The sequence below is a fragment of the Oceanobacillus sp. FSL K6-0251 genome, assembly GCF_038004725.1.
GTDB classification, from domain to species: domain Bacteria; phylum Bacillota; class Bacilli; order Bacillales; family Amphibacillaceae; genus Oceanobacillus; species Oceanobacillus oncorhynchi.
This window is the reverse complement of record NZ_JBBORS010000001.1, coordinates 3,828,101-3,885,771: the sequence shown is the minus strand read 5'-3', so window position 1 is coordinate 3,885,771 and position 57,671 is coordinate 3,828,101. Positions and strand designations below refer to the sequence as shown.

Genomic DNA, 57,671 nt, shown 5'->3' with positions numbered 1-57,671 from the left:
TAGGTGGATTTATGTTTTTTATACCCATAACGATTAACGGAAACGCTTCTATTATGCTGGATCATATGGTTACTTTCATTCGAAATACTTTTCCCGCGTTTGTACCTTATTACTTATTAATTGTTATTGCTCTCGGTGCCGTTTATCCGTTTATTAGAGGTACATGGAATAAAGGGAACGTAAATACAGTTCTATCTTTTTTTAAGCTTTTAGGATTAGTTGCTGCACTAATGATTGTTTTTAATATTGGGCCAGCATGGTTATTTAATCCAGATATGGGACCTTTCATATTCAATAGTCTAGTTACACCTGTTGGCATTCTAGTTCCCATTGGTGCAGTATTCCTTGCACTTATAGTAAGTTATGGACTCCTTGAATTTATTGGGGTATTAATGCAAAGAATTATGAGACCTGTTTGGAAAACTCCCGGCCGTTCTGCGATTGATGCAGTTGCTTCATTTGTTGGCAGTTATTCAATTGGATTACTAATAACTAATCGTGTGTTCAAAGAAGGGAAGTATTCAGTAAAAGAGGCTTCCATTATCGCAACTGGATTCTCTACTGTTTCTGTAACGTTTATGGTAGTTGTTGCTAATACATTAGATTTAATGGGTATTTGGAATCTGTATTTTTGGTCAACACTTGTCATCACATTTTTAGTAACGGCAATTACCGTACGATTATGGCCGCTGAATAAAATGAGTAATGAATACTACGATGGGGCTAAACCTCAATATGAGGAAATAATTACAGAAAATCGCATAAAGGTAGCGTGGGAACAAGCGATGAAAGTTGCTGATAATGCTCCCAGTTTATTTGAAAATATTAAAATGAATTTAAAGGATGGAATGGTAATGACGATGGCAATTCTACCATCCATTATGTCTATTGGACTACTAGGACTTGTGTTAGCCGAATATACACCGATCTTTGATATTGTTGGCTATATCTTTTACCCTTTCACATGGTTAGTGCAATTACCTGAACCTTTATTAGCAGCAAAAGCCGTTTCCATGGGAATTGTAGAAATGTTTTTACCTGCTTTAATGGTGACGGAAGCAGTTTTAATAACGAAATATGTAATAGCTGTGGTATGTATTTCTTCTATCATCTTTTTTTCAGCTGTTGTGCCAGTTATTTTATCAACAGACATCCCAATTAGTATTCCAAAACTAATTGTAATATGGTTTGAAAGAGTTGTATTAACTATTTTAATTGCTGCACCGGTTGGATATTTATTACTATAAGGAGAAAGCTATTCCCTTTCATACAATGTTGTCGTTTTTGACAGGTTATCAAAAAAGAAAAGTGATCATATAATAAATATAACAGGTTGGCATATAAAATTCTTTTTCATTTTATATAAAATGCCAGAAAAATAATTGACTATTACCACTATTCAGATTATAATCAAAATAGCTATTAGTAAAAAGTTTTATTTTTGAGATAAAAGGGAGCGCTTACATGCCGCAAAAAATTCGCATTGGTAAAATTGCCACACTGCTTGCTATGTTAGATGAAAGTGAATACAGCTCCTTTGAATCCATGTTTGACGAGGTGGATACATGCCTTGGAAAAGTCGGGTCCATGAATATGCAGAAGGTTATTTCTGCAGTGGAAACAGCAGTTAAGAGAAGCGGATTAATTGAAGAAGGGGTTTATCGAGAAACCCACGCATTATATCATACAATTGTTGAGGCGCTTGAAGGGATAACCAGAGGACAACTGGCGATTGGAGAGACAATGCGGACAGTAGGTCTTCGCTTTGCTGTTGTACGCGGGAAACCGTATAAAGAGGAAAAAGAAGGAGAATGGATTGCCGTCGCCTTTTACGGGACAATTGGAGCACCTATAAAAGGATTGGAACATGAAGCGGTTGGTCTTGGAATTAATCATATTTAACAAATAAATACGAAATCATGACCTATAGTAACGAGACGTTAGGAGGTGATGATGGCTTACTTCAGTATGCCGTTATCGCCTCTTTTTGCTGTTTTTTTAGAGAAAGTCAATAGTGTAGCGGACCATAGAAAATCCGTTAAGAAGGAGGAAGAAACAATGATTGAATTAACAGGCCATACTTTAACGATTGAACAACTAAAAAGAATTTTGCTCGATAATGAAAAAGTATCCATTTCCGAAAAAAGCATGGAGGAAGTTCATGATAGCAGATGTGCTGTTGAACAAATTGTAGCAAATAGAGAAACGGTATATGGAATTAATACAGGCTTTGGAAAATTTAGTGACGTGATTATCAATCAAAAAGATGTTGAAAATTTACAATTAAATTTAATCCGTTCCCATGCATGCGGGATTGGTGAACCTTTTCCGGAAATTGTATCACGTGCCATGATGGTACTTCGATTGAATGCTTTACTAAAAGGATTTTCAGGTGTTCGTGGAGTGTTGGTGGAATTACTAGCTGAATTAATTAATAAAAGAATCCATCCAGTCATTCCACAACAGGGATCTTTAGGGGCATCTGGCGATTTGGCGCCATTGGCTCATTTAGCACTTGTTTTAATTGGAGAGGGAAAAGTCTATGGTGAGTCCGGAAACGTAATTGATTCAGCTTCCGTTTTTTCTGAAAAAGGAATTCGTCCGATTACATTGCAGGCTAAAGAAGGGTTGGCACTTATCAATGGAACGCAGGCAATGGTTGCTATGGGGATAGTTAATTATATTGAAGCGGAACAGCTTGCTTTTGATAGTGAATGGATTGCTGCAATGACAATGGAGGGGCTGGAAGGAATTGTAGATGCTTTTCATCCAGCAATACATGAAGCGAGGGGATACCCGCAGCAAATAGATGTGGCAAAAAGAATGCGGGGATGGTTAGACGGAAGCAAACTGATTACAAGACAGGGTGAAAAGCGGGTACAAGACGCGTATTCTTTGCGTTGTATTCCCCAAGTACATGGTGCGTCCTGGCAAGCACTTGATTACGTGAAGGAAAAACTAGAGATTGAGATGAATGCAGCTACGGATAATCCGCTTATCTTTGATGAAGGAGAGGTGGTTATTTCAGGCGGGAATTTTCATGGTCAGCCAATCGCATTTGCAATGGACTTTTTAAAAATTGCAGTAGCAGAATTAGCGAATATATCAGAGCGCCGTACTGAACGGTTAGTGAATCCACAGCTAAATGATTTACCTGCCTTTTTAAGCTCAGAACCCGGTTTGCAATCGGGAGCAATGATTATGCAATATGCTGCGGCATCCCTTGTCTCGGAAAATAAAACCTTAGCGCATCCTGCAAGCGTGGATTCCATTCCTTCCTCTGCCAATCAGGAGGATCATGTTAGTATGGGGACGACGGCATCAAGACATGCAGGAATGATGATACAGAATGCCCGGCGTGTGTTGGCGATTGAATGTATTTGTTCCCTGCAGGCAGCGGAATATCAAGGCGTGGAAAATCTGTCGCCAAAATTAAAGAAAAAATGGGAGAAGATGCGTCATGTTGTCCCGAGCATTACCGAAGACAGAGTTTTTTCAGAGGATATAGAGAAGCTTAATCAGACATTGCACCCGCTGTATCATAACAATAACTTTTTAAAAAAAGAAATTTCTATTAAATAAAGAAAAAGAGGCAGTATTTATCAGTTTTTATGAAGGGTATAAAGCTGCCTCTTCATATTTATCATGGAGAAGCGCCCGTGAAACTCTCGGCTCCAAATAAAGGAGAGGGAATAAATTTATTTAGGCCGGAGATAACGGGTGCTAACTCCCTGAATTACTCAACTAATCATTCAGTGGGAGAAAAGAAAAACTCCCACTAAATGAAGTTTCGTTTTATGAAAACGGCAGTGTTATCATCGAGATTATTTTAACTCGTGTGATACCTCATAAAAGATTGAAAAATAAAGGGGGAGTTAGGAGATGCTTACAAATGCAGTTTTAGTCAGTGTGCTTGTGATGGTAGTGGTAAGTTTATTTCGTGTCAATGTTTTGTTTGCCATTATTCTTGCTGCTTTAACGGCTGGTTTAATGTCTGGAATGAGTTTGGGTGAAGCAGCGGAACTGATGGTGTCGGGCATGGGGGGACAGTCAAACACAGCATTAAGCTATGTTCTACTGGGAATATTTGCTGTAATGATTGGTTTATCAGGGATTACTACAATCCTGGTAAATAAGATGTTAACACTTTTTAGAGGTAAAAAAATGGCACTTGTTTTGAGTCTTGCTGTAATTGCTTGTTTGTCACAAAATATCGTACCTGTACACATTGCTTTTATACCTATTTTAATTCCGCCATTGTTAGGTCTGTTTAATAAATTGAAATTAGATAGACGGGCAGTTGCTGCTGCATTAACTTTTGGACTTAAAGCTCCTTATATGACAATACCAGTAGGTTTCGGATTAATATTTCAAGGGATTATTCGAGATGAAATGATCGCAAATAACATGCCCATTACCTTGAATGAGGTAACGATTTCTATGTTAATACCCGGAGCGGGAATGGTAGTCGGATTATTGGTAGCTATTTTTATCACGTACCGTAAAGATCATCTGCCTAAGGAAAGCCAGCCGGATGAAGCAAATATAGAAGTTGCGTACACAGAAGAAAAAGGAAATTGGGGTTTTTATCAATGGATGACAATTATCGCGATTATCGCAGCATTGGTAACACAGCTTATGACGGAATCACTTATTCTTGGTGCATTAGCTGGAATTATTATCCTGTTTGCAACGAGAGTAATAAAGATGAACGAGAATGAAAAAGTGGTCCAAAAAGGTATTGGAATGATGGGGATGATAGCATTTATTATGCTGGTTGCTTCCGGTTATGCGACTGTGCTACAGGAAACGGGAGGCATTGAACAGCTTGTTGAACAGGCAATTTCCATGGTTGGCACATCATCGTTTCTGATTGCTACGACGATGTTGGTGGTTGGATTGTTTATCACAATGGGAATTGGTACATCATTTGGCACAATTCCTATTCTGGCAGCATTATATGTCCCGATTTGTGCAGCCGCTGGTTTATCCCCGTTGGCAACTGCAGCACTTATTGGAACAGCAGGTGCTCTAGGAGATGCGGGATCACCTGCTTCTGACAGTACGCTTGGACCAACTGCCGGGTTAAATGCTGATGGAAGGCATAATCATATATGGGATACGTGTGTCCCTACATTTTTGCATTATAATATTCCATTATTTATATGCGGAGTAATTGCAGCAGTAATTTTATAAAATGAAATTTTCCAGATGAATTTCTTTGACCAGTTTTTGTATCTAAAAAGAGTCCTTTTGAGGTTGAATCTTACATCCCAATTAGGACTCTTTTTAAATTCTTTAAAATCAACCCAAAATAATAAAAAAACTCCTCAATCACTTCACTTACCCGCCCAATCAACCGATATACCTAATAACAAGTAAGATACACCTTAGGAAAGGTGGAGTTATTATCGATGCGTCTCAACAATAATGTAATGGCGTTTACGATTTACAATAATATGAACAATCATTTTGCCATGGCTCAGAAATCAATGCTTCGTATCGCAACGGGCAAGCGGATTAACAGTGCTGCAGATGATCCGGCAGGGCTGGCTATTTCCGAGAAAATGCGTGCGCAGATTCGCGGATTGAATATGGCCATTCGGAATGCGCAGGATGGCATCTCGCTATTGCAAACGGCGGAGGGTGCGGTGAATGAAACGCATGCGATATTGCAGCGGATGCGGGAGCTGAGTGTGAAGTCAGCGAATGGAACGTATTCGGAATCGGACCGGAAAATCATGCAGGATGAGATGAATCAGCTCCGGGAAGGGTTATCGCAGATTGGACGGGATACCAAATTTAATACACAGTCTCTATTAGACGGTTCCTTTACCAATAAACGCTTGCAGATTGGTGCCAATGCGGGGCAATATATTGAAATTTCAATTGGCGATGTACGGGCAGCTGCGCTGGGTATAGATGAAATCGATATTACGACACAAGAAGGCGCAGATACAGCCATCGGGATTTTAGATGAAGCGATAGAGAAGGCATCCTCACAGCGTTCCAGTCTTGGAGCTGTACAGAGCCGGCTGGAGCATACGATCAATAACCTCTCCAATACAGTAACCAACCTGACACAGGCAGAATCGCGGATTCGGGATGCGGATATTGCAAAAGAGATGATGCTTTATACCAAGCACAGCCTGTTGGCACAGGTTGCCATGGCTATGCTGGCTCAGGCAAACCAGCAGCCGGGGATGATATTGCAGCTTTTACAGAATTAATTTTAAAAATGAGAACCTGAAAAAATATCTTTGCAGTCTATGAGAAACATAGATATAGTGAAAAATTAAATAAAAAGCGCTCTCACTAAAAGTAAGAACACTTTATCTCTACCCATGAAACGGGCAGCCTTTTCCTTGCCGATAAGCCTTATCCTGATAAAAGAAATTTGGCTTTTTCAGCTCATTGCTGTAGGGCTGATGCCAGACATGCGTGGTTGCCGGGGAGACAGGAGGAATAAGCCAGGTCCATTTTCCGGTTACCTCCCGTTCGGCTTTTGCTTCCTGCTTTTCGAAAATGCGGAACTGGGATGCAGCGGTGTGATGGTCGACAATGGATACACCTTGTTTTTTAAAGGAGTGGAGCACCATTTCATTCAATTCAATCAGGGCACGGTCCTGCCATAAATTACTGGCATGTTTTGTCGATAACCCCATGATTTCAGCTATTTTTGGCAGTAAATTATAGCGGTGCTCATCTGCAAAGTTTCTGGCGCCGATTTCTGTTCCCATATACCAGCCGTTGAAGGGAGCAGATATGTAATGCAGCCCGCCGATTTCCAGACGCATATCTGAAATAATCGGGAGGGCATACCATTTCAAATTCAGGTCTGCTACCGCTTCATATTCTGGATGTTCCATAGGAATCTCAGGGATGAATGCCTCGGGAATGGTTCTCCAGACAGGGGGATGAGCACCGATTTGAATAACAAGCGGCAAAATATCGAAATGTGTTCCTTCCCCCTGCCAGTCCAGCCGCTCACATATTTGGGTGAATTCCAGGGAATCGGAATCACCGATAATTCCTTCTTCTGTTTCATAGCCTGCATAGCGCAGCAGCTGATGATTCCAGATTTTCACGGTTTCTTCCTTGGCTGAGGAGGCAGGGAAGATGGTGATGTAGGGTTTGATTCTACCTTGATTAAAGGCGTTTTTTAAATGACTGAACAGGAATTCGAATATCTCTTCTTCTGTTGTTGCCTGTCTGGCATCTGCCACGTCGATGCGTTCCCAGAACAATCTGCCGATACAGCGGTTTGAATTTCGCCAGGCGAGCTTTACTCCATACACCATTTCCTCATAGGTTTGGGTATAAGTGCCATGTGCATTTATCTCGGCTGTAACTTCTTTAATTCGTTCTGCTGATTTTTCTGCAGGAGCACCAGTTTCTGTATAGTAGGTTGTCAGGAAACGTGCCGCTTCCTGCTGCATTTCATCTTTATTCAACGGAATGACCTCCAGCTGTTCACAATGGATCGTATGCTTTCTTTTCCATTGTAGCGAAGAGTAAGACGAATTTCTATGTTATTCGACAAATGAAAAGAGGAGTAAAGACCTTTGTTCAATTGTCTGTCACATGATAAAGTAAATTGTAGTTACCTTTTTTAAAAATGTGCGTACTGATTTGCTGGATGGTTAAATCATTATTAATAGAATATACGCTGTATTTTATGGGATTTTGTCAAAAAATGATACGATAATTGAAAAATTAATTTAGGTTTAAATAATCGATAATTGTTTAAATCCATCGAAATAGATGTGTTTTTGTCTATTTTACATGATATATTAAAACTAGATGTAATTGCTGTGTTGGTGCGAGGAGGAAATGAACTTGGCTCAGGCTGTATTTAAGATTCGGAATAAAAAAATATATTTTACGGAACTGTTATCTTGGGATGTATTAAATGAGTCAAAGGATATCATTTCTGGAGAAGATTATGATAATATACTTTCTCATTATATCGGACCTCATGTCGCATTAGAATTTTCAAAGCTGGTTGATGGTGAGGAAGAGCAAATTCATTTTAATGCAACGGTTAATAGAAAAAACGGAGAAATGGTGCTGCTGAGTATTTTTGGCTATCAAATTCAATCAGAGGATGGGGTAGAAGTGTTCGGAATCATTTCTGATGACAGGGAAGCAAATAATCAATTAATGAAGGCATTAAAAGAGCTGTCAGATATTAAATATGCGTTGGACCAATCTGTGATTTTAGCCATTACAGACCGGCAGGGGAAAATCATTCATGCAAATAACCTCTTCAGTGAAATATCCGGTTATTCTCATGACGAGTTGATTGGAAATACCCATCAGCTGATTAATTCAGGCTATCATTCCAGAGAATTTTTTAAAGAGATGTGGCGGACAATCGGATTTGGCGGAGTTTGGAAAGGCGAAATCAGAAATCGTGCAAAAGACGGCTCTTTTTATTGGGTGGATACAACTATCGTACCGGTGAAGAATGAAAAAGGAAAGCCGGTGCAGTATATTGCGATGCGCTACGATATCACGGATAAAAAAGAAAATCAGGAAAAGATACGGATGATGGCCTTCTATGATCATTTAACAGGGCTGAAGAATCGCCGTAAGTTTGATGAAAATTTAATCCAAAAGATAGCATATGCTAAAGAAAATCAGGAAAGATTCGGAATCATGTTTGTTGATTTGGACGGCTTCAAGTATGTGAATGATACGCTTGGACACATCATAGGAGATGAATTGCTTATCGCCGTTGCCCGCCGGCTGGAGGAAATCGTCAGTAAGAATGGAGTTGTTGCAAGGCTCAGCGGTGATGAGTTTGCCATCCTTATTGATTTCATCACTTCCCCGAGAGATATGCAGCGCTATGCAGAATCTATTATTACCAATTTTAAAGAGCCTTTTGCTATTGAAGGCTATCAATTAAGCACGACAGCAAGTATCGGGATATCGACCTATCCAGAGGCTGGTTCAGATGCGCCTACGATGATGAAGCATGCTGATTTGGCAATGTATCGCGTGAAGGGCTTGTCTAAAAATGATTACCGGTTTTTTGACAGGGAGATGCGAATCTCGAATCAAAGAGCGTTTCAAATAAAAAATGATTTACGAATAGGTTTAGATAATAATCAATTTTATCTTGTATATCAGCCTAAAGTATCTCCAGGGAAAAAAGATATTGTTACAAGCTATGAAGCGTTGATTCGCTGGAAGCATTCGGAATTTCAGGAGGTATCTCCGGGTGAATTTATTCCTTTAGCGGAAGAATTGGGCATGATTAATGAAATCGGTGATTGGGTGCTGGAAAATGTTTGCAGGCAGCTGAGGGCATGGAAAACCAATGGTTACGATTTACTTCCTGTATCTATTAATCTATCATCCAGCCAATTTTTGCAGGCCGATTTTGTCGATAAATTCTGGTCTGTTCTTCATGCGTACCAGGTGGATCCAGCCTGGATTCAGATTGAAATCACAGAGAGCCTCTTTATTGATAATGAAAAATACGTGCAGCAAATATTAAAAATAATGAAGGAAAATGGAATCAAGATTGCATTGGATGACTTTGGGACAGGATACTCTTCATTGGCTTATTTGCAAAAGCTTGATTTAGATATTTTGAAAATTGACCGTTCCCTCATTAGCGGCATTTCGCATTTATCTATCAAGCGAAAAATTGCAACAACCATTGTCCAGCTGGGAAAAAGCATGGGGATGAAGGTGGTTGCTGAAGGAGTGGAAACCAAAGAAGAACTCGATATTCTACGCAATCATGATATTGATGAAATCCAAGGTTATTATTACAGCAAACCACTTGCGATACAAGAAATGTCGGAAGTATTGAAAACAAAGAAGCTGGGTAAATCATAATGCGGTATGTTTATGTGAAAAATGAATAACGTCATTCCGAAAATGATTTATGATTTATTCGGAGATGACGTTATAGCAGGGTATACTTGGTTTTTACCTAAGTGCTTTGCTTTATATAATGCTTCATCGGCCTGATGAATGATTTGACGCGGGTTGCTGCAGGTATCCGGGTAGGTTGCTGCACCAATCGAAACAGTTATATAAATGCTTTCCTTTTGAGAAATCTGAAAGGAGTGCGCTTTCACGTCCTCCAGTATGCGTTCGGCTACCTCCAGCGCATTTTCAATACTGCAAGTTTGGCAGCACAATTGAAAATTCATCTCCGCCATTCCGGAACGCCATATCAAATGAACGGATATTTCTGGATAAGATGTCACCAAATTGCGTTAAAATTTGGTTTCCTGCCGGATGCCCATATGTATCATTTATCTGCTTGAACTGGTCAATGTCCAGCGATAAAATAGTCAGCTTTTCGTCTTTTATGACTGCTTTATTGACTACCTGGCCCCACACTTTTTCGAAGGAGCGCATGTTTTGCAAGCCTGTTAAAAAGTCTGTAGATACCTCCTCTTTATACTTCGCTAAAAGATTGGCTTCTCTTTTTTACGTGAGTAACACCGACAAATGATACAAAACAATAAATCGGTAAAAAGCTTAGCAGGGAGAGGTAATCATTTTGAAAGTGGAACATCATCGTGATGGTAAAAACGATATTGGAATAGAAAATCATCACGACAGCTTTTATATATATCTTTTTTTCCATTTTCGTCTGGTATAGCTTATGTATCAATTGAAATCCAATCACTAATGCAATCATTAAAAAGACAGCAGAGATGGAAAAGTCCGACATTCCGCCGATGATAAATCTGCCCGCAATCACCACGATACTGGCAATAATCGCAGGAAATAATCCTTCCAGCAAGATTATGAGCATAATTGGTATAAAACGCAGGTCTACCAAGGCACCTTCTGCGACTTCAATGGAAAATATAATTAACATAACACTATTCAGCCCGCATAGACCCCCGTCGATAATTCCTTTTTGCCAAAACGGTCTGTCAGCAATTTTTAATTTTGATCGGAGTGGTACGTATAGCACAGTTAAAGTGATGATGACGCAAAGATTAATAAAAAAATCATCTAAAAAAAAGAACATGATGTCTCCGTTAGCCAAACGTTTTCCTCTCCTTTACCCAATAATTATGCAGCTTGGACGGCTTGAATTCACGGCTGTGTAGAGCGTAGCCGAATTAAAGAAGCTGCGGTAGTTACCAAAGGAATCGTCAGCTGCTGTTTCTAGTCATTATGTATGTTTTTTATGTATATTTTTAAGCGATTATCCATTATAGATATCGTTTCTTTTTGCAGCTGATGCTTTAGAAATAGTTCTATATTCTAATACTAGAATTTTATCATGAATCGATGTACTTACCAAAATTTAAGATACGTTTTTTAAATATTGTATTCTTTCTTGTGGTAATAATTACTTAAATCGTTTGAACACATAAGCCAATTATTTTCCTATCCCCGTTATAGTATAAAATATGCATCATTTGACAGAAAACTATGTTAAAATAAAGGTAATTCGTAAATCTTTCAGAGTGAGGTGAATGGATAGGTGGATGTTGGGAAAATGTCGATGATTATGAGTCAGGCTAATTTGCAGACACAGGTGTCCTTCAGCTTAATGGGAAAAGTCATGGATCATGCGGAAGCGCAAAATGCGGAGCTGATTAAAATGCTGGATCAGCCGCAGCATCCGAATTTAGGGCATTCCATTGATGTGAAGGCGTAACACTTTTTCTCTGTAGGAATGAAAAAGGAAGATAAAAGCTGCCCCGTTTCGGTGTGAAGAAGCGGGGGTTTTTTACATATTAGCAATATATCTGCCAGGAATAAATGTTATTTACTATCTCATAAAATTCTTGTAATCTTATAACAAGATACATAAAATGAAACTTCACTCAGTGTAAGTTTTACAGACAGTTCTCCATGATAAAGTATCCTTCACCTTAGAAAAGGGGCGTGGACGTTATTTCGAATTCTAAAAATCGAGCCCAAATTTTGCAAGAAGAATTGATTGAATTATTAAAAAGAGATCTTATCAGCATGGAAGATTATAAACGCATCTTAACAGCCCATCAGGAATATGCGAAACAGGTAGATAAAAGTATGGATGGGTTAGCACGTGAGGATGCGGAAGAAGAAGCCTCTAAAGAGAGGTATCAGGCTGCAGAACAGGATCAGCCGGAGGAGGCAGAGGCCTCTTTTTCACAGTCAGACAGCAAGCCTGTTAAAAAACAATCAACCGGGTTTTTCCAGGGCAATAAGGATAAAAAAGAATGGCTGTTGACTCCAGAGGAGCGGGAAGCGGCAAAGCAGAAGAAAGCGAAGCCGGTCCGCGAACCGAAAACAGCGGAGCAGGTCAGAGAAAGAAATATTACCTGGCTGCTTATTTTAGGAGTTTCTTTTCTGTTAATCAGCGGTTTAGTTGTGGCAACCAGCTCTTGGGATCAGATGGGAGCCTTGTTAAAGGTTGCGACATTGCTTGGCGTTTCGATTTTCTTTTTAGCATTAAGCGGGTTATCCTCCCGTTTTCTTAAAATCGAAAAGACAGCTTTTGCGTTTTTGACGCTCGGAAGTTTATTATTGCCGATTGCGATAATCGGTATTGGTTTTTTCGGGTTGTTTGGCGATTATTTAACGTTAACAGGAGAAGGGCGTTATTGGCTGGGAATGCTGTGTACTATTGTCCCGCTTCCGTTATACGCTTGGAATGCTTATAAGACAAAAGCGAAATTATTTGTATGGATTTTTTATATATTCCTATCCTTCTTTATCGGATTTTCCCTTGCTGCACTGCAAGTCCCGACAGATGTGTTCTTTTTCCTAATGATGCTGTATAACGGTGTCTTGTTATTCGTGTATCACCATTTTCGGAAAGAGAAGGGGCAAGTGTTTCGTGTGTTTTTACATGAACTGCCGGCCTATGCACAGTTAAATCTGATTGTTTCCACGTTATTAATGCTGTTTGTCTATAATCAGGCTGTGTTTTATAGTTTTAATGTGCTTTTGACTGCATTTCTCTATATGGCGATGGTGTTCGTCTATCAGACAAAGGGCTATCAATTTGTTTTTGCCGCTTTATTTGCTTATGGCATTTACCAGCTGACAGAGAATTCGTTTTTATATACAGCGGATACGTTGATTTATGCATTGATGGGGGCAGCTTATCTCGGATTTGCTTATGTGATGCGGAAGGACAGCTTTGCGAGTAAGGCGTTTTATTATATAAGCGGCGTCATTTCGGGCTTTGCTTTTCTCTACATCAGCTTTCAAGGCTTGATTATCCGTGCTGACGGGGATTCCTGGTTTATGCTGCTGGCGTATATTGTTATTGCTGCCACCTATGTCTATCTTGCAGAGGTGACGAAACGGGGCGTTTTTCGCTGGATTGCTCCTGCATTCTTTATTGCGGTCGGGATACAGTTTTGGTCGTTAGCAGTGCATCCGTTTTTTCCGGAAAGCATACTTAACTTTATGTTTTTCTATATGATTATTTTATTTCTGTTTGCCGGTTTTCAAAATCGGATTCCATATATGCAGGCTGTACAAAAAAGTATGTATTTCTGGTCGATGCCGGTAATTGGAATCATTATCCTGGGTAAGCTGATCCTGCTTGAGTTCGTGGAGATTGCAATTATATTTGCCTTGCTAGGCGTCGTTGCTTACTATATGACTGTGGTATCGAAAAAAACGTTGGAGAAACAAGTTGCTTCCTGGGCTGTTCCAATTAATTGGCTGTTGGCCATGTACATCCTTTATTTTGAATTTGTGGAAGCATCCTATGTTTACCGCAGTCAGCTGGATATTCCTTTTCAACTGGCGGGCGCCGGTGTCGTTCTGCTTGGAATCAGCCTTATCTGGAAGCAGAGAAAGCAGCAGGAATTGACCCGGACAACGTTCTATACGGGTCAGGGAAGCTATCTATTAGCTATGCTTCTGCTGTTTGTTGGATTTACCGGAGATGAAATATTTGTAAGACCTGCCATTCTGTTGATAGGAATCGGTGTCGTCTACTGGCTGGTTCGTTTTACTGGAAAGCCTGTGTTTTGGAGTCTGGTTGCGGCGGTAAGTTTAGGATTTTATGTATCGCTGCTGCGCACATTTTCAATTGATACGTTGGATGGATTTGTCTGGTTTATGCTTGGCCTGCCCATTGTATTCTTAGCGGTGGAACGTTATTTAGGAAAATGGGATGCCGGCTTAAAGCCGTATTTCTTCTATTTTGCGCACGCGGTGCTCTTGTTCCTTGTGCTCATCATAGCAGGAGACAGTGTAGCACGTCCTATCCTTTATCCGGCAGTCTGGCTGGTTCCACTGGCAATCTATACCTATACGGCACTGACAAAGGAAAAAGAATGGGAAATAAAAACGGCTTTATATGCTGGATTACTGATGCTGCTTGGAGCAGTGGTATCCTTCATCTCTCATTATGAATGGATGGCAGCTATTTCATTTGTTTATGCTTGGCTTGCTGCAGGAATCATTATGATTGCAATCTGGGCAGCAGTATCAGCGGTGTGGAAGCGGCGGATAGAATATTTTCTCATTCCGTTTATGAATCTGGTTTTAGGTATGGGCGTGTTTTTATTTGCAGTAGAGGTGTTTTGGCAGCTTCTCATCTTTACCGGACTGATTATAGTGAATGTATATTTTCTGCATATGCGAAAATGGACATTATACCTTGTGGTGCCTTTATTTTTCTCCATCTATTTATGGCAAATACAAGCGGTATTTGAGGAAACGATTCATTTATGGCTGATGTATACCATTGGATTTGGCATATTAACAGCTGCCGGGAGATATTTATTTTCAAAACTGTATGTTACTACTGAGGGAAGTCTGCGGGCTGTAGACTGGTATTCTCTGATGGCAGTTGCCTATCTCGTTTTTGCATTAAACTGGGCAAATGAGCTGGATACGATTTGGCTGACTGTTATTCCGCTTGTTTTGTTCGCTTCCTGGTTTTTCCTGCAGCAGGATCGTGTAGGGAATCAGATGCTGCAGAAAATATGTATCAGCCTTGGCGGCGTGGCTTGTTTACCGCCTTATTATCTGGTGCTTGATTATTATATTAATGCTATTCCAGAAGTGTTTTATGCGGAGCTTCATGCGCTGCCGGTTCTTGCTTTGGCAATTATTTTGTCTAAGAAAACATGGAATGATTACGAATCGGTGATGCGGCATATTCAGACCGTGCTGTTGATTCTGGTTACGGTGTACCTGATTGCGGATGCGATTCAGAGTGCTACGATAATGGATGCATTGATTATCGGAGTGTTGTCAATTCTTTCCTTACTCGCAGGGATGCGTTATCAATTAAAATCCTATTTCTTTGTCGGAATCGGAACCCTCTTGTTTAATGTGATTTATCAGACACGGCCTTATTGGGGCAATCTCCCTTGGTGGGCGTATCTTCTGATTGCCGGAATATTATTTATCAGCATCGCCAGCTATAATGAATGGAAGAAACAGCGTGATGGGGAAGGAAAGCTGGAGAAAAAGCTGAAGCAAATGATTGCTCGGTTTAAAGAATGGAATTAATGAAAGCAGTTTGGGGAGGCTGAATTATAAAGCAGCTCCAAACTGCTTTATTTTTTATAGGGAGGGATAAGCTTGCTTATAAAATAATTGCTTTCAGGGAAATTTGGGATTGAATCTGGAGAAGGTCTTTATAAATACCCTGATCCGGCATATGAAAAAACCTGCATTTTTGAAATAAATAATAGTGATCAAAAAAAGCTGCCCGCGCTGGACAGCTTTTTCTAATCATTATTATATTGCTGATGCGCCTGTTCCAGCTGCTGATACTGCTCTCTAGTTTTATCTGCCTGCCCCGTATTTATAATAACAAAGCTGTCCCCGGTATGAACAACAATAAATGGGGCCTCATTGGAACGGATAAATAGTTTCCCGGATCCCCATTCCTCGATGCGATAATTCCCAAGATGTTTGCCAAACAAGGAAATGCCGTTTGTGCGTATCGTGGTTTCAGGAAGTTCGTCGTAGAGGGAGATATCTTCGGTGTCAGAAAAAGCCCATGCTTCTCCATATAAACCTGTCATTTCAAAGGAGTCTTCGTTTATTTCCAGTTTATTTGGCATAAAAGGGATGGTGAAAACAACAATAACTAATATGAGGGAGAGGCCTAACACCGTTTTGTTTATCCTTCGAGATTTCTTTTTTACCTTTTTCGTCATCCAAAAAGATTCAATAAATAAAACGATAAGCATCACAACATAAGAGGCCTCAATTGCATAAGGAACATGCAAGAGCTGGAGCAGGAAGCCAAGGCTTAAAATAATGGCTATATGCAGGGTCATCTTGCCGACAGCACGCGGATAACCTGCTTGAATCATTTTCCGCTGCTCCTCAGGCGTACTTGTATTAAATCCGCTGATTAGATAATAGTTTTTGCGTATTAAAATAAGGTAACTGAAAAAGAAAAACATAAGGATTAAAAAGATTTGAATAACGTAGCTGTATTCCATTCGTTTTCCCCTCCAAATTCTTTCTGCACTATAACTACGAAATAAGGGAGAGAAGGTTTCAGCGAATACGAAAAATCAGGAATTTCTATGACAAACAAGCTTGTTTTATCCCGAAATACTTGCTTTATCGGCTGGATAGGATTAAATTATACATTATTAATAATGTACGGATAAAGGTCTGGTGGTTCGATGAATTATCTATTTGTGATGATAGGGGCTTTTTTGGGAGCGATCGCCCGCTATGGCGTCAGTCTATGGCTTGGTGATATGACTTTTCCAATGGCAACGATATCGGTAAATATCATTGGCTGCTTCTTGTTAGGCTTTTTACTGACGCTTGTTTCGCTTTCCAGACATGACCGCCACATATGGGCGTTGACGTTTGGCACCGGGTTTCTAGGCGCATTTACAACATTTTCTGCCTTTGCATTAGATGCATTGCTGTTAACCTTGCCCATGGCTCTGCTTTATATTGGGATAAGCGCGGTTGTGGGAGTCATTTTTGCCGGGGCAGGAGTTTGGACAGCGCGTGTTGTCTATGCACGAATCAGGAAAGTATAACAAACAGAAGGAGGCGTCATTCTTATGTTTTTTGTAGGGGCAGGCGGTGCCGTTGGTGCATTATTGCGTTACATCATCAGTGAATATATGAAGCCGTTAAAGGCAGAAAAAGGCATTATCTTTCCAGTTGCGACCTGGATCATTAATGTGTCTGGCTCTCTTTTACTGGGAGTGCTATATGGGCTTGATTTGCCATTCGAGCTGTGGCTGCTGTTAGGAGTCGGCTTTTGTGGCGGATATACGACCTTTTCTACTTTCGGGAAGGAAGTAATTGATCTGCTGCTGGATAACAAGTGGCTGGCAGCTTTCTGGTACATTAGCACATCTGCTTTATTAAGTATTGCTGCAGCTTGGGCGGGAATACATAGTGTTTTCATTTTTTCTTAAAAAAGAAACCGCCACCTCGATAGAAAGCCAATTATTTGTAGTTTTGTAAGCGGTTACGTAAAATAGGAAAAGAAGATACTATAAAGGAGAGGTGTTATATGCGAGATAAGGTGGTATTAATCACTGGTGGAGCCGGCGGAATTGGTCAAGCAGCTGCAAAATTGTTTTTAAACGAAGGTGCAAAGGTTGTTTTGGTTGATATTAATGAATCATCCTTAGCAAAAGCAAAGGAATCTCTCACGGATAATCCGGAAAATGTGGGCATTATTCAAGCCGATGTAACGAAGGAAGAAGACGTAAAGAAATATGTTCAGGAAACGGTTGATCAATTTGGCCGCATCGATGTTTTCTTTAATAATGCAGGAATTAATGGTCCTGTTGCGGAAATTACTGATTTGGATAAGGATACCTTTGAACAGATTATGTCGATTAATGTTACCGGGGTGTTTTTAGGCTTAAAACATGTGCTTCAACAAATGAAAAAACAGGGGCATGGACGAGTGATTAATACAGCATCTAATGCTGCCTATATCGGTTCAGCGGGAATGGTCGGTTATATAGCCTCCAAGCATGCGGTTGCAGGAATAACGAAGACGGCAGCATTAGAAACAGCTCCGTTAGGGATTCGTGTGAATGCGGTAGCTCCTGCTGCTATTGATACACAGATGCTTCAAGATATTCAAAATAATTTAACGCCTGGCGAGCCGGAGAAATCAGGAGAAGCTTTAAAACAGGGGATTCCGGTCGGAAGATTTGGCGCGCCGGATGAGGTTGCCCAGATTGTCCGGTTCCTGGCATCGGATGAAGCGTCGTTTGTACATGGCGCATTGTATAATGTAGATGGCGGAATGCAGGCGGATTAAATTATCCTAATAAAAAAGCAGTTATCTCGGGTATGTGAGATAACTGCTTTTTTAAAGACTTAAATGCCAGTGTTTTCTACTACGGCATCTTTATTATTAAATTTCTTCTCATCCAGGTTGCCGAGCACTTTGGAAGTGACAGTACCTGAAACCATGCTGCCGTTGACATTGACTGCGGTACGGCCCATATCAATAAGCGGCTCAACGGTAATCAGCAGACCAGCGAGTGCGATTGGCAGTCCCATAGAGGACAGAACAATAATTGCTGCAAATGTTGCTCCGCCGCCGACTCCAGCGACTCCAAAGGAGCTGATTGCTGTAATTAAGACAAGCTGTACAATAAAGTCAAGTGATGTTGGATCAATACCAACAGTTGGAGCAATCATAACGGCCAGCATCGCAGGATAAATACCTGCACAAGCATTTTGCCCCATGGTTGCGCCAAAGGATGCGGACATATTCGCAGCTCCGTCATCCACGCCCAGTGCTTCCTTCTGTGCAGTAATATTCAACGGAATCGCTCCTGCACTGGAACGGGAAGTAAAGGCAAATCCGAGCACCGGGAACACTTTTTTCATAAACGTAATCGGATTTAATTTGAATCCGCTGATGATGAGCATGTGAATAAGAACCATAACAATCAACGCGACATAGGATGCAATCACAAATTTACCAAGCTGAACAATCCCTGCAAAGTTTGTCGTGGCAACCATATTCGTCATCAGTGCTAATACCCCAAATGGAGTTAAACGTAAAATAAGCGTTACAAGCCGCATGACAATGGCAAATACGGCATTCACCATTCGTGTAAACCGTTCTGCCTGTTCCGGCTGTTTCCTGCTCACCCCAAGTGTGGCTATTCCGACGAGAACAGAGAAAATAACGACGGCAATAACAGATGTAGAACGTTCCCCAGTCATATCTAAGAAGATATTGTTCGGGATAAAGTTAATGATCCGCTGCGGTGTTGTTTCCTCTTCCATGGATTCAAAATTTTCTTCCATCGAAGCGCCGCGTTCTGTTTCTTCATGACCCGCTTCGATTTGTTCTGCATTCAAATCAAAAACAAGAGAGGTTACAACACCGAGTGTTGCTGCAACAAGTGTTGTCGAAATAAGTACGCCAATCACCCATGCGGCCATTTTTCCAAGCTGCTTTGTCTCATTCAAGTTAATAATGGCACGAATAATCGAAACCATAACGAGCGGAACCACGATCAGCATTAAGAAGCGAATATATCCGCTGCCGACAATGCCGTACCAATCGAGCGTTCCTGTAAGAATATCTGACCCTTCTCCATAGATAATCTGGAAGAGAGCTCCTAAAACGATACCAATCCCCATACCTGTAAATACACGTTTGGCAAAGGAAACATGCTTTTTCTGCATATAGATTAGTAAACCGATTAATGCAAGTAAAATAACAATATTTAATAATATAAACCAATTATCCATTTGGTATTATCCTCCTTTGATAAAATGTTCTTCGGAAATCCAACAAAAATAGTACGGATTAAACTATACAACGATTCTATTTTGATTTCAAGATAGTTGCTTTGGATGTGTTTTTATTTTGAAGAATAGGAAAGTATATAAAAAATGCTGAATATAGTCGCTCCAACGGGTTTCATGGGGTGAGTAATCGCAACCCCAGAAATACACTCCGCTTTCCGTGGGCCCCGAGCTCATCTCCTTTAAAGAAGACTTGCTGATTGGCAAGCCGTCAGGCGCAGACAGAAGCAAAGTCGCACTTATGCCCCGCGGGTAGAAAAAAAGAAGTACACTTTTTTCCTGCGGGGTCTTCCCACTGGGACTGCGATTACTCGCCCCACCGAAGACCATTGCGCATTCCCACGACGGACAGGACGTCCTAGTGTCGGTCGTTGGTCACAGGACGTGACCGTTCTTAGCCGACCAGGAGTCTCCGTGTATTTCTTCTGGGACTGGGACTGCGATTACTCGCCCCATCAAAACCGTCGCTAGAATTTGCGTTATTTCCTTGTAAAAAAGCAAATAAAACATAATTCTACTTAGATGGGAGCGGATGTTGTCGACTCCTGCGAGAAAAGCAACAGGTGATTTAAAGACCAAGCGGTGTTCTTGGTTTTTCTAATTTGTTATGTTTTTAATCTGTTAAAAAACCCTTAGATAGCCGCTGTTCTGAAAGGACACTGTGCTTATCATGAGTAGAGAAAAATATTTTACTGTGAGATGAGTAAGAAAATACCCAACTCAAAATCATTTTTTCAAGGAAAGATAGCTATTTAAAACCAAGTGATTTCCTAGGACTTTATATTCTATGCACGCTAAAGGGAAATGGCTATTCTTTATCGCTGTGCGGCAGGCTGTAATGTAAGTCTTCTATTACAAAAAATCAAAAAAATACGTCATTTTAAAACGGGAAATCAGACAGTAACGGTCCGTTTCGTTTTATAAAAAAATAATTCCTCTGCTTAGTATGTACGAACTTTGAAATAACATAATTGATTTTAAATAAGAAAAAGAGAAGAGGCATCCAGACAGAAATGGATACTGTCTAAATGTCTCTTCTCAAGATGGAGTTGATTATTTAAATGTTTCTTTCTGAACCGTGTATTTTGCCAATTTCTCACGGTTAACTTCATATCCGATACCCGGGGGAGCAGGGACTTGTACGATTCCGTCTTTGACAAATACTTCTGGGTCAATGATATCTTCTTCCCAATAGCGGGAGGAGGCTGCAGTGTCTCCAGGTAATGTAAATGCCGGGAGGGAGGTAATCGCGATATTATGCGCACGGCCTACACCTGACTCAAGCATGCCGCCGCACCACATTGGCACATTTGCTTCTTTACACAGCTCATGAATTCGTTTCATTGTTGTAATCCCGCCGACACGGCCGACTTTCATATTAATGATTTTACCGCTTCCCAATTGAATAGCTTGTCTCGCATCATCATAGGAATGAATACTTTCATCCAGACAAATCGGTGTTTTGATATGCTTTTGCAGCTCCGCATGATCAATTAAATCGCCGGCGGTTAACGGCTGTTCAATCATCATCAGGTTATACGGATCCAGCTGCTTTAATGTTTCCACATCATCTAGTGTGTAAGCAGAGTTCGCATCAACCATCAGCGGAATATCAGGGAAATGCTCGCGGATTTCCTTAACAACTTCTACGTCTTTGCCAGGTTTGATTTTCACTTTGATTCGCTTATAGCCTTCTGCTGTTTTTTCTTTAATGTTGGTAAGCAGGCGCTCCATATCATCTTCAATGCCTAGGCTGACCCCGACTTCAATTTCTGTTCTGCATCCGCCGATAGCCTCTGCCAGAGAAAGACCCTGCTGTTTAGCATAAATATCCCAGGCAGCTGCATCAATCGCTGCTTTTGCTAAGTTATTGCGCTTAAACGGCTCGAATAACTCTGTCAGCTCATCGGGATGGCTGATTTCACGGCCGAGAGTAAGAGGAATTAAATATTCTTCGAGCATTACCCAGGCAGCTTTTGTGAATTCTTCAATATAAAGAGGAGACTCCGAGGTAACGCATTCTCCCCAGCCAATGGTTCCATCCGCATCTTTTGCCTCTAAAATAATAAATTCACGATCCTGTTCTGTACCAAAGCTTGTCGTGAACGGATTTTTCATTCGCATATTCATCCGATGCATTGTTATTTCTGTAATTTTCATTTCCAAGACTCCTCGTAATTTGTTAGTAAATAGGAAAGATACCTATTGTAAAAGTTCAACATCTTCTTATGTTCTAGTATATGGAAGTTTGTTCTCAATAGCAATATGGATGCTGAGGGAAGCTTCATTTCTGCAAGACAGGAGATGAATTTTAGATAAAAAAACAAAGGCTGTCAGCTCCCAGCCTTTGTTTTCTACTTTTAAGCAAATACATCCATCGCCTGTTCAAATAATTTTAATTGGCTATTCAAAGCTTCATCATCCGGCGGAACATGCGAATAAGTGCCGTCATTTGCCTGCTGTCGTGCTTTTTTAGAGTCACGGAGCATGATGTCGAGGATATCATGAATACGATTTTTTATCCGGGGGTCAAAGATTGGAAACATCAGCTCTACCCGTTTAATCATATTTCGCGTCATTAAATCTGCGGAGGACAGAAAAATATTGATGTCGCCATTATGATGGAAAAGATAGATGCGGCTATGTTCCAAAAATCGCCCGACAATGCTCAGCACGCGAATGTTCTCGCTAACACCTGGAATGCCCGGGCGCAGACAGCAGATACCGCGGACAATCAAATCCACTTGCACGCCGGCTTGAGAAGCTTCGTAAAGCTTTTTGATTAAAGGTTTATCTGTCAGCGAATTCATTTTGGCAATAATCCGTCCATTGTTATATTCCTTGTGAAACGTGATTTCCTGATCGATAAGCTGAATTAGGTCATTGCGAATATCAAATGGTGCCATGGATAAATGATGAAAATCAGGCTTTTCTGTATAACCGCTCAAATAATTGAAGAAATTGGTGGCATCGATGCCATATTTGCGCTTGGTCGTTAAAAAAGACATGTCTGTGTAAAATTTAGCTGTCTGATCATTATAATTTCCCGTACCAAGGTGGACGACCCGTTCAATCCGATTTTCATGCTTTCGGACAATCAGCGTGATTTTACTGTGGGTTTTCAATGAAATCATTCCGTAAATAACATGACAGCCGGCGATTTCCAGCTGTTTTGCCCACTCTACATTATTCGCCTCATCGAATCGTGCTTTTAATTCCACCAGAACGGTTACTTGTTTTCCATTTTCCGCTGCACGCTTTAAACTGGCGATAATCGGTGAATCCCCGCTGACACGATAGAGTGTCTGCTTAATTGCCAGCACTTCCGGATCATCCGCAGCTTCACGCATTAAATCAACAATCGGTTCAAAGGATTCATATGGATGATGAAGAAAGAGGTCTCTTTTTCTGACAGCTTCCAATACCGTTTCATCCTCATGGATATCCTGTGCCGGCTGCGGGATAAATGTTTCATAAATAAGATACTCAAAGTCATGCTTTACTTGATCATAAAAGTCATTTAAACACGTTAAATCGAGCGGTCCATCTACAATGTACAAATCCTTTTCATGAATTTCCAGCTCATGCAGCAGGAAAGAAGTAATAGAAGGGTCCTGCTCCATGGCATTCATCTCTAAACGGACAGCCTCTCCAAATTTGCGCTTCTTCAGCTCTTTTTCAATTTCCTTTAATAAATCATGCGCGCTGTCCTCATGGATATTCATATCTGCATTGCGGGTAATACGAAAAGTGCTTGTTGAGATTACCCGATATCCCTTAAAAAGTTTATGGATAAAAAACCGAATGACATCTTCTAACAACACATAGTGATGCGCATCATCAATCTGGATAAACCGGTCTAACAATGCAGGTACTTGGACAATCGCTGTTTTTTTCTGATGCTGTTCTTGTTCATACTCGTCTTCCAGCTGAATAGCAAGATTTAACGATTTATTTAACAGCATTGGAAAAGCGCGATAGGCATCGATGGCCATCGGTGTAAGAATCGGATAAATTTGTTCATCGAAATATTGCTCCAGTATATATAATGCTTCTGCAGATAATTCCGACATTTGAAAAAGACGAATCTGCTGTGTTTCTAATTCCTCCTGTACCTGTTTAAACAGGTGATACTGCTGCTCTACCAAGTCATGATTTAAGGATGCGATAGAAGAGAGCTGCTGCTTTGGAGTCAGGTTTGATTTGTCATCCGGCCGGTTAAATCCTGCTTTTACCTGATCCTTTAATCCGGCTACCCGGACCATAAAGAATTCATCTAAGTTGGATGAAAAGATGGATAAGAACCGCAGCCGTTCGAGCAACGGGTTGCTTACATCGTCTGCTTCTTCTAATACACGTTTATTAAATGAGAGCCAGCTCAGCTCCCTGTTATTGTAGGAGGCTGATGAATTGACGTTTTTTATTTGTTTGTCCATATCACACCATCCCTTTTTAAGAAGATATTCAAAAAGTTCCCAAATGATAAGCTGCGAATCGGGCTTTTTTGCTTCTGGTTTGAATCCTTTTTGAACACTCGTTATAGCGTCCTATATATATCATAATCCTTTTCCGCATAAAGTATGTTAAAGAGGTGTAAAGTTTGTGTGAATAATTTGTTTGGCAGGAGGGGTCGTAACAGCTTTCTCCTGCACGCTTATTTTTGTCTTTACAAATCAATAAATTCCAGATCTACTTCTTTTCCAATTGCTTTTTCCAGATGCTTTTTCTGTTTTTCTGCCTGGTATTCTTCCGGCATGGCATTGCCTTTCGTATATATACGAATAATGAGGGTCTTTTTCTTTGATGTAAACTCTATTTTTTCGACAATCTGCCTTTTGGTCGCATCTAAGCAATAAGTGAATTTTAATAAAGATCCCAAATCTAATAATTTCTGGCGCTCTTCCTTTAGGAACCATGATTTATAGGGCTGAATAAATTGCTTGAAGACGGTCTTATTTTTAAACGAAGCAACCAGTGCAAGCTTCAGACGTTCCCGGTGCTCTAATCCATCAATGGTACGGTTAGCCAGAAGGTAGAAGGTATGCTGCGGGCTTGACTCGGAATCAATATATTCTCCGAGATTAAATAAAAAGCTCGCCATTTTCAACAGCTGCCGGTCCTGCTTGTCCAGATGGATCAGTCCATTTTCTTTGCAAAAATCAAATATTTGCTCGGTCAGGTTTTGGACATGGCTGATATGTTTACGATCCAGATCATAATCATTAACGAGCTCCTGGATGCTTTCCTCTAATACATTTGGAAAGAGGGAGGAATCGAATTGCTTTGCTAAATGTTCATACAATACGCCATCCCGAAGTCCTTTCCGGCTTAGGATCAAGCTCTCTGCCTGAACAGTCTGATAGAGGCAGTGAAAAACTTCAATCGCAGGAATAATAATGTCCGCCCTGTCTTTAGAAAGTCCTTCTACTTTTGCTAATTTAGCCGGTTTCAGAGAAGTTAAATGATTGCTTACTTCCATAATATCCTTTTGGAACATTTGATACTCATGCAGACCTGCTAGCGGATAAGACTCCAGATTTTGATGGACCTGAGCCAGGTTACGCGCACTTCCGCCGATGGCAACCAATTTGACCTCTTTATCTGCAAGCCATGGAAGTGTTGCGAATTGATCCTTTAGATAGTGGCGCAGCTTGGAGAGCTCTTCGGTTGTCGGAATGGACTTGTGGAAGAAATCCTTTAAGGTAAGCGCACCAAAAGGAAAACTGTGTGACTCCTTGAGTTCCCGGCCCTCAAAATAAGTAACCTCTGTACTTCCGCCGCCGATATCTACGGTAACTCCTTCTGTGAGAGAGGTAGAATGGATAACTGCTAAATAGCCATAGTAGGCTTCTTCCTGTTCACTTACAATGCGGATATTTAATCCTGTACGTTCGACGATTTGGGTTTCAATTTCTTTTTTATTCTCCGCTTGCCGGACAGCTGCTGTAGCCGCACAGATGGTGTCCTGTAAGGTATAGGTATCCAGCACTTCCTGAAAGCTTTTCAATGTATCAATTAAACGGTCAATCCCGGCCTGGTTTAAGGTATTATCCTCTTCTAAAAAGGTACGCAGCCTGGAGGAGGCTTTCACGTTTTCTATTTCTTTCAGCCGGTTCCCCTTTGTTTTTTCATAAATGACTAAACGCATGGTATTGGAGCCAATATCGATGATTGCATAATGTTGCTTCTTCATTTCTTTCGCCTCCTGTTGTTTTGTCTGATTTTTCTTTTAGTTTAACACATTTGCAGAGAAATAAGCTGGCATTGCTGCGCTGCGGCAGGAACAAAAATAAGAAAAAGCCTTCAATTATCACTTCCCTGGGTAGATGCATATCTTGGTAGGAAGCAATGGAAGGAGGGCAATGGAATGAATGAATTCAATGTACCTGCAGAAAATCAGCAGGGAATGTATCCATATAACTTTTATAACCCTGCCGGATTAAATAACCAATTCAATTATCAAGAAGTCAGAAGGCCATATCACCATCCAAGACCATTTTATGGAAATCCTGTATTTGGATTTGGCGTGCCATTTTTAGGAGGATTGGCGACAGGGTTACTGCTAGATGACATAGGAGGACCGCCGCCATATTATCCTTATCCTCCATACTATCCATATCCGCCGTATGGGTATTATCCTTATTAGTAATATTATTTTTAAGAAAGGTAAGCAAAGTATTTTGTTGCTTGCCTTTTAGCATGGTAGCAATTAAAAAAAAGACTTGTAAAACGCTTTCTATTGATTTATACTACACCTAAATCGATTTACTAAACCGATTTATTAATTATGAGTTAAACAGGTGAAGCAGATGAAAACAATAACAATGGCAGATGTTGCTAAGCATGCAGGAGTGTCCAAAAGTACAATTTCTCAATATTTGAATGGTCGTTTCGATTATATGAGCAAAGAGACACGTATCAAAATTGAACAGTCTGTGAAGGATTTAGGTTATTACCCAAATATGGTGGCTCGCAGCCTAAAGCAGAAATCCTCAACGACCATAGGTGTTATTGTAGCAAATATTCTTCATGTATTTTCAACACAGGTAATACGAGCAATTGAGGATTTTTGTCATGACAAAGGATTCCATGTGATTGTATGCAATGCAGATGATCAACCTGAGAAAGAAAAAAAATATATTGAAATGCTAAAGGCTAAACAGGTGGATGGAATTATTGCTTTTCCTACTGGCGGTAATGTAGAGCTATATCAACAGCTTTTGGACGAGGAGTATCCATTAGTGTTTATGGACCGAATTGTAAAAGAATTGAAGGTAGATACGATACTTTTGGACAATGAGGAAGCGTCAAGACTAGCTGCCGATACTTTATTGGAGGGTGGTTATAAGCATATCGCAATGATAAGTCCGCCTTTACTTGAACAGGTAACACCAAGAGTGGAGCGTGTAAATGCTTTTCAAAAATTTATTCAGCAGAAAGGCAAAGACAGTCCAAAAATTTCTTTAATTACCGGGAAGATCAGTACGATATATGAAAAGCTAGATGCATTGTTTCAAAAGGACAAACATCCAGATGCTATTTTTGCCATTAATGATCGTGTGCTGCATGAGATACTCTCATTTTTAAATAAGAGAAATATGAGGATACCAGATGATATAGCAATCATTAATGTGGATGATGTATCTTTCGCGGACTTCTATAATCCGCCACTTACAACAATTTCTCAGCCTGCTTTTGATATGGGAAAAAAAGCAGCTGAAAACTTATTTGAAGTCATTTTAAAAGAAAAAACTGATAAGCATTCGGAAACGGTGCGATTCAAGCCGATTCTAGTACGAAGAAAATCTTGTTAAGGAGGATACTCTATATGAAAGATATATTGGAAACAGTAGCTGGAGAGATGCAGGAAGTATTGTCACAGGTTGATGCAAATCAAACGGTAGAACTGGCGGAGAAAATTCAAAAAGCAAATCGAATATTTATTGGGGGAACAGGCAGGTCTGGTCTTGCGGGGAAAATGTTTGCAATGCGTTTGATGCACAGCGGCTATCCGGTATTTGTAGTAGGAGAAACAATTACACCAAGTCTGGAATCAGGCGACTTATTATTATTAATATCCGGTTCTGGCGGAACAGCATCTCTTTTACATTATGCGAAAAAAGCAAAAGAAATTGAAGCGTCCGTTGCATTGGTTACAACAAATCCACAATCAGCAATTGGCGAATACAGCAATTTGATTGTCTGTATTCCAGCCGCTACAAAAAAACGGTTAGAAGCAGAACCAAAAACCATTCAGCCGCTAGGAAGTCAGTTTGACCAGTCTGCGCATCTTGTCTTAGATAGTATGGTTGTTTACTTATTGAAGGCATATCCAGAAAATCGCAGTGAAGCAAGTCTGAATCAAAAACATACTAATTTAGAATAGGAGACTTTGAAATGACTATTATTGAAGGAATCAAAAAAGAGAAAGTGGTAGCTGTTATTCGCAAATCTAGTGAAAAAAATATTGTAGGAATTCTGGAAGCTTTGGCAGAAGGCGGAATTCATCATGTAGAAATTACTGCGGAAACAACAAATGTGAATACGATTATTAAAAAAGCAGTCGCAAATGTAGATGAATCGATTAAAGTTGGTGCTGGTACTGTACTGGACCCAGAGACAGCGCGTTCTGTTATTTTAGCAGGAGCTGCGTTTGTTGTTGCGCCGACATGGAATCTAGAAACATTGCAGCTTTGTCAGCGCTATGGAATAGAACATATTCCAGGTGTATTAACACCTACTGAAATAACAACAGCATATGAGCATGGCGCCCGCATGGTAAAGGTATTCCCTGCTGATGCAGTAGGTCCAAAGTATATTAAAAATATCCGCGGTCCGCTTCCTCATGTAACAGCGATGGTAACGGGGGGAATTACCAAGGAAAATTTGAGAGAATATCTAGATAATGGCAGTGCAGCAGTAGGGCTTGGCAGTAATTTAGTGGATGCTTCTAAATTAAAAACAGATGAAGATTATAAAGAACTGACAGCACGTGCGAAAGAATTTATAGAATTAGCAAAGTAAATAATAAATTGCAGAAACGAGATCGGAGATTAGGTAGAGATTCATCTTGATCAGTGCTCGTTTCTGCAAGCAATATTTAAATACATTTATGCACCATATTTTTGAATAGATAAAGGAGGTTATATATTATGAAATTTAATAAATGCGCTTTCATTTTTATAGTGTTTGTTGCATTATGCCTTTTTTTAGCAGCCTGTGGGAATGACGAACTCGAAGTCGAGGACGATGGTACGCTGAAAATTATTGCAGCACACAACCAGACATCACCAGATAATCCTTACCAAGCTGGACTTTTGAAATTTAAAGAAGTCGTGGAAGAAGAGTCAGACGGCAAGATAGAAGTGGAGGTTCATGCTGGAACAATTGGAACAGAGGAATCTGAACTAGTGGAAAAAATTCAGCTGGGGGCTGCTGATGTTGTCGTTGTTTCACCTGGATTTATGACACAGACAGGTATTCGAGAGGTTGATTTATTCTCTGCTCCGTACTTATTTACGGATTATGACCATTGGCTTCGTACGGTAGACGGAGAAGTTGGAGAAGAGATGGCACAAATTATTAATGAAAAATCGGATAACTCATTTAAGCTTTTAGGTTATTGGTCAGCAGGGACAAGGCATTACTATGGGAAAAGACCAGTTGAAACAGTGGAGGATATGAGAGGATTATCGTTTCGAACACAGACATCAGGCGTAGTATCTGACTTCTGGACGCAGGTGGGTGCTATTCCATCCGGGATCTCGTGGGGAGAATTATATCAAGGTTTACAGCAGGATGTGGTAGATTCTTCTGAAAACGCATACCCTTTCTTTGTACAGCAATCTCACCATACCACACCAAATGGAAAGTATATCAGTGAGACGGCGCATGATTATACAACACGTTTTCTTCTAATGAATGGAGAGAAGTTTGATAATTTAAGTGCAAATCAGCAGCAAATTATTTTAGATGCGGCAGAAGCTTCTGTCGAAACAGAACGTGAAGTGACATTAGAACAGGATGAAGATTATAAACAGCAGGCAATTGAAGATGGAGCTGAAGTGAATGAAGTAGATCGGAAGCCTTTTATTATTGCTGCTCAACCTATTTTAGATGAATTTGCAGAAGAAATTGAAGTAGAAAAAATGCTTGAGGAAATCCGCACTCTGGCAGAAGAGTAAGGGGGAAGTCATATGAAGAAATTTATACAAGCGTTGGAAAAAGTACAGATTATTATTGGAGTCCTTTTTCTATGTGTTTTCTTTTTTGTCATTGTTTTACAAATCTTGACTAGGCATTTAGGTATATCAATTATTTGGACGGAAGAAGCAGCAAATTATTCCTTTATTTGGGCAGTATTTATGGGGGCTGCTGTTATGGTTAATCGCCGGGAGCATTTTAATTTTGATTACCTGCAGCGAAAATTTCAAGGGAAAAAAAGAATTTATTTAAGTCTTTTTAACGATAGTGTTTTAATTATCTTTAATGTTTGTGTCTTTTTATTAGGTTTACAAGTGGTTAACGAGTTTTGGAATTATACATGGTCAACCTTGCCAGATATGAAAATGGGTTATATTTGGATTGCCATACCAATCATGGCAGGTACGATGCTGATTTATACACTGTCACATATGATACAACATGTACAGAAACTAAATGCAAAGGAGGTCCATGGATAATGGGATTTCTACTTGTTGGTTTATTTTTACTGTTAATGCTTATCGGTGTACCAATAGCTTTTGTAATTGGAATTGTTGCTCTCATTGGTATTTTGAGTATTCCTTATACACCAGAAGCAACGGTAGCTATGTCGATGGTGAATGGTCTTGATTCGTTCGTATTATTAGCTGTTCCATTATTTATTTTGGCAGCAAATTTAATGAATTCAGGGAAAATTTCTGAAAAGCTGATTGACTTTGCATTAGCAATCGTTGGACCGATTCGCGGTGGTTTGGCACATGCAAATATTCTTGTATCGATGATGTTTGCAGGCGTATCTGGCGCATCTCAGGCAGATACAGCAGGTGTGGGTAAAATTCTTATTCCCAGCATGCTTCGTAAAGGTTATGATAAAGAGACCTCTGTAGGCGTTACTGCTGCATCTTCCACGGTAGGAGTAGTCATACCTCCGAGTATTCCTATGATTATTTTTGCAGGACTGACAAATGCTTCAGTTGGTGCTTTGTTTCTGGGAGGAATTATACCGGGAATTTTAATTGGCTTAGGTATGATGATTTTAATTTACGTGATAGCTGTTAAACGGAACTATCCTAGAGATAAACGCGTTGAAATGAAAAAACTGCTTAAGTTATTTTTTGATGCATTTCCAGCTTTGTTGACACCTGTTATCATTATTGGAGGTATTATATCTGGTTTTTTTACTGCTACAGAAGCTGCAGCAGTAGCATCTATATATACAGCAATCGTATGTATGTTCTATTATAAAACATTAAAAATAAAAGATTTTCCAAAGATTTTATTCGATACTTTAGCGCTTAGTTCTTTATCTTTATTTGCACTTGCAGCTGCCAGTGCGCTTGGAGAGTTGATGAGCTATTACCAGCTGGGAACAGCAGCACAGGAGTTTTTCGATAATAATATTGGTGCAAGCTGGTTATTTATCCTTGTTATTATTGCATTTTTCTTGTTTATAGGAACATTCATGGATGCGATTCCAGCGATGATTTTGTTTGTACCTATTATATTGCCTACTGCTTTAGAATTTGGAATAGATCCGGTGCATCTAGGGTTAATTGTAATTATTACACTTGCGATTGGCTTAATTACACCTCCATATGGGCTCTGTTTATTACTTGCAGCAAAGATAGGAAATATGTCGATAGAACGATCTTTTGTAGCGGTAATTCCATATATTGCAATTATCTTAATCGTTCTCTTATTTGTTGCTTTATTCCCGGATATTACATTCTATATTCCTAAATTAATCAACCCTGCTTTATTTTAAAGGAAGACTTTAAAAGGAAGGAAGTTTGAAAATGGAAACATCAGATAAACAGTATGCTGCAGAGAATGCAGCCGAAAGAGTAAAAGATGGAATGATACTTGGAATAGGGTCTGGTTCAACGGTAAATTATATGTTAAAAAAACTTGCTAAGCGAATAGAAGAAGAAGGAATTCAGGTAAAAGGTATTCCTTCTTCTAAAAAGTCGGAGAAATTAGCAATTGAACTTGGAATTCCATTGACAAATTTTGCTGAGAATGGTCATATAGACCTTGCTATTGATGGAGCAGATGAGGTAGATAAGCAACTTCATCTGTCTAAAGGAGGCGGAGGTTCACTTTTTCGCGAAAAGATGGTAGATAATATTGCGGATTATTTTATTGTTATTGCAGAAGCAGATAAACTGGTTAAAAGATTAGGAGCATTTCCTTTACCTGTAGAAGTAGTGCCCTTTGGCTGGGAACTAACTGAGAAAAGGCTCCAAAAACTAGGATGCCAAACAACTTTGCGCTATCGGAATGAAAAGCAATTTGTTTCAGATAACGGCAATTATATTATTGACTGTCAATTCGAAAAGATTGATGAGCCAGAAAAAGTGCATAAGGAAATAAAATCGCTGCTTGGTGTAGTAGAAACAGGAATATTTGCAAATATGGCGGATGAAGTGATTATTTCAGAAAATGGAAAATTACGATCAATTAAACGATAGAAATGAATTTTGGAGGGAATAGAATGAAAGATATTATTACGATGGGAGAGGCAATGATTGTTTTTAATCCAGATGCGACAGGCCCGATGAAATTTGTAAATGGATTTAAAAAGCATATTGGAGGCGCGGAGCTTAACGTTGTGGTCGGCTGTTCCAGGCTTGGTCTAAATACAGGATATATCAGTCGATTGGGAAATGATGAGTTTGGTAAGACCATCCTTACCTTTGCAAGAGGCGAAGGAATTGATGTAAAAGAAGTGAAATTGGTAGACGATTATCCTACTTCATTAAATTTTAAAGAAATTATGGAGGACGGCAGTGTAAAAGTCTTTTTTTACCGTGATAAGTCACCTACATCAACAATGAAACCAGAAGGATTAAATGAGTCATATATTAAAAATACACGTATACTGCATTTGACAGGTATTTTCCCAGCAATTGGCGGAAACAATTTAGAAGTCATGATGGAATCCATTCGTCTTGCCAAAAAGCATGGTGTGAAAATTTCTTTTGACCCCAATATCCGTCTTAAGATGTGGACAAAAGAAGAGGCAAGAAAAGTATTATTAACTATTCTTCCACATGTGGATATTTTGCTTACTGGGGAAGACGAAATGGATATTATTATTGGGGAGAGTGAACCAGAAGCAATTATTGAGAAAACAAAGGAATTTAATATTCCAACTATTATAATTAAACGCGGTGAGCTTGGCTCAGTTGGTTACCATCAAGGAAAGACAATAAAAGCGGATCCTGTGAAAGCTTCTAAAGTTGTGGATACAGTCGGTGCGGGGGATGGATTTGATGCTGGATTTCTTTATGGTTTTTTAAATGGCTGGAATTTAGAGCGCAGTCTGCACTTTGCTAATACTATCGGTTCCATAGTTGTTAGTATTGCTGGAGATAACGAGGGACTTCCATACTATGAAGATGTTCAAGAGAAACTGGGAGAAGTAGAACGTATTGAACGTTAAGGAGGACAGACAGTGAGACTACAATTAGCATTGGATAGATTATCAAAGGATAGATGTATTCAACTGGCAGAGGATACTGAAGAATATGTTGATATTATTGAAATTGGTACAGGGATTATTAAAGAATATGGTATGTCCATTATCCGTGAAATGCGTGAGCTTTTTCCATATAAAATAATTCTGGCAGATATGAAAACCTGTGATGCAGCAAAACATGAAGTGAAACAAGCCCTGGAAGCAGGGGCAGATATAACGACAGTGATGGCTTTTTCAGCTGATGCATCCATTAGAGAGGCACTGAAGGAAGCTGATAAACGAGGCGGACAAATAATGATTGATTTACTTGGAATTCAATCCAAACAACGTGTAGAAGAATTAGCTTCATTAGGGGCAGAACTGGTAAGTCTTCATGTGGGGAAAGATCAGCAAAGTAATGGGGCTTTTCATAAAGATTTATTCAAATTAACAGAAGAAACAGGCTTAGCAGTAGCTGTTGCTGGCGGGATTAACGAGGATTTAATGCCAGACATTGTGGCAAACCATCCTGATATTATTATTATTGGCAGCACGATAACTGGGCAAGAAAACCCAAAGAAAACAGCAGGTAAATTAAAAACTTTTATGTAAAATATTTTACCGAGAATAACACAGGTTGCAGAAACTTGTGTTATTCTATTAATTAAGCAATATTCTGCCGATTTTTCTTAGACGGAAAAGGCTGCTATTTTTTAAATTCGAATGATTTTTAGTATAATGTAAAAAATAGCTCGGATTACAAATATTGAAGTGAAAAGTTATTAAACCACAGGAAAGGTTGGTTAGCATGAAATTAGGCACAATTGGATCAGGTAAGATTGTTCAGGAGATGCTGCGGGCAATAGAACCGGTTGAAGAAGTAAACTGTGTTGCTGCATATTCCAGAAAACAAGAAACAGCGGATGGATTAGCCGACGAGTTTCAAATCCCGAAAACTTATACATCTTTGGAAGAATTTTTTGCTGATGAAGAGATGGATACCGTATATATTGCTTCCCCTAATCAACTGCATAAACAGCAGGCGCTTCAAGCGATAGAAAATAAAAAGCATGTTATTTGTGAAAAGCCGTTCACCCCGACGGCCAAGGAAGCGAAGGAACTGAAGGAGGCAGCGATACAAAATCAAGTGTTTGTTTTTGAAGCGATTCCTACTTTGTTTTTACCTAACTTTCTAGAGCTGTCCAAGCATATTGAACGATTAGGACCTATCCGGCTGATTCAATGTAATTACAGCCAATACTCCAGCCGCTATGATCAATTAAAAGCTGGAGAGGTGACCAATATGTTTAATCCTGCATTTGCAGGCGGTGCATTGGCGGATATCAATATCTATAATCTCCATTTTGTATTGCGTTTATTTGGCAAGCCGGAAGAGGTTACTTATAAAGCGAATTTGTATGAAAATGGCATAGATACTTCCGGTATCGCTTTACTTTCCTATCCAGGTTTTCAAGCAAGCTGTGTTGGATCGAAGGACACCACTGGTGAAAATTTTGTCTCGATTCAGGGAGAAGAAGGCTATATGTATATCAAGCCTGGCGCAAATGGTGCAAGAAATGTCAAAATCACGATTGATGGAAAAACAAAGGACATCTCTGTAAAACAGGACCGGGCAAGACTTTCCTATGAATTTATTCATATCAATAAAATTATCAAAAATCATGATGAGAAAGTATTTGAGGAATTAATCGATCATACGATTGCAGCCGCTGAAGTGTTAGAGGATGCACGGAGTCAGGTCGGATTATAAAACGGAACTTCATTTAATGGGAGTTTTTTGCTTTTTTTCATGATAAAAGAATAAAAAAATCGCTGTATGAAAACTGTCATACGGCGATTTTTATTGGAGAATTAATTCGCAGAATTCAGGCTTGCTGCGAATTTGCCTGCAGGCCGTTGTATAGCTTTATCAGCTGCTTATTAGTCTTCAATATCTATTATATGGGGAGATATGGATTGATTTGGGATTTTTATGATTAAAATTCCATTCTCAAGGGTTGCCGTGATGCTTTTTTTTGGTATATTAAAAGGGAGTGTAATAATGCGTTCTTTCCGCTCGGTGGATTTTTTATTTACGTTTTCTTTTTCTGTCTGTACGGATAGGCTTTCGTCCTTATTTAATATTATTTTTATTTGATTTCCTATGATTTCAATTTGAATATCCTGCCGGCGGTATCCAGGAACTTCTGCTTTTACATAAACGTGATTTTTTTCCTCTATTATTTCTGCGGGAAAATCATTAAGTATCTGGCCCTGGAATGATTTAAAAGAACGGGAAAATAGATTATCCATTCGATCGACGAACTCTTGAAAGGGGGCAAAATCAATATTCCAATTTTCAGGGAAAACTTTTTTCTTATCAGAACGAGAATCATGCTTATCGGGATCCATCAAAAAACCTCCTAACGATAACTTTTGGTTATTTCTTACACGAGGCGGGAGCTGTATCTATTATGGAATCAGCCTATGGTTGTGACGTGATAAGAATATTGTATGCAGGCAGTGCAGAAGCTGTGCGCATATGACATATAAGAAAAGAGTGCAGAAAATAATGTTGTAATTTTCTGTTTCCTGTACATAGGCATTGTTAAAAAACGAGAGGAAGCGTTTGTTTTTCCATTATATATAAGGAAAAGCAATGGGCGTGCATGCTACGAAAAAGAGGGAGAGAAAAGATTGACTAAATTTTGTAAAGAATGTGGAAAGCCAATTGGGGACGGAGCGCAATTTTGTAAGCATTGCGGAACAAAGGTAAGCAGCGAGGTGCCGAAGCATAAAGCCATAGCGCCAGAAACGGAAAAAGAAGCTGCAGAGAAAAAAGCACCGGTAGAGCAAGCTGGCAAGGAAGAAAATCAGACACGAAGCGAGCAGCAGACGCGGCAGGTGAATAAAGAAAAGAAGCCAATGACAAAAAAGAAAAAGATATTGACAGGAATACTTGGCGTTATTGCATTATGTGTCATTGGTTTAGGTATTTGGGGAAATATGTATTATTCCGAGGAAAACACGGCAAATCGTTTTGCAAGTGCGATGGCTGAGGGAGATACTGAAACGATTCAAAAGGTGATGACAGTGGACGGCAAGGAGCTTTCTGCTGAGGAGGCCAATGCTGTGGCTGCGATGAGGGAAGAGGAGGAATTCGCTTTTATCAGTGACGGGGATTCCGAAGTGCTATTTGAAGAACTTCCTGTTTTTGATATGGAAGAATCCAATGAAAAAGCATTCTTGTTTTTCACGCAATATGATGTAGCAGCCGAGCCGCAGTATGTTACTGTCTATTCTAATGTAGAAGGGGTGACAACAACATTTAATGGCGGCGGGTTTGAAGAGGCTGATGCGTCTTCGGATTATATTGAATATGGTCCATTAGCTCCCGGTATTTATGAAGCGGCAAGCAGTTTTGAAACAGATTACGGAGAAGCTGCAAAAAGTCAGAACATACGGTTAATGGATACGTATAACAGCTATGAGTCGGAACTAGAGGTGGGGGAAGTCACTTTTTATGAAATGTTCGAGAGTGATTTACCATATAACTCGATGGAATGGATGATTAATGAAGAACCCCTTGAAACGAATACAGATAGTGGTTATGTGACAGCCGGACCGCTTTTACTTGACGGTTCCATGGAATTGACTGGTGTTGTCAAAACAGATTGGGGAGATATTGAAATTGAACCAATTGCGATTACAGATAGGGAACACGATGTGTATATTACCGAGTTATTCACTGATGGGGCAGAAGAAGAAATCAAAGAAGTCATCACAAACTTTAGTGAAAATTATGTAGAAGCAACAGCCCAGCTGGATGCATCCGTGATTGAAAATATTTCAGATGAATTAAGTGAAACGTTAGAGGATGAACTTTTTACGTATTTTAATGATAATGGATTCAGCGGCAGATTGGATGAAATCGGGATTGCCTTTGAGGATTCGGAATATGTAGAGGGTGATTCATCAGACAACCCGGAATTCGAACTTCCTGTTCAGCTGAATATGACAGGAACCTATGATCCAGATTCAGAGTATGAAGAAATAAATATAGAGACCATTTTTACTATTCAATACGGTACAGATGGCGGTAAATGGGATATTCAAGATTTCACAGAAGCTTTTTACCCGAGAGATGTCAATTATGAGTTTTTTGAAGCATCTGGCGAGGAATATGAAGGTGTTGTTTTAGAGGACGAAGATGAAGCCGACGAAAATAGTGATGAGAATGGCAATTCGGAGGATGAGGAACTTACAGAAATAGAAGCAGTAGTTGAAAATTATGTTGATAATTTAATCTGGGCTATTAATACTGGTGACTATAGCATAGTAGAAGATTATATTGCTACTGGCAGTGAATTAGATACGATGCAGCAAGACTTAGTGGAACGCTTATATGATAGTGGATTAACACAAGAAATCGTATCAATGTCTGTAGAAGATGTGGAAGAGATTGATTCAGAAACATGGGAAGTAACAACAAGTGAAACAATTGAATTGATGTATGCAAGCGATGAGACAGAAACAGAAGATTATCAGTGGACGTATACGGTGGAGTTAACAGCTGACGGATATCAGCTGACGAATTTAGAATAACCGTTACAGCCAGAGGGGAACCTTTGGCTGTATCTTTCTGATAAAACACTTGACCAGACGCCCACTTTTCCGATAGTCTATAGTTTACGAATATAAATAAAGCGAGGAAATTAGACAGTGAATATGTATACAGATAAACGGACAGATTTTTATAAAGACCGTTATGAAAATAGAGCAAGATTAATGATTAAATGTCCAGATCAGCCGGGAATTGTGTCTGCAATCTCTACATTTTTATGGAACCAGCAGGCAAATATTGTCACATCTAATCAATATACCCAAGATCCAAAAGGCGGCGAATTCTTTATGCGCCTTGATTTTGAATACCAGACCGGGACAGACGTGGAAAAACTGAAGCAGGAATTTCAGGAGATTGCCGATCGTTTTCAAATGGACTGGCGGCTAAGTCTCGTTCATGAGTTGAAAAATATCGCGATTTTTGTTTCAAAAGAGTCGCATTGTTTACTAGAGCTGTTATGGGAATGGCAAAGCGGCGATTTAATGGCAAATATTCCAGTGGTTATCAGCAATCATGAAAATTCCCGTAAAATGGTAGAAGCATTAGGGATTGATTTTTATCATCTGCCTGTTACAAAAGAAACCAAACCGGAGATAGAAGCGAAGCAAAAGGAAATCTTAGAGGATTACGATATTGATTTGATTGTATTGGCACGCTACATGCAAATTCTTTCCCCGACATTTGTGGAAGTATTTAAAGATAGAATCATTAATATCCATCACTCTTTCCTGCCGGCATTTATCGGAGCAAAACCGTATGAACGTGCCTTTGAACGAGGGGTAAAAATGATTGGTGCAACTTCGCATTATGTAACCAACGATTTAGATGAAGGACCAATTATTGAACAAGGAACAGAGCCAGTCAGCCATGAGCATAATGTGGAGGACTTAAAAAAGATTGGACAATCCATTGAGCGCAGGGTATTGGCGCAGGCTGTTAAATGGCATTTAGAAGATCGAATTATTGTGCACGGAAATAAAACCATTGTATTTGAATAAAGCGAAAAGGGAATGCTGCAGATTGTTTTTGCGGCGCTCCCTTTTTTATTATACTCCCTTTTTGGAATAGGTGATGGTGCATAGCTCCGCTCCGGCCAACCACTCCGCTTTCCGACGTACAAATGTTTTCGATGGGACGAGTAATCGCAGTCCCAGGACGTACTAGTGCAGACGTTGCAACAACTCTTTTCGATGGGGTGAGTAATCGCAACCCCAGGACGTTGCGGTCTTAGTCTGCCATGGGGACGGCTTCAGCTAACTTGAAAAGAAAACCGCTTTTCAAGTGGATCTTCAGCTCGCCCTGTTCCCATAGGAGTCTACGTGGTCGGCCTGCGCTCTGATAGGATTCTGCAGCGAATGAAAGGAATAACATTTTGATGAGTTGGACGAAATAGCAGCTTTCGCCTGAACAACCAATCCAGGCAGCATGGAAATGAAGTTACTTTTTAATGTGTGAAAGTTGAGTTTATTAGTCAATGATTTTTCTGATTTTTTATTTTAGAAAGCGAAATGATATTAAATATTAATCTGATACCAAAACCTAACAGGATGATGAAAAATGAGATAAACAAGAGAGAAGACGAGCTTGTATCAGCAGCTTGATTACGTATGAAAAGAAGGTAAACCAATCCCGCTAATGCTGTGATTGTCAGGATCGTATTGATGCATAAAGAAATAATTAAAAATCTTCTGTTTTTATTATTCACAATACCCCCCCTCGTATTACGGATGGTTTCTAAATATGGAAACGTCCAATCAAATGAAGCATTCCATAGATTGAATCTTCATTAATCCGGGATTTCTTGTATCCAACATATGCCCTAATCACAAAAAAATAATAGCTATATAAATTGAAATTAATAGCTACCGCTACAGAAAAACACTACGCTTTCCGTGGGCTTGAGCTCAGCCTCCTCGAAAAAAAGAAGTTCGCTTTTTTTTCTGCGGGGTCTTCCCTCCGCGCTTTCCCACAGGAGCCTCCGTGTTTTTCTTCCGCTAGTTACTGTTTTCAATCATTATTTCGTCATTTTTATAAGAAAAATAAAGTGTAATTTCTTACTTCAATTTATATATTATCCATTTTCCCGGGAGACGAAAGCTATAAACACGAGGTAACTTTGCTTAAGCAAAATCGCTTCTGAAGTTATGTTGATTTCTGCTTATATCCATAGAAAAACCATAGCCGGCAAAAGCAGCTATGGTTTCTTTTTCTTTGGAAATGATTATTGTTTCTCGGTTTCCCGTTCCCAGCACTCGATGCCGGTCTGATCGTCCAGAGTATCTTTATAGAAGACAGGGTCTTTTCCTTCTTTCCGCTGCCTCATATAATCCTTTAATAAAATATTGGCTTTCTTAAATAAGACAGAAATAGCATAAAGGTTAATCAGTGCAAGCAAGGCCATGGTGACATCAGCTAAAGACCAGACTAAGCCGAAGGAAGCCAATGTACCGAATACAACCATTACAAGCGCTGCTATGCGGTAAATAAACAGGATGGTCTTAGAGTCTTTAATATAAGCCAGGTTGTTCTCGCCATAATAATAATTTCCAAGAATCGAGCTGAAGGCAAATAGAAAAATAGCGATGGCGATAAACACGCCTGCCCAATCTCCCAGCATTTGGGTGAAGGCTGTCTGTGTCAGCGCAATCCCGTCTTCTTCACTGCCTGCAAAGCCGCCGGCGGATAAAATAATCAATCCGGTAGCCGAACAAACTAAGATGGTATCAAAGAAAACACCTAAGGCCTGAACGAGCCCCTGCTTGACCGGGTGGCTTACTTCTGCAGTTGCTGCTGCATTGGGGGCAGCACCCATTCCTGCTTCGTTAGAAAATAGTCCGCGTTTGATTCCCAGCATAATGGCTGCGCCAAAGCCGCCGCCAGCAACCTCGCGGATTCCAAATGCATTTTCAAAAATAAGTACAAACATATCTGGAATAACGGTAATATTCATAGCTAAGACAACAAGCGCTAAGCCGATATAAATAATTGCCATAAAAGGAACAATAATTTGAGAAACATTCGCAATACTTTTCAAACCGCCAAAGATAACGATGGCTACAAAAATAGTCAAAACAGCCGCAATCCAGACAGGGTTTATATCAAACTGTGAACTGAACGCAATGCTGATGGTATTGGATTGAACGGAGTTAAAGACCAATCCGTAAGTAAAAGTAATCATGATGGCAAATACAATACCAAGCCAGCGTTTTTTCATTCCCTTTTCAATATAATAAGCGGGACCGCCGCGATACTGATTGCTATCTTTCTCTTTATAGAGCTGTGCTAGAGTACTTTCAACAAATCCGGAGGCGGCGCCAAGTAGCGCAATCAGCCACATCCAGAATAATGCGCCCGGTCCGCCAAGCGCAACTGCTGATGCAACGCCGGCCATATTTCCTGTACCGACGCGGGAAGCGGCACTGATTGCAAATGCCTGGAAGGAGCTGGTCCCTTTCTTGCCAGATGCATCATAGGATTGTTTATCTGCTACAGCACGGAACATTTCCGGAAGCAGGCGAAACTGGACGAATCCGGTCCGAATTGTAAAATAAAGACCTAAACCTATTAAGACAATAATTAAAATATACGACCAAAGAAAATCATTGATATGGCCGATAATCGATTCCAAAATACCCATAAAAATCCTCCTTTTTATTAAAATAAATATATTCCTTTGCTGCTTTAAAATGCCAGTAAATCCAAGAAGCGATGAATAAAATAAAAACGAAGCTTAAACCAGACCTGATGAATAGCACTTGCTGTTAAAAGCAATCATTTACTGGATTACAGATGAAACGATACTCTGCTGATAAATTGGGTGTAATGATAAATACCCTGTGTCATTGCCGAGCAAACCAAATTAGCAGGCAGCATCCCATTACGGTCAGAAACCATAAAAATCCTTTATTGGAAGGCTGCGTCATTTTGCAGAGAATAATTTATTATAGCATAAAGTGGAACTTTATTCAGCGGGCGTTTTACAATCCCTATGCCATCCTGCAGCAAGTCAGCTTGAGATAAACTCACTTCTGACAAATATCGATAATCGATTGTACTGCTTCTTTGAGCTTTTCCTCTGCGATACCTGCGAAGCCGATCACAAATTGCGGATAAGGGAAAACGGCATTTTTTGAAGCGTAATAGGAAATCGGATAGATTTTGATACCTTTCTGCTCCGCTCTTCGAAGTATCTCTTCTTCTGTCAGACCATTTCGCACCTCACAGACGACATGGAGTCCTGATTGTTCTCCAAGAAGCTGTATAGATGGTTTATACGGTTCAAATAATTGATGGACCAGTTCAAATTTCTTTCTATATATTTTCCGCATTCGATTCAAATGCTTTTCAAAATAACCCTCCTGAATAAAATGCGCCAGCACATGCTGATCCATTCGCGAAACTGTAGAATGGTGAAAAGTAAGCCTGTTCCGATACTGCTCCAGTAATGCTTTGGGCAGGATCATATAGCTGATTCGCAGGGAAGGAATCAATGATTTGGAAAACGAACCAAGGTAGATAACCCGGTCATTGAAATCCATTTTTTTCATAGGAGGGATCGTTTTCCCTGTATAACGAAACTCACTGTCATAATCATCTTCTATAATATACCGGTCCGCTGTTTCATTTGCCCACTGTAACAACTGATTGCGCCGGTTGATGGAGGTCACTGTTCCATATGGAAAATGGTTGGACGGAGTGACATAGATGTAATCAGGCTCTAAGAGGCGAACTGCTTCAATGGACACGCCTTCTTCGTTCATATCTAAGGCTCGTCCTAAAAAGCCAAAGTGTGTTATTAACTTCACCATTAACTGATAGCCGGGGTCTTCAATGCCGAATATGGTAGATCCGGGGAGCAGGGAAAGCAGCTGCTGCATTAAAACTTCAATTCCTGCTCCGACGACAATCATGTCCGGGTCACAGTCAATTCCCCGTGCGTGATAGACATAGTGGGCAATAGCTTCGCGCAGCTCTTTATCGCCTTGCCCATCGCCAAGCAGCAGTAAATCATGATGAGATTCATCAATCACTTGACGGTTTAATTTTCTCCATGCAGAAAAGGGAAATGCCTCCGTATCAATTTTATTGGGAGAAAAATCAAATAAAACGGATGGTTCTTTCCCCGCATCAGCAATCTCCTTTTTCCCCGAATGCTCTACAAATTCTAAATCGCCATGGGCCAGTACATAGAATCCTTTTCTGGGCTGTGATGCAATATAACCTTCTGCAACAAGCTGTTCAAAAGCAGTTTCCACTGTATTCTGACTTACTTCCAAATGATTGGCGAGCTTTCGTTTGGAAGGCAATTTTTGGCCATAGGGAAGCCGCTCCTGTACAATTTCCTGTTTAATAAACTCATAAAGCTGTTCGTATAATGGGCTATTGTTTGTTTTTTCTAAATGAACAGATAATAAATCCATCTTCTCTCTCCTCTGGAAAACTGACCTCATTAAATGATGAAAAATTGGCACTTTCATTCATATCATATTATTTTTATAATAATAAAAAATCAATCAAAAATCTAGGAGGAAACAAAATGGCAGATCGAGTAACAGGTACAGAGCGTGTAAAAAGAGGAATGGCGCAAATGCAAAAAGGCGGCGTCATTATGGATGTTGTTAATAAAGAACAGGCAAAAATAGCAGAAGAAGCGGGCGCTGTTGCTGTCATGGCATTGGAGAAAGTCCCGTCTGATATTCGTGCTGCAGGCGGTGTAGCGAGAATGGCAGATGTCAGTATTGTAGAAGAAGTAATGGAAGCTGTATCCATTCCAGTAATGGCAAAGGTGCGTATCGGCCATATTGTCGAAGCACGTGTTTTAGAATCACTTGGGGTGGATTATATTGACGAAAGTGAAGTGCTGACGCCGGCGGATGATTTATTCCACTTAGATAAAAAGCCATTCACTGTTCCATTTGTATGCGGATGCCGTGATTTAGGAGAAGCAGCCCGCCGGATTGGAGAAGGCGTGTCGATGCTTCGGACAAAAGGAGAGCCTGGAACAGGAAATATCGTGGAAGCAGTACGCCATTTACGCGAAGTGCAATCACAGGTAAGAAGAATTGTACATATGAACGCGGATGAGCTGATGACAGAAGCTAAAAATCTTGGAGCACCATTTGAAGTGCTGCTGCAGGTGAAGGAAACAGGCAGGCTGCCAGTGGTAAACTTTGCTGCAGGCGGGGTGGCAACTCCGGCAGATGCTGCATTGATGATGGAGCTTGGAGCAGACGGGGTCTTTGTCGGATCTGGTATCTTTAAATCAAAAAATCCGGAAAAATTTGCACGTTCTATTGTTGAAGCAACAACGTATTATCAAGACTACCAAAAAATTGGCGAGCTTTCTAAAGACTTGGGAGAAGCAATGAAGGGTATCGATATGAAAACGTTAAGAGCAGAGGATAGAATGCAGGATCGGAGTTTCTAAGTCGCTGAAAGGAGCGGATACGATGAGTGAACAAAAATATCGAATCGGAATTCTTGGCATGCAGGGAGCGACAGAAGAGCATGCGAGTCATTTGCAACAAGCAGGACATGAGCCGATTCTGATTAAAAATAGGGAGCTGCTTGAAACGGTGGATGCTTTAATTATTCCGGGAGGGGAAAGCACAGCAATTTGGCGCTTGATGAAGAAAAATAATCTTGTGGATGCTGTAAAACAATTTGCCCAATCCAAGAAGCCGATTTTTGGAACCTGTGCCGGTCTCGTTTTGCTTGGCAAGGGTCAGGTGGATGCAGAGCAGAGTGTGCATTTAGGTCTGATGGATGTACAAGTTAAACGGAATGGTTTTGGAAGACAGCGGGACAGTTTTGAAGCAAATCTGGATGTGAACGGAATGAAGGAGCCGTATCCAGCCGTGTTTATACGTGCCCCATATATTGAATCGGCAGGAGAGCGTGTGGAAGTTTTAGCTGCCTATGATGATAAAATTGTGGCTGCAAAAGAAGAAAATTTAATTGTAGCGGCTTTTCATCCGGAGCTGACCGATGATAATCGCTTTCTGGAATTATTTCTTTCGCTGGTGGAGGAGAAGCCGGTATTAACGGTATAGCAAAAAGTTTTACAATAGAATAGCAGCAAGAAACTAGCATTGACTAATCAGGTAAGTGTATACGAGTTTTGCATGTTCTTATGGTGAAACATAGAAAAAGAGCTGATACGTGAACCAGCTCTTTTTCGCGTTTTAAAGGGAATGATGCAGCAAGTTTTTCTTATCCTTAATGAGGTTTCTCTTGGCTGGAAAGAAGAAAGGAGGTAAACTATTTCTTTTTTTTCAGTTTACTATTCTTTTTTCGATTTAATAGAGCTTCCCGCAGGTTACTGGACACTTGTTTTTTCTTCTGATCTGTTTCCGGATCAAGCTGAATTACTGGGTTTTGCTTTCCTGCGGATTCTTCTACAATTACCGCTGATTTCACTTTACAGTCACTCGGGAGCTCTTTCTTTGGAACAAGTAATTCCCGATTCTCCGCTTCCACTAAAATAACAGCCGATTCGCCTTCAAACCGGTCGATAATTCCTTTCATGCTATATCCCTCCTTTAAAAGTCACAAATTAGACCCTCGGCTTCCATATCTGCGATTCTGCTCGGACCGATTCCGTCAATTTCCTCCAGCTCCTCGAACGTATCGAACGGGCGTTTATTTATTATTTGATTGGCACGTTCGTCACCGATATGAATAATCCCGGTTAATTCCTCTTGGGATGCGTTATTGATATTAATACAGCTGCCATCCTCGTTTTCTTCATTTGAAGCAGAAGCGTCTTCGGAAGCATCCTGATTCTTCTCATCGGCTGCATCTGGTTTGGAAACAGTAATATCCTCGCCCATCTCGGTTTCAATCGAATAGGATGATCCATCTGTCGTAACAACAATGTTTCCATCAACATCGGTTCCGTACCAGTCAATGTTTTCTTCATCTAATAAATCAATAACCTCTGTACTTGGATGCCCGTATGAATTATCTTCTCCAGCGCTATAAATGGCAGCCTGCGGATCGACAGCATCTAAAAAGGCGGGATCAGTGGATGTATTGGAGCCATGGTGCCCTAAATGTAAGAAGGTGCTGTTAAGCGAAGAAGCTTCTATCATTTCCTTTTCTTCCTTCACTCCGGCATCTCCAGTCAAAACAAAGGAAACCTGATCATAGGCTAAACGAATACTGACCGACTCTTCATTCGCTTTTCCGGAAATGTCCTCAGGGTACAGCACTTCCAAGTCAATCGGGCCAAGTTCATACTCCTCGCCGGTCCGCGGTTCATGATAATTGATATCCTGAGATAGGATTTTTTCCATCGCAGTTTGGTATGTATTGGAGGTGCTTTCATTTCCGGACATCCAAACTTCATCGACAGCAAAATGATCCAGGACTTTGGAAAGCTGACCGATATGATCTGCATCCGGATGGCTGATAATGACAAGATCAATTGCTGAGATTCCCTGTGCCTCTAAGTAAGGAACCACTTCATTACCCTGCCAGTCCCCCGTATCAAACAGGATTGCCGTTTCCTCCTCTCCGTCGTCGAAAGTGAATAAGGTGGAATCGCCTTGCCCGACATCGATAAAATGTGCTTGAAAATCTCCGTCCACGCTGTTTGATTGTGCAGCTGTATCTGTGTCTGCGTTACAGCCTGCCAATGCAAAGATAATTATAAAGCTGAAATAAATAATGTTTTTCAAAATGAATTCTCCTTGTTCCTGTCATTCTTTTTATTCATCGTAATATAATGCACCGACAGCACCGGCATGGCCTCCTTTTTCTAAAAAGGTTAAATTGTAATCAAACATACTTTCAAAAGAGCCTATCACTTGCTTTAAAAGCGGATTTCCGGTCAATGCACCGCCGATCATGACGATTTCTTTTGTAGCTAATGAGTTTGCCGTTAAGCTGGAAAGCAGTACAATCGTCTCGCCAATAAGCTGGGTTAATGCGGCCAGCTGGTCCTCAGCTGAAACGGATTGATCCAGCTGGTCTTTTCCAAAATTAGCAGCGGTCAAAGAAGCCTCGACAGGCGAATAGCTGGATTGATAAATATCTGAGACCATCAAATCACTGCAGGTCCTGTCTCCTTTAGAGGCCAGATCTACCAGTGAATGATAATCAGAAGTACCCGCAATAATTGCTCCGAGGCCTGTAAACAACCCGCCGCCGACTCCTGTTCCTGATAAGCGTTTCTGTTTGTGGAAAAAAGAAGTTCCTGTGCCGATATTCACTAAAAGATAATCCGTATCCGGAAGCTTTTTTTCTTCCGATAATAAGTACTTTGTTCCCTCTATTACACATGTGAATTCCTTAAAAATAGAAATAGATTGGTTGTCGGCTTTAATCTGTTCAGCTCTTCCGCCTGTCACCTGAAGCGCTGCTTCCGGTGCAGTCAACTTCAACCAGGAAATGACCTCATGGGTTTGCTTGGCAGGAAAAGTTTTTAATCGAAGCCTGCCTCTCTCTTCATAGGCAATTTTTATTAAAGATCCGCCTGCATCAATACCAATTCGTTTCATTAAAAATCCCTCCATGAATGTAAGTCTGCTAATTTCGGTTCGGCAAATATAAGAACATTTATTCTTATATTATCATATTTTTTAATATAAAGATAAATTAAACAGGGGTCTCTTTTAAGAGGAAGAAGAGAAAGCTGCTGTTAAAGATTTCTTACTGCAGGTGAGATATGAGAAAATAATTTATGTAGCGAGTTTTAAATAAAAAGAAATTGAAACTTTTAAAAGCCTCGTTCGTAATAGTATAATAAGAGTAAGAGTATAGACGATTATACTTAGGATAGAATGATTAATCACGTAGGAGTGAGCATATGCGAGCAATTATGCAATTTTTAATGCAGAGCTTTGTTGGTGCTGTCAGCCTGACAGCTATATGGCTTGTTAGCTTTTTTATATATGGACAGACTGTCCTGTTGACCAGTCTTTTTGCTGCAATTGGGGGCGTATTGACCTATGCAGCCACAAAACAGATTATGGATTATCGATTTGTTAAAAGTCAGGGATTGACTAAAAAAGAATATAAATTTATTGATGCCAATTTAAAAGAGGCCAGAGGAAAAATCACACGTATGCAGAAAGCTTTATTCAAAGTAAGGTCTTTCCAGCATGCGCGGGAGAATTTAACGATTGTAAGAACGGCTCAAAAAATATATAACAACGCAAGAAAAGAACCGGTACGATTTTACCAGGCAGAGCGTTTCTTCTATAATCATTTAGACTCGCTTGTCGAATTATCAGAGCGTTATGCGTATCTTTCCAGCCAGCCTTCTCCATCTATCGAGATGCAAAAATCATTAAAGGAAACCAGGCAGACGCTTACCGCCTTTAGTCCCACGATTAAAAAGGATCTGCAAGTGATGCTGAGGGATGATCTAGAAACATTGGATTTTGAGCTGGATGTAGCCAAAAAGACGCTGCGCCGATCTAAAAAATAAGGAGGATTCTACATGACTGCAAAAGACCAAACTAATGATTCGATAAATGATTTATTAAATGACCCGTTTGGAGAACGAACAGAGGTTTCAACGGATATTTCCGAACAAAATATGGAAAGCTCGGAGGCGCCAAGACTGGTTGACAGACTTCCCGGCGAGCATCGTAAAAAAGCAGAGCAGTTAAAGCAGCAAATCGATACAACCAACCAACAGTCTTTAGTGAAATATGGTGTAGAGGCACAAGCAAAATTACATCAATTTTCACATGAGATGCTGGAGCATGTTCAAAAGCAGGATGTCAGCCAAATTGGTTCGATTCTAAATGAGCTGATGAAAAAGCTGGAGGATATTGACCCTTCTGAACTGCAGGAGGAGAAAACAGGCTTCTTATCACGTTTGTTTGGAAAACTGTCGAAATCTGTGAATGAGGTATTATCCCGTTATCAAAAGACAAGCTCCCAGATTGATCGTATCAGTGTGCGTCTGGACCGAAATAAAGATTTACTCTTGTCGGACAATGAAATGCTTGATAAATTATTTTCTACCAACCGGGATTATTACGATGCTTTAAATATTTATATTGCTGCCGGCGAATTAAAGGTGGAGGAAATCAATAATGAGATTATCCCGCAGCTTCGCCAAAAAGCAGAAACAAGCGGAAGTCAGATGGATGTTCAGGAAGTAAATGATATGCTTCAATTTGTGGACCGGCTGGAAAAACGGACGCATGATCTCCGGTTAAGCCGTCAAATTACAATGCAAAGTGCTCCGCAGATCCGTCTTATCCAAAATACGAATCAGGCACTTGTCGAAAAAATACAATCCTCTGTTTTAACTGCGATTCCACTATGGAAAAATCAGGTGGCCATTGCCTTGACCCTATTAAGACAGCGTCATGCGATGGAAGCACAGAAACAGGTATCGCAAACAACAAACGATTTATTATTAAAAAATGCGGATATGCTGAAAGAGAATACGGTGGAGACAGCCAAGGAAAATGAACGAGGCCTTGTCGATATTGATACATTGAAGCAGACGCAGGAAAAATTAATGTCTACCATTGAAGAAACACTGCAAATTCAATCAGATGGACGTAAAAAGCGTAATGAGGCAGAAAAAGAATTAATCGGCATGGAAGAGGAATTAAAAAATAAAATGCTGGAATTTAAAGAATAAAGACAGAAAACCAGGTGAAGCGCCTGGTTTTTTTATTTGGATGGCAGAAAAGGATGATGTATGATGGCGGTATTTGTGATAAGTTGACGCAGTCCACGTCTTATACCAAGCGCTTTTGGTTCCTAATTGACACCTTATTTTTAATCGCTTAACATAGATTACTGCACTGACAAATTGATTTTATATCGAACTGTAAGATAAGATAGAAGTGTACACCGTTTAAAGACGCTGGCGTTTTTAACAGACTGTCATCGGGAAGCTAAAAAATAAAGCTACTATAAGGAGGAAATCATAAATGCATCAGACACAGCAAATAAAAGAAGCAAGAGAGTTTATTCAAAGTAAAACAGATATGACCCCAGAAATCGGTATTATTCTTGGTTCCGGATTAGGCGGCTTGGCAGATGAATTAGAAGACGCAGTTGTCGTTCCGTATGAAGAAATCCCGCATTTCACTAAATCCGCAGCTGTTGGACATGCCAATCAGCTTGTTATCGGTACATTGCATGGCAAGCGTATCGTAGCGATGAAAGGGCGTTACCATTATTATGAAGGCTATTCCTTGGATGAAGTGACTTTTCCAGTACGTGTTATACAGGCGCTTGGTGCGGATAAACTGATTGTTACCAACGCAAGCGGAGCAGTAAATAAAGATTTTAACCCTGGTGATTTAATGCTGATTACAGATCATATTAACTTAGTTGGAACGAACCCATTAATTGGCCCAAATAATGATGACCTGGGAACTCGTTTTCCGGATTCTTCCCAAATATATAACCGTGAACTTCGCGATTTGGCTAAAAATATTGCCAAAGAAAATCAGATTAATTTGCAGGAGGGTGTATATACCTGGTGGAGCGGACCAGCTTATGAAACACCGGCAGAAATTCGCATGATTCGCGTGCTTGGAGGAGATGCAGCCGGCATGTCCACCGTTCCTGAAGCGCTTGTTGCCGTCCATGGCGGAATGAAGGTATTAGGTATTTCCTGCTTAACCAATATGGCAAGCGGTATATTAGATCAGCCGCTGAGTCATGATGAAGTGATTGAGGTTGCTGCACAATCGCGCAGTAAATTTGTGAAACTCGTTAAAGAAGTCATTCATCAGATGTAAGCACAGCAGTTATATGGCATAACGGAGACTTCATTCAGCACCAAGATGCAGGATGAAGTTTCTTTTTAAAGAATAAGAAAGGATATAAAAAATGTTGAATATAGCCGCTACAATGAGTTTCATTAAGGGAGTAATCTTCAATGTTGTCAGGTTAATGCGACCGCTGCGGAAAAACACTACGCTTTCCATGGGCTTGCGCTCAGCCTCCTCGAAAAAAAGAAGTTCGCTTTTTTTCTGCGGGGTCTTCACCCTGGGCCTGCGATTACTCGCCCCACCGAAGACCATTGCGCTTTCCCATAGGAGTCTCCGTGTTTTTCCTCCGCTAGATAGGTTTTATTACTATCTGTATAATATTTAAGAAAATTCATTAACCTGACAACATTGCTTGTCCTATCCAAAAGCGTCGCTAGAATTTGTGTTATTTCTTTGTAAAAAAGTAAATAAAACATAATTCTTCTTAGATGGGAGCGGAGGGAAGTCGACTCCTGCGGGAAAAGCAACAGGTGAAGACCCCGCAGGAAGCGGTTTTCTTCCGAGGAGACTGAAGCGTTGCCAGCGGAAAGCGACTTCCCGCAGCGGACATCTCTTCGGCGAGAACACTGATGTTTTAAAGACCAAGCGGTATTCTTGATTTTTCTTAGCTATTGATTTTGAAAGCGTTCTTATATATAATGAAGGTGATAAAGGATTGTTACTGTGAGGCAGGCAAAACCTGAATGAGTTAAACGGCATAGAGTGCGCTCTATCTGTTTAATTTGTTCAGGTTTTCTTTTTTGAAAGAAGAATAAGCATAGCTGGCGTTTGAAAAAAACCGGCCTCATGACATTTCTTTTGGTATAGAGGGTCCTCATAATTAGGGAAATGGAACCGTTGACATAATTTATTTTTTATTCTAACCTAAATATAGATTGAATATTGGCAAAATGGAATGTTACCTTATTGGGCATAACCTGGATTGTTTTGAATGCACGTGAAGTGTGTTCAAAATAATTCAGGTTTTTTATTTCTAAAAAAGCTGAAAGGAGGTGGAAGGAAAATGTAGCAGGAGCATGGCATATAACAGTATCAATATTACAGTTGGGCAAAAAGTGACTTATAAAATAAAGAATAAATCTATTTTGGAGGAGAAAAGATATGAAAAAGATATGGGGAGTCATGGCAGCACTATGTTTTGTATTCGTCCTGGCAGCTTGCAGCAGTTCCGAAGCAGAGGAAAATAATGACGGAGATACAGAGGGGAGTGAAAAGGAAGTCGTAGAAGCAGAATCAAATGATGAATTAACTATCTACATTGTCCGTCACGGGAAAACAATGTTAAATACAACCGATCGTGTGCAGGGCTGGTCTGATGCTGTATTGACTCCGGCAGGTGAAGAGGTCGTCACACAAGCAGGAATCGGTTTAAAAGATATTGATTTCCAAAATGCCTACAGCAGTGACAGCGGAAGGGCTATTCAAACAGCAGAAATCATTATGGAAGAAAACGAAACATCTTCGGAACTTGATTTAAATACAGATGAACGTTTTCGTGAATTTAACTTCGGAACATATGAAGGAGATCTAAACGAGACAATGTGGCAGGATATTGCAGATTTGCAAGGAATTACACTGGAGGAATTTTTAGAAAATCTCGAACCAGAAACGTTTTCAAACAGTGTAGCAGAGCTTGACGAAGGAAGAGATGAAGAGGGACTTAATTGGCCTGCAGAGGATTATGATACCATTACAGCACGGCTGACAGAGGGCCTGGATGAGTTAGTAGAAGCAGAACAAGGGCAAGAGGGGTCAGGAAATGTTTTACTTGTCTCTCACGGGTTAAGTATATCTGCTTTGCTGGATACGTATTTTGATGATTATGAGGTGCCAGAAGGCGGTCTTGATAATGCAAGTGTATCCGTTATAACGTATCAGAACGGAGAATTTCAGCTAGATTCTGTCAATGATATGAGTTATGTTGAAGAAGGAAAGAAGTAAGAGGAAGAATAATAATGACTCAAGGAGGAGAGTAACATGGCAAAAGCTTTTCCAGAAGGATTTTTATGGGGCGGCGCAACAGCAGCCAACCAATTAGAAGGCGGATTTCACGAAGGAAATAAAGGATTAAATATAGCCGATGTGCTGCCTGGCGGAAAAGAAAGATTACAGGTGCTGCGTAATCCGGGATTTCAGTTTGAAATAGAAGAAGGAAAAAGCTATCCGAATCATGAAGCAATCGATTTCTATCATCGTTACAAAGAAGATATTGCGTTATTTGCAGAGATGGGCTTTAAAGCATTCCGCTTATCTATTGCCTGGTCACGGATTTTCCCGAATGGCGATGAATTGGAGCCAAATGAGGAAGGACTGGCTTTCTACGATAAGGTCATTGATGAGCTGTTAAAATATGATATCGAGCCGGTCGTCACCATTTCCCATTATGAAATGCCTCTGCACTTAGTGAAGGAGTACGGCGGCTGGAGAAATCGGGAAGCTATTACTTTCTTTGAAAGATATACGGAAGCTATTTTTACCCGTTATCAGGGGAAAGTGAAATACTGGATGACCTTTAATGAAATCAACAGCGGATTAATGATGCCGATCATGGGATTAGGGTTTGCGATTAAAAAAGAGGAAGATCGTTATCAACCGACATTCCAGGCATTCCATCATCAATTTGTTGCGAGCGCGAAAGCAGTGAAACGATGCCATGAAATCATGCCGGAAGCCCAGATTGGATGTATGATTATTTACGCTCCATTCTATGTCTATGACAGCAACCCGGAAAATGTCATGGATGCATTGGAGAAGGATGAACGCTTTAATTATTTTTGTACAGATGTACAAGTAAGAGGAGAATATCCAGCTTATATCCAGCGGTATTTCCGGGAGCATAACATTGAATTGGAGATAGAGGATGGCGACTTGGATATTATCAAGGAAGGAACAGTGGATTACATCAGCTTCAGTTATTACATGTCTAAGACAGAAAAGAAAGTGGATGTGAATGGCGGGCAGGCAGATGGAAATATTCTGCTTGGCGGCGTTAAAAATCCATTTTTGAAAGCTAGTGATTGGGGCTGGGAAATTGACCCGGTTGGTTTACGCATTTCCCTCAACAGGCTGTACAGCAGGTATCAGATGCCATTATTTATTGTAGAAAATGGTTTAGGTGCCTATGACAAAGTGGAAGAGGACGGTTCGATTCAAGATGATTATCGTATCGACTACCTGCGGGAGCATATGAAACAAATGCTTGAAGCTGTAGAAGATGGTGTGGATTTAATGGGATATACGAGCTGGGGATGCATTGATCTAGTAAGTGCCTCCACCGGGGAGATGTCGAAACGCTATGGTTTTATCTATGTGGACAAGCATGATGACGGCAGCGGCACACTGGAACGAAAACGCAAAAAATCATTTTACTGGTATAAAGATACCATCGCTGCTAATGGTGCAAACTTGGCAAACGAGTAAAAAGAAATTATTTAAAACTAACATAAGAAAAGCGGCTTTACCTTCATTGTTTGAATGTAGAGCCGCTTTTTTGGATTTTGCGTGTTCAAATCATTCGTTTCTGCTAAAAAATAGGTGTACAATATGAATACAGAAAGTTCAGAACAAAAAAGACAGGTGATAAATCATGTATCCTATTCAACTATACGGAGACCGCGGTGTACGAATTCCCTTTGGCAATGTCATTGACAGACAAGTAAATAACGCAGTGCATCGCTTTGGCGCTCTCTTAGAAAAATATCCAATACAGGGAGTATCGGAATGGATTCCTGCATATACTGCCATCACGATTTATTATAACCCGAGTGAAATCACTTATAGAGAGCTTGAAAAAAAGCTTATCCATTTACAAAAAATAATGGAGGAAACAGCTCCTCCTGCAGCCAGAAAGATTACGATTCCAGTATGCTATGACAAGGAGGTTGCCTTAGATATGGAAGATGTTGCTGCCCGCTCTAAACTTTCCATTCAAGAAGTGATTCGTCTGCATACGGAGCCGCTTTATTATGTTTATATGATGGGCTTTATGCCTGGCTTTCCCTATTTAGGCGGTTTATCTGAAAAGCTTGCCGTACCAAGGCTGGATAATCCAAGAAAAATGGTGGAGCAGGGGGCAGTAGGTATTGCGGATAAACAGACAGGGATTTACCCGCTGGAATCCCCTGGAGGCTGGAGAATTATCGGCAAAACTCCTGTACGTCTTTATGATGCGAAGGGGGAGAAAAAAATCCTTATCCAATCCGGAGATCTGCTCCAGTTTGAAGCAATTGATCTGCAAACCTATTATAAAATAGAAGAAGCAGTAGAAAACGGAAGCTACCAGCCTCAGATAAACCAAGAAAAGGAGGAGCAATCATGAATTTGCATATCGTTTTGAATGGGAACCCAAAAAAGAGCTTTGGCGCAATGAATGAATTTGCGGCACGCTGCAGGAGTCAGTGCAGACATGTGAAATCGCATGGTGCTCTGTATTCGAAGGTAGTTACGGCAGGTGATTCACGTTGAAAGAAATCTTGGAAGTCATGAAACCTGGATTATCGACCAGTATCCAAGACACTGGAAGGATTGGCTATCAAAAATACGGTATTCCGACGGCAGGAGCAATGGACACCTTTGCCCATCGCATTGCAAATCTGCTCGTCGGCAATCCGGAGGAAGCAGCAACGTTGGAAATCATGTTGATGGGTCCCCGATTGAAGTTTTTACAGGATGCGGTCATTGCTGTCGGCGGCGCAGATTTGTCAGCAGCTGTTGACGGAGAGCCTGTCTGTCCATGGAAATCCTTCCGCGTTTATACAGGGCAGATTCTGTCATTTGGCAAGCCGGTTCATGGAACCTATGCTTATCTGGCAGTAAGCGGCGGATTTTATGCCGAAACAGTAATGGGGAGCAAGTCTACCTATGCGCAAGCCAATCTTGGCGGGATAGAGGGAAGAATCTTGCAAAAAGGAGACCGCCTATCTGCAGAGGATAAAAATCTGAAATCCATCCGGACAGGCAGGTATTTAAAAAAGACAGATATACCAAATTATGAACAGCACCGTCCAATCAGAGTCATTACCGGGCCGGATATATCTGCTTTTTCAGACACAATCTATCAGCAATTTCTTCAGGAAAGCTATCGTATTACTGAACAGTCCAATCGCATGGGTTATCGTTTAGAAGGGAAGGCTTTGTCTCATGTGGATAAAGCGGACATTATTTCGGATGCTGTGCTTCCCGGTACCATTCAGGTGCCGGCAAATGGTCAGCCGATCGTGCTTTTAGCGGACCGGCAGACAACAGGAGGATACGCACGTATTGCTACGGTCATCGCCGCAGATATTCCTCAGCTGGTGCAAAAGAAGATTGGGGCAGAGGTGCGGTTTTTATCGGTTCCTTTAGAAAGAGCCCACGCAGATTATCTGGCGCAGCAGCGTTATTTTAAAATACTCCGGACAGCTGTCCGGTCAGAGGAGTGATTGCTGATTTGAAGGGAGCTTTAACACAAGGTGATTCCATGGTAAAGTAAAGAGAACACGAACGTATAGGAGCTAGTCAATAATGAGTAAACAATTCGTCAGTCCGGCGTTAGTCATTTGTATCATTGGTTTTACGATGATCCATTTTGTCACGTATTTTTTGCAGGTTCATCTGCTGTTAACACTTTTAGTATGGTTTGGGTTTGGAATTATTTTCTTTGGAACATTATTTTACGGGCCGCTGCATTTGAAAATGCCATTAGGCTTGTTTTTAACTGGAGTAATCATCTTTCTATCTGTAGACACCTCTTTTCTTTCGGGAATGCGGGAAGGGCTTTTGCAGATGCGGAATATGGTCGGATTATTAGTTATCATCCCTATGGTCAGCTGGGTATTGCGGGAAGAAGCATTTTTAGAATCTGCCATCAGCTATGCGCATGATTTTGTGGATACGAGTAAGAAATTTTATTTTGGAATGGTTTCCTTTACACAAGTAATCGCATATTTTCTCTTATTTGGCGCGATTCCTATGCTGTATCAATTTGTATCGATGATCTTAAAGGACGAAAAGGGTGAGGCGTGGGAGAGATATAAAGGAACAGCGATACTGCGCGGGTTTGCGTTATCGGTTCTGTGGGTAGTCAGTATTCCGAGCTTTGCCTATGTGGTGGAAGCAATGGAGGCTTCCTTATGGAAATCAATTCTGCAAGGGCTGGGGGTAGCTGCATTAGGAACCATCGTTGCGATTTTGTTCTTCCCGCTGGAGAATAAAAAGTATCATGTTAACTTTACAAGAGGCCTCCAGCATGAAATTGATGAGATTATGCAGCATACGAGAAATAAACGGGAGACAAAGCGGATCGTCCGTGAATTTATGATTCTCTTTCTCTCTCTTTTCGGTTCCATCTTTATCCTGAGCGCTTGGGTGAACATGGAATTGCTTGTCCTGATCCCTTTAACCATCCTCGTATGGATACTTAGCTATTATCTAGTGAAGAAGCGTTTATATAAATTAACACATATTGCAGCACTTTATGTAAAAGAAGAGATGGCGGGCAAGTCGTATCAGCTATGCGTGATGGTTGGGGCAGGAATGCTGATTGCAGGATTGACTAAAACAGGCTTTGCCGGCTGGGTTGTCGACAGTCTCTATGCCTTAGAAGCAGTCGCTCCATTTATCAATCTATTATACCTGCTGCCGTTTATGGTAATTATCTTAGGCTTTGCCGGTCTCGGTCCGTTGACAGTAATGGTATTGGTAGCTGGTATTTTGCAGACTATCCACCTGCCGTATCCTCCAGAGCTGATTGTGCTTTCAGTGACGCTGGGAAGCTCAATATCAATTTTATTATCACCGGTGATTATGCCAATCATTGTCTTAAGCGGCTCCAATGGTTTGAGCGGCTTTAAAAATGGTTTTCAGTTTAACGGTGTGTTTGCTGTGGTGCTATATGCTTTGGTGATGACATATATTC

General features: G+C 40.4%; 51 protein-coding genes (2 of these 51 running past the window's edge). 35 read left to right on the top strand and 16 right to left on the bottom strand.

The genetic code is table 11. The features are described 5' to 3' along the window. The 5 genes from MKY45_RS19250 to MKY45_RS19230 form a co-directional block, all read left to right on the top strand. A protein-coding gene (locus tag MKY45_RS19250) for a YjiH family protein (protein WP_052484903.1) crosses the window boundary here: on the top strand, positions 1-1,247 show its 3' portion. It extends 91 nt beyond the left edge of the window; 1,247 of the gene's 1,338 nt are visible here — the last part of the coding sequence; its start codon lies beyond the left edge, outside the window; the stop codon is at positions 1,245-1,247. 217 nt (positions 1,248-1,464) lie between these two features. Beyond that, a complete protein-coding gene (gene hutP / locus MKY45_RS19245; RefSeq protein WP_042529899.1) occupies positions 1,465-1,902 on the top strand; it encodes a hut operon transcriptional regulator HutP in 438 nt (145 codons plus the stop codon). A 156-nt stretch (positions 1,903-2,058) separates the two neighbouring features. Continuing rightward, the gene (gene hutH, locus MKY45_RS19240) at positions 2,059-3,582 is read left to right on the top strand and encodes a histidine ammonia-lyase (protein WP_193064862.1); all 1,524 of its coding nucleotides are present in this window, start codon (positions 2,059-2,061) and stop codon (positions 3,580-3,582) included. 300 nt (positions 3,583-3,882) lie between these two features. Continuing rightward, positions 3,883-5,196 (top strand): Na+/H+ antiporter family protein, encoded by a 1,314-nt coding sequence (locus MKY45_RS19235; protein ID WP_193064861.1) that lies wholly within the window; start codon positions 3,883-3,885, stop codon positions 5,194-5,196. Between the two features lie 218 nt (positions 5,197-5,414). Further along, the gene (locus MKY45_RS19230) at positions 5,415-6,230 is read left to right on the top strand and encodes a flagellin N-terminal helical domain-containing protein (RefSeq protein ID WP_193064860.1); all 816 of its coding nucleotides are present in this window, start codon (positions 5,415-5,417) and stop codon (positions 6,228-6,230) included. A 108-nt stretch (positions 6,231-6,338) separates the two neighbouring features. Here MKY45_RS19230 and MKY45_RS19225 read toward each other — a convergent pair whose 3' ends face one another. After that, a complete protein-coding gene (locus MKY45_RS19225) occupies positions 6,339-7,454 on the bottom strand; it encodes a nitric oxide synthase oxygenase (protein ID WP_341173244.1) in 1,116 nt (371 codons plus the stop codon). A 385-nt stretch (positions 7,455-7,839) separates the two neighbouring features. Here MKY45_RS19225 and MKY45_RS19220 point away from each other — a divergent pair, with 385 nt between their 5' ends. Continuing rightward, positions 7,840-9,855, top strand: a complete 2,016-nt coding sequence (locus MKY45_RS19220; RefSeq protein ID WP_193064859.1) for a putative bifunctional diguanylate cyclase/phosphodiesterase — start codon at positions 7,840-7,842, stop codon at positions 9,853-9,855. A gap of 47 nt (positions 9,856-9,902) precedes the next feature. Here the strand turns inward: MKY45_RS19220 and MKY45_RS19215 are convergent, their stop codons facing one another. From MKY45_RS19215 to MKY45_RS19205, 3 genes are read right to left on the bottom strand one after another with little or no spacing between them, the layout of a single operon-like run. Continuing rightward, positions 9,903-10,175 carry a GGDEF domain-containing protein gene (locus MKY45_RS19215; RefSeq protein WP_193064858.1) on the bottom strand — a complete coding sequence of 91 codons (273 nt, stop codon included), beginning with the start codon at positions 10,173-10,175 and terminating at the stop codon, positions 9,903-9,905. Continuing rightward, positions 10,138-10,386: a GGDEF domain-containing protein gene (locus MKY45_RS19210; RefSeq protein WP_341173243.1), complete on the bottom strand. Its 249-nt coding sequence runs from the start codon at positions 10,384-10,386 to the stop codon at positions 10,138-10,140. The genes MKY45_RS19215 and MKY45_RS19210 overlap by 38 nt, the downstream gene beginning before the upstream one ends. A gap of 40 nt (positions 10,387-10,426) precedes the next feature. Continuing rightward, positions 10,427-11,029 carry a LytS/YhcK type 5TM receptor domain-containing protein gene (locus MKY45_RS19205; protein WP_341173242.1) on the bottom strand — a complete coding sequence of 201 codons (603 nt, stop codon included), beginning with the start codon at positions 11,027-11,029 and terminating at the stop codon, positions 10,427-10,429. A 444-nt stretch (positions 11,030-11,473) separates the two neighbouring features. Between MKY45_RS19205 and MKY45_RS19200 the strand changes: the two genes are divergently transcribed. Both MKY45_RS19200 and MKY45_RS19195 read left to right on the top strand, forming a co-directional pair. Continuing rightward, positions 11,474-11,650, top strand: coding sequence for a YjfB family protein (locus MKY45_RS19200; protein ID WP_077601790.1), 177 nt, complete (start codon positions 11,474-11,476; stop codon positions 11,648-11,650). A gap of 269 nt (positions 11,651-11,919) precedes the next feature. Beyond that, positions 11,920-15,462: a cell envelope integrity protein TolA gene (locus MKY45_RS19195; protein WP_256705042.1), complete on the top strand. Its 3,543-nt coding sequence runs from the start codon at positions 11,920-11,922 to the stop codon at positions 15,460-15,462. 221 nt (positions 15,463-15,683) lie between these two features. On the opposite strand, the gene MKY45_RS19190 is transcribed toward MKY45_RS19195, so the two are convergent. Continuing rightward, the gene (locus MKY45_RS19190; RefSeq protein ID WP_193064855.1) at positions 15,684-16,409 is read right to left on the bottom strand and encodes a DUF3784 domain-containing protein; all 726 of its coding nucleotides are present in this window, start codon (positions 16,407-16,409) and stop codon (positions 15,684-15,686) included. Between the two features lie 189 nt (positions 16,410-16,598). Between MKY45_RS19190 and MKY45_RS19185 the strand changes: the two genes are divergently transcribed. From MKY45_RS19185 to MKY45_RS19175, 3 genes are all read left to right on the top strand, one after another. Continuing rightward, the gene (locus MKY45_RS19185; protein WP_193064854.1) at positions 16,599-16,970 is read left to right on the top strand and encodes a fluoride efflux transporter FluC; all 372 of its coding nucleotides are present in this window, start codon (positions 16,599-16,601) and stop codon (positions 16,968-16,970) included. Positions 16,971-16,994: 24 nt separating this feature from the next. After that, entirely contained in the window at positions 16,995-17,357 is a 363-nt protein-coding gene (locus MKY45_RS19180; RefSeq protein WP_042529914.1) for a fluoride efflux transporter FluC, read from the top strand. 98 nt (positions 17,358-17,455) lie between these two features. Continuing rightward, on the top strand, positions 17,456-18,220 hold the full coding sequence (locus MKY45_RS19175; RefSeq protein WP_042529916.1) for an SDR family NAD(P)-dependent oxidoreductase: 765 nt from the start codon (positions 17,456-17,458) through the stop codon (positions 18,218-18,220). 59 nt (positions 18,221-18,279) lie between these two features. Here the strand turns inward: MKY45_RS19175 and MKY45_RS19170 are convergent, their stop codons facing one another. The 4 genes from MKY45_RS19170 to ppx form a co-directional block, all read right to left on the bottom strand. Beyond that, positions 18,280-19,674, bottom strand: a complete 1,395-nt coding sequence (locus MKY45_RS19170) for an L-cystine transporter (RefSeq protein WP_193064853.1) — start codon at positions 19,672-19,674, stop codon at positions 18,280-18,282. 1,110 nt (positions 19,675-20,784) lie between these two features. Next, entirely contained in the window at positions 20,785-21,891 is a 1,107-nt protein-coding gene (gene menC / locus MKY45_RS19165) for an o-succinylbenzoate synthase (RefSeq protein ID WP_193064852.1), read from the bottom strand. A gap of 200 nt (positions 21,892-22,091) precedes the next feature. Beyond that, positions 22,092-24,167: an RNA degradosome polyphosphate kinase gene (locus MKY45_RS19160; protein ID WP_193064851.1), complete on the bottom strand. Its 2,076-nt coding sequence runs from the start codon at positions 24,165-24,167 to the stop codon at positions 22,092-22,094. Between the two features lie 230 nt (positions 24,168-24,397). Then, positions 24,398-25,924 (bottom strand): exopolyphosphatase, encoded by a 1,527-nt coding sequence (gene ppx / locus MKY45_RS19155; protein ID WP_042529924.1) that lies wholly within the window; start codon positions 25,922-25,924, stop codon positions 24,398-24,400. Positions 25,925-26,098: 174 nt separating this feature from the next. Between ppx and MKY45_RS19150 the strand changes: the two genes are divergently transcribed. The 11 genes from MKY45_RS19150 (at position 26,099) to MKY45_RS19100 (ending at position 35,165) form a co-directional block, all read left to right on the top strand. Next, complete coding sequence (locus tag MKY45_RS19150) at positions 26,099-26,377, top strand: spore coat protein (RefSeq protein ID WP_256705040.1); 279 nt, start codon at positions 26,099-26,101, stop codon at positions 26,375-26,377. 154 nt (positions 26,378-26,531) lie between these two features. Continuing rightward, on the top strand, positions 26,532-27,545 hold the full coding sequence (locus tag MKY45_RS19145; protein WP_341173241.1) for a LacI family DNA-binding transcriptional regulator: 1,014 nt from the start codon (positions 26,532-26,534) through the stop codon (positions 27,543-27,545). 14 nt (positions 27,546-27,559) lie between these two features. After that, on the top strand, positions 27,560-28,117 hold the full coding sequence (hxlB, locus tag MKY45_RS19140) for a 6-phospho-3-hexuloisomerase (protein WP_193064849.1): 558 nt from the start codon (positions 27,560-27,562) through the stop codon (positions 28,115-28,117). An 11-nt stretch (positions 28,118-28,128) separates the two neighbouring features. Then, on the top strand, positions 28,129-28,755 hold the full coding sequence (locus tag MKY45_RS19135) for a bifunctional 4-hydroxy-2-oxoglutarate aldolase/2-dehydro-3-deoxy-phosphogluconate aldolase (RefSeq protein ID WP_341173240.1): 627 nt from the start codon (positions 28,129-28,131) through the stop codon (positions 28,753-28,755). A gap of 128 nt (positions 28,756-28,883) precedes the next feature. Beyond that, a complete protein-coding gene (locus tag MKY45_RS19130; protein ID WP_193064847.1) occupies positions 28,884-29,915 on the top strand; it encodes a TRAP transporter substrate-binding protein in 1,032 nt (343 codons plus the stop codon). Between the two features lie 12 nt (positions 29,916-29,927). Then, positions 29,928-30,413, top strand: a complete 486-nt coding sequence (locus MKY45_RS19125; RefSeq protein ID WP_193064846.1) for a TRAP transporter small permease — start codon at positions 29,928-29,930, stop codon at positions 30,411-30,413. Next, positions 30,413-31,699, top strand: coding sequence for a TRAP transporter large permease (locus MKY45_RS19120; RefSeq protein WP_193064845.1), 1,287 nt, complete (start codon positions 30,413-30,415; stop codon positions 31,697-31,699). Before MKY45_RS19125 ends, MKY45_RS19120 begins: the two co-directional genes overlap by 1 nt. Before the next feature lie 31 nt (positions 31,700-31,730). Next, positions 31,731-32,405 (top strand): ribose 5-phosphate isomerase A, encoded by a 675-nt coding sequence (gene rpiA / locus MKY45_RS19115; protein ID WP_193064844.1) that lies wholly within the window; start codon positions 31,731-31,733, stop codon positions 32,403-32,405. A gap of 23 nt (positions 32,406-32,428) precedes the next feature. Then, positions 32,429-33,379 (top strand): sugar kinase, encoded by a 951-nt coding sequence (locus MKY45_RS19110; RefSeq protein ID WP_193064843.1) that lies wholly within the window; start codon positions 32,429-32,431, stop codon positions 33,377-33,379. A 12-nt stretch (positions 33,380-33,391) separates the two neighbouring features. After that, positions 33,392-34,006, top strand: a complete 615-nt coding sequence (hxlA, locus tag MKY45_RS19105; RefSeq protein ID WP_193064842.1) for a 3-hexulose-6-phosphate synthase — start codon at positions 33,392-33,394, stop codon at positions 34,004-34,006. A 196-nt stretch (positions 34,007-34,202) separates the two neighbouring features. After that, positions 34,203-35,165, top strand: coding sequence for a Gfo/Idh/MocA family protein (locus tag MKY45_RS19100; protein WP_042529929.1), 963 nt, complete (start codon positions 34,203-34,205; stop codon positions 35,163-35,165). Positions 35,166-35,335: 170 nt separating this feature from the next. Here the strand turns inward: MKY45_RS19100 and MKY45_RS19095 are convergent, their stop codons facing one another. Continuing rightward, complete coding sequence (locus tag MKY45_RS19095; protein ID WP_193064841.1) at positions 35,336-35,806, bottom strand: Hsp20/alpha crystallin family protein; 471 nt, start codon at positions 35,804-35,806, stop codon at positions 35,336-35,338. Positions 35,807-36,091: 285 nt separating this feature from the next. On the opposite strand from MKY45_RS19095, the gene MKY45_RS19090 reads away from it, so the two are divergent. Continuing rightward, positions 36,092-37,999, top strand: coding sequence for a zinc ribbon domain-containing protein (locus MKY45_RS19090; RefSeq protein ID WP_193064840.1), 1,908 nt, complete (start codon positions 36,092-36,094; stop codon positions 37,997-37,999). A 117-nt stretch (positions 38,000-38,116) separates the two neighbouring features. Beyond that, on the top strand, positions 38,117-39,016 hold the full coding sequence (gene purU, locus MKY45_RS19085) for a formyltetrahydrofolate deformylase (RefSeq protein ID WP_419880333.1): 900 nt from the start codon (positions 38,117-38,119) through the stop codon (positions 39,014-39,016). Between the two features lie 1,223 nt (positions 39,017-40,239). Here the strand turns inward: purU and MKY45_RS19080 are convergent. Beyond that, positions 40,240-41,655, bottom strand: a complete 1,416-nt coding sequence (locus tag MKY45_RS19080) for an alanine/glycine:cation symporter family protein (protein ID WP_193065491.1) — start codon at positions 41,653-41,655, stop codon at positions 40,240-40,242. Between the two features lie 385 nt (positions 41,656-42,040). Beyond that, entirely contained in the window at positions 42,041-43,438 is a 1,398-nt protein-coding gene (pdxR, locus tag MKY45_RS19075) for a MocR-like pyridoxine biosynthesis transcription factor PdxR (RefSeq protein WP_256705038.1), read from the bottom strand. Between the two features lie 116 nt (positions 43,439-43,554). On the opposite strand from pdxR, the gene pdxS reads away from it, so the two are divergent. Then, a complete protein-coding gene (gene pdxS / locus MKY45_RS19070; protein WP_341173239.1) occupies positions 43,555-44,445 on the top strand; it encodes a pyridoxal 5'-phosphate synthase lyase subunit PdxS in 891 nt (296 codons plus the stop codon). Positions 44,446-44,467: 22 nt separating this feature from the next. Next, entirely contained in the window at positions 44,468-45,070 is a 603-nt protein-coding gene (gene pdxT, locus MKY45_RS19065) for a pyridoxal 5'-phosphate synthase glutaminase subunit PdxT (RefSeq protein ID WP_042529944.1), read from the top strand. A 208-nt stretch (positions 45,071-45,278) separates the two neighbouring features. On the opposite strand, the gene MKY45_RS19060 is transcribed toward pdxT, so the two are convergent. The 3 genes from MKY45_RS19060 to coaW are packed head-to-tail and all read right to left on the bottom strand — an operon-like array spanning position 45,279 to position 47,521. Then, the gene (locus MKY45_RS19060; protein ID WP_042529946.1) at positions 45,279-45,545 is read right to left on the bottom strand and encodes a DUF3006 domain-containing protein; all 267 of its coding nucleotides are present in this window, start codon (positions 45,543-45,545) and stop codon (positions 45,279-45,281) included. A 14-nt stretch (positions 45,546-45,559) separates the two neighbouring features. Then, positions 45,560-46,699, bottom strand: a complete 1,140-nt coding sequence (locus tag MKY45_RS19055) for an MBL fold metallo-hydrolase (protein WP_341173238.1) — start codon at positions 46,697-46,699, stop codon at positions 45,560-45,562. A gap of 30 nt (positions 46,700-46,729) precedes the next feature. Then, entirely contained in the window at positions 46,730-47,521 is a 792-nt protein-coding gene (gene coaW / locus MKY45_RS19050; protein ID WP_193065494.1) for a type II pantothenate kinase, read from the bottom strand. Positions 47,522-47,829: 308 nt separating this feature from the next. On the opposite strand from coaW, the gene MKY45_RS19045 reads away from it, so the two are divergent. The 3 genes from MKY45_RS19045 (at position 47,830) to MKY45_RS19035 (ending at position 50,743) form a co-directional block, all read left to right on the top strand. Further along, positions 47,830-48,453, top strand: coding sequence for a 5-bromo-4-chloroindolyl phosphate hydrolysis family protein (locus MKY45_RS19045; RefSeq protein WP_193065495.1), 624 nt, complete (start codon positions 47,830-47,832; stop codon positions 48,451-48,453). Positions 48,454-48,465: 12 nt separating this feature from the next. Further along, entirely contained in the window at positions 48,466-49,629 is a 1,164-nt protein-coding gene (locus tag MKY45_RS19040) for a toxic anion resistance protein (RefSeq protein WP_042529954.1), read from the top strand. A gap of 295 nt (positions 49,630-49,924) precedes the next feature. Further along, positions 49,925-50,743, top strand: coding sequence for a purine-nucleoside phosphorylase (locus MKY45_RS19035; RefSeq protein ID WP_042529956.1), 819 nt, complete (start codon positions 49,925-49,927; stop codon positions 50,741-50,743). Positions 50,744-50,773: 30 nt separating this feature from the next. On the opposite strand, the gene MKY45_RS19030 is transcribed toward MKY45_RS19035, so the two are convergent. Further along, entirely contained in the window at positions 50,774-51,028 is a 255-nt protein-coding gene (locus tag MKY45_RS19030; RefSeq protein ID WP_139089013.1) for a hypothetical protein, read from the bottom strand. An 849-nt stretch (positions 51,029-51,877) separates the two neighbouring features. On the opposite strand from MKY45_RS19030, the gene MKY45_RS19025 reads away from it, so the two are divergent. The 6 genes from MKY45_RS19025 to MKY45_RS19000 form a co-directional block, all read left to right on the top strand. Continuing rightward, the gene (locus MKY45_RS19025; RefSeq protein ID WP_193065289.1) at positions 51,878-52,717 is read left to right on the top strand and encodes a histidine phosphatase family protein; all 840 of its coding nucleotides are present in this window, start codon (positions 51,878-51,880) and stop codon (positions 52,715-52,717) included. 36 nt (positions 52,718-52,753) lie between these two features. Beyond that, on the top strand, positions 52,754-54,196 hold the full coding sequence (locus tag MKY45_RS19020; protein ID WP_256705036.1) for a glycoside hydrolase family 1 protein: 1,443 nt from the start codon (positions 52,754-52,756) through the stop codon (positions 54,194-54,196). 166 nt (positions 54,197-54,362) lie between these two features. After that, on the top strand, positions 54,363-55,094 hold the full coding sequence (pxpB, locus tag MKY45_RS19015) for a 5-oxoprolinase subunit PxpB (RefSeq protein WP_256705035.1): 732 nt from the start codon (positions 54,363-54,365) through the stop codon (positions 55,092-55,094). Further along, positions 55,091-55,240, top strand: a complete 150-nt coding sequence (locus MKY45_RS19010) for a hypothetical protein (RefSeq protein WP_175297004.1) — start codon at positions 55,091-55,093, stop codon at positions 55,238-55,240. The genes pxpB and MKY45_RS19010 overlap by 4 nt, the downstream gene beginning before the upstream one ends. Beyond that, complete coding sequence (locus tag MKY45_RS19005) at positions 55,237-56,196, top strand: 5-oxoprolinase subunit C family protein (protein ID WP_256705034.1); 960 nt, start codon at positions 55,237-55,239, stop codon at positions 56,194-56,196. The genes MKY45_RS19010 and MKY45_RS19005 overlap by 4 nt, the downstream gene beginning before the upstream one ends. A gap of 82 nt (positions 56,197-56,278) precedes the next feature. Beyond that, on the top strand, positions 56,279-57,671 hold the 5' portion of the coding sequence (locus tag MKY45_RS19000) for a hypothetical protein (RefSeq protein ID WP_256705033.1). 26 nt of this gene lie beyond the right edge of the window; 1,393 of the gene's 1,419 nt are visible here — the first part of the coding sequence; the start codon lies at positions 56,279-56,281; its stop codon lies beyond the right edge, outside the window.

Bases quoted from the DNA above. Each gene is read 5' to 3' on its own strand.
- MKY45_RS19150 (WP_256705040.1), top strand. From the start codon at position 26,099: ATGAATGAATTCAATGTACCTGCAGAAAATCAGCAGGGAATGTATCCA.
- MKY45_RS19035 (WP_042529956.1), top strand. From the start codon at position 49,925: ATGCATCAGACACAGCAAATAAAAGAAGCAAGAGAGTTTATTCAAAGT.
- MKY45_RS19135 (WP_341173240.1), top strand. From the start codon at position 28,129: ATGACTATTATTGAAGGAATCAAAAAAGAGAAAGTGGTAGCTGTTATT.
- MKY45_RS19120 (WP_193064845.1), top strand. From the start codon at position 30,413: ATGGGATTTCTACTTGTTGGTTTATTTTTACTGTTAATGCTTATCGGT.
- hxlB (WP_193064849.1), top strand. From the start codon at position 27,560: ATGAAAGATATATTGGAAACAGTAGCTGGAGAGATGCAGGAAGTATTG.
- MKY45_RS19160 (WP_193064851.1), bottom strand. From the start codon at position 24,167: ATGGACAAACAAATAAAAAACGTCAATTCATCAGCCTCCTACAATAAC.
- MKY45_RS19110 (WP_193064843.1), top strand. From the start codon at position 32,429: ATGAAAGATATTATTACGATGGGAGAGGCAATGATTGTTTTTAATCCA.
- MKY45_RS19175 (WP_042529916.1), top strand. From the start codon at position 17,456: ATGCGAGATAAGGTGGTATTAATCACTGGTGGAGCCGGCGGAATTGGT.
- MKY45_RS19010 (WP_175297004.1), top strand. From the start codon at position 55,091: ATGAATTTGCATATCGTTTTGAATGGGAACCCAAAAAAGAGCTTTGGC.
- MKY45_RS19045 (WP_193065495.1), top strand. From the start codon at position 47,830: ATGCGAGCAATTATGCAATTTTTAATGCAGAGCTTTGTTGGTGCTGTC.
- menC (WP_193064852.1), bottom strand. From the start codon at position 21,891: ATGAAAATTACAGAAATAACAATGCATCGGATGAATATGCGAATGAAA.
- ppx (WP_042529924.1), bottom strand. From the start codon at position 25,924: ATGAAGAAGCAACATTATGCAATCATCGATATTGGCTCCAATACCATG.
- MKY45_RS19030 (WP_139089013.1), bottom strand. From the start codon at position 51,028: ATGGTCTTCGGTGGGGCGAGTAATCGCAGGCCCAGGGTGAAGACCCCG.
- MKY45_RS19185 (WP_193064854.1), top strand. From the start codon at position 16,599: ATGAATTATCTATTTGTGATGATAGGGGCTTTTTTGGGAGCGATCGCC.
- MKY45_RS19190 (WP_193064855.1), bottom strand. From the start codon at position 16,409: ATGGAATACAGCTACGTTATTCAAATCTTTTTAATCCTTATGTTTTTC.
- pdxT (WP_042529944.1), top strand. From the start codon at position 44,468: ATGAGTGAACAAAAATATCGAATCGGAATTCTTGGCATGCAGGGAGCG.
- MKY45_RS19060 (WP_042529946.1), bottom strand. From the start codon at position 45,545: ATGAAAGGAATTATCGACCGGTTTGAAGGCGAATCGGCTGTTATTTTA.
- MKY45_RS19215 (WP_193064858.1), bottom strand. From the start codon at position 10,175: ATGAATTTTCAATTGTGCTGCCAAACTTGCAGTATTGAAAATGCGCTG.
- MKY45_RS19095 (WP_193064841.1), bottom strand. From the start codon at position 35,806: ATGGATCCCGATAAGCATGATTCTCGTTCTGATAAGAAAAAAGTTTTC.
- MKY45_RS19100 (WP_042529929.1), top strand. From the start codon at position 34,203: ATGAAATTAGGCACAATTGGATCAGGTAAGATTGTTCAGGAGATGCTG.
- MKY45_RS19080 (WP_193065491.1), bottom strand. From the start codon at position 41,655: ATGGGTATTTTGGAATCGATTATCGGCCATATCAATGATTTTCTTTGG.
- MKY45_RS19230 (WP_193064860.1), top strand. From the start codon at position 5,415: ATGCGTCTCAACAATAATGTAATGGCGTTTACGATTTACAATAATATG.
- MKY45_RS19170 (WP_193064853.1), bottom strand. From the start codon at position 19,674: ATGGATAATTGGTTTATATTATTAAATATTGTTATTTTACTTGCATTA.
- rpiA (WP_193064844.1), top strand. From the start codon at position 31,731: ATGGAAACATCAGATAAACAGTATGCTGCAGAGAATGCAGCCGAAAGA.
- hutP (WP_042529899.1), top strand. From the start codon at position 1,465: ATGCCGCAAAAAATTCGCATTGGTAAAATTGCCACACTGCTTGCTATG.
- MKY45_RS19210 (WP_341173243.1), bottom strand. From the start codon at position 10,386: ATGCGCTCCTTCGAAAAAGTGTGGGGCCAGGTAGTCAATAAAGCAGTC.
- MKY45_RS19025 (WP_193065289.1), top strand. From the start codon at position 51,878: ATGAAAAAGATATGGGGAGTCATGGCAGCACTATGTTTTGTATTCGTC.
- MKY45_RS19020 (WP_256705036.1), top strand. From the start codon at position 52,754: ATGGCAAAAGCTTTTCCAGAAGGATTTTTATGGGGCGGCGCAACAGCA.
- hutH (WP_193064862.1), top strand. From the start codon at position 2,059: ATGATTGAATTAACAGGCCATACTTTAACGATTGAACAACTAAAAAGA.
- MKY45_RS19040 (WP_042529954.1), top strand. From the start codon at position 48,466: ATGACTGCAAAAGACCAAACTAATGATTCGATAAATGATTTATTAAAT.
- pxpB (WP_256705035.1), top strand. From the start codon at position 54,363: ATGTATCCTATTCAACTATACGGAGACCGCGGTGTACGAATTCCCTTT.
- pdxS (WP_341173239.1), top strand. From the start codon at position 43,555: ATGGCAGATCGAGTAACAGGTACAGAGCGTGTAAAAAGAGGAATGGCG.
- coaW (WP_193065494.1), bottom strand. From the start codon at position 47,521: ATGAAACGAATTGGTATTGATGCAGGCGGATCTTTAATAAAAATTGCC.
- MKY45_RS19130 (WP_193064847.1), top strand. From the start codon at position 28,884: ATGAAATTTAATAAATGCGCTTTCATTTTTATAGTGTTTGTTGCATTA.
- pdxR (WP_256705038.1), bottom strand. From the start codon at position 43,438: ATGGATTTATTATCTGTTCATTTAGAAAAAACAAACAATAGCCCATTA.
- MKY45_RS19180 (WP_042529914.1), top strand. From the start codon at position 16,995: ATGTTTTTTGTAGGGGCAGGCGGTGCCGTTGGTGCATTATTGCGTTAC.
- MKY45_RS19235 (WP_193064861.1), top strand. From the start codon at position 3,883: ATGCTTACAAATGCAGTTTTAGTCAGTGTGCTTGTGATGGTAGTGGTA.
- MKY45_RS19125 (WP_193064846.1), top strand. From the start codon at position 29,928: ATGAAGAAATTTATACAAGCGTTGGAAAAAGTACAGATTATTATTGGA.